This window comes from Streptomyces sp. NPDC038213, from assembly GCF_055600495.1.
The window spans coordinates 1-57,218 of record NZ_JBVJYM010000024.1; the positions used below are offsets into that span (position 1 = coordinate 1).

General features: G+C 72.3%; 54 protein-coding genes (1 of these 54 running past the window's edge). 6 read left to right on the forward strand and 48 right to left on the reverse strand.

The annotated features are described in order from the left end of the window. The 13 genes from metK to pyrR all read right to left on the reverse strand — a co-directional run. A partial coding sequence (gene metK, locus ACZ7JZ_RS26375) for a methionine adenosyltransferase (protein ID WP_470943415.1) occupies positions 1–779 on the reverse strand: 779 nt, incomplete at its 3' end. 295 nt (positions 780–1,074) lie between these two features. Then, entirely contained in the window at positions 1,075–2,280 is a 1,206-nt protein-coding gene (gene coaBC, locus ACZ7JZ_RS26380; protein WP_470943416.1) for a bifunctional phosphopantothenoylcysteine decarboxylase/phosphopantothenate--cysteine ligase CoaBC, read from the reverse strand. Between the two features lie 125 nt (positions 2,281–2,405). Next, positions 2,406–2,678 (reverse strand): DNA-directed RNA polymerase subunit omega, encoded by a 273-nt coding sequence (gene rpoZ, locus ACZ7JZ_RS26385; RefSeq protein WP_030360466.1) that lies wholly within the window; start codon positions 2,676–2,678, stop codon positions 2,406–2,408. 51 nt (positions 2,679–2,729) lie between these two features. Next, entirely contained in the window at positions 2,730–3,293 is a 564-nt protein-coding gene (gmk, locus tag ACZ7JZ_RS26390; protein ID WP_470943418.1) for a guanylate kinase, read from the reverse strand. Positions 3,294–3,354: 61 nt separating this feature from the next. Beyond that, positions 3,355–3,678, reverse strand: a complete 324-nt coding sequence (locus tag ACZ7JZ_RS26395; RefSeq protein WP_328971330.1) for an integration host factor — start codon at positions 3,676–3,678, stop codon at positions 3,355–3,357. A 405-nt stretch (positions 3,679–4,083) separates the two neighbouring features. Next, positions 4,084–4,941 carry an orotidine-5'-phosphate decarboxylase gene (gene pyrF / locus ACZ7JZ_RS26400; RefSeq protein WP_470943420.1) on the reverse strand — a complete coding sequence of 286 codons (858 nt, stop codon included), beginning with the start codon at positions 4,939–4,941 and terminating at the stop codon, positions 4,084–4,086. After that, a complete protein-coding gene (locus ACZ7JZ_RS26405) occupies positions 4,938–6,047 on the reverse strand; it encodes a quinone-dependent dihydroorotate dehydrogenase (protein WP_470943422.1) in 1,110 nt (369 codons plus the stop codon). Before ACZ7JZ_RS26405 ends, pyrF begins: the two co-directional genes overlap by 4 nt. Positions 6,048–6,122: 75 nt before the next feature. Further along, entirely contained in the window at positions 6,123–9,431 is a 3,309-nt protein-coding gene (gene carB / locus ACZ7JZ_RS26410) for a carbamoyl-phosphate synthase large subunit (RefSeq protein ID WP_470943424.1), read from the reverse strand. Further along, the gene (carA, locus tag ACZ7JZ_RS26415) at positions 9,424–10,569 is read right to left on the reverse strand and encodes a glutamine-hydrolyzing carbamoyl-phosphate synthase small subunit (protein ID WP_470943425.1); all 1,146 of its coding nucleotides are present in this window, start codon (positions 10,567–10,569) and stop codon (positions 9,424–9,426) included. The genes carB and carA overlap by 8 nt, the downstream gene beginning before the upstream one ends. Further along, entirely contained in the window at positions 10,566–11,147 is a 582-nt protein-coding gene (locus ACZ7JZ_RS26420; protein WP_470943427.1) for a PH-like domain-containing protein, read from the reverse strand. Before ACZ7JZ_RS26420 ends, carA begins: the two co-directional genes overlap by 4 nt. Continuing rightward, on the reverse strand, positions 11,144–12,433 hold the full coding sequence (locus ACZ7JZ_RS26425) for a dihydroorotase (RefSeq protein ID WP_470943428.1): 1,290 nt from the start codon (positions 12,431–12,433) through the stop codon (positions 11,144–11,146). Before ACZ7JZ_RS26425 ends, ACZ7JZ_RS26420 begins: the two co-directional genes overlap by 4 nt. Further along, positions 12,433–13,410, reverse strand: coding sequence for an aspartate carbamoyltransferase catalytic subunit (locus ACZ7JZ_RS26430; protein WP_470943429.1), 978 nt, complete (start codon positions 13,408–13,410; stop codon positions 12,433–12,435). Before ACZ7JZ_RS26430 ends, ACZ7JZ_RS26425 begins: the two co-directional genes overlap by 1 nt. A gap of 253 nt (positions 13,411–13,663) precedes the next feature. Then, positions 13,664–14,236, reverse strand: coding sequence for a bifunctional pyr operon transcriptional regulator/uracil phosphoribosyltransferase PyrR (pyrR, locus tag ACZ7JZ_RS26435; RefSeq protein WP_470943430.1), 573 nt, complete (start codon positions 14,234–14,236; stop codon positions 13,664–13,666). A 224-nt stretch (positions 14,237–14,460) separates the two neighbouring features. On the opposite strand from pyrR, the gene bldD reads away from it, so the two are divergent. Continuing rightward, entirely contained in the window at positions 14,461–14,961 is a 501-nt protein-coding gene (gene bldD / locus ACZ7JZ_RS26440) for a transcriptional regulator BldD (protein WP_125645028.1), read from the forward strand. Between the two features lie 228 nt (positions 14,962–15,189). Here bldD and nusB read toward each other — a convergent pair whose 3' ends face one another. From nusB to ACZ7JZ_RS26510, 14 genes are all read right to left on the reverse strand, one after another. Continuing rightward, entirely contained in the window at positions 15,190–15,621 is a 432-nt protein-coding gene (gene nusB, locus ACZ7JZ_RS26445; protein ID WP_470943432.1) for a transcription antitermination factor NusB, read from the reverse strand. 2 nt (positions 15,622–15,623) lie between these two features. Beyond that, positions 15,624–16,190, reverse strand: a complete 567-nt coding sequence (gene efp / locus ACZ7JZ_RS26450; protein WP_470943433.1) for an elongation factor P — start codon at positions 16,188–16,190, stop codon at positions 15,624–15,626. 48 nt (positions 16,191–16,238) lie between these two features. Continuing rightward, positions 16,239–17,348 carry an aminopeptidase P family protein gene (locus tag ACZ7JZ_RS26455; RefSeq protein WP_470943435.1) on the reverse strand — a complete coding sequence of 370 codons (1,110 nt, stop codon included), beginning with the start codon at positions 17,346–17,348 and terminating at the stop codon, positions 16,239–16,241. A 112-nt stretch (positions 17,349–17,460) separates the two neighbouring features. Then, positions 17,461–18,228, reverse strand: a complete 768-nt coding sequence (locus ACZ7JZ_RS26460) for an AAA family ATPase (RefSeq protein WP_470943437.1) — start codon at positions 18,226–18,228, stop codon at positions 17,461–17,463. A 193-nt stretch (positions 18,229–18,421) separates the two neighbouring features. Next, positions 18,422–18,862, reverse strand: a complete 441-nt coding sequence (gene aroQ, locus ACZ7JZ_RS26465) for a type II 3-dehydroquinate dehydratase (protein WP_470943438.1) — start codon at positions 18,860–18,862, stop codon at positions 18,422–18,424. Next, on the reverse strand, positions 18,859–19,950 hold the full coding sequence (aroB, locus tag ACZ7JZ_RS26470; RefSeq protein WP_470943439.1) for a 3-dehydroquinate synthase: 1,092 nt from the start codon (positions 19,948–19,950) through the stop codon (positions 18,859–18,861). Before aroB ends, aroQ begins: the two co-directional genes overlap by 4 nt. After that, positions 19,947–20,465: a shikimate kinase gene (locus ACZ7JZ_RS26475; protein ID WP_470943440.1), complete on the reverse strand. Its 519-nt coding sequence runs from the start codon at positions 20,463–20,465 to the stop codon at positions 19,947–19,949. Before ACZ7JZ_RS26475 ends, aroB begins: the two co-directional genes overlap by 4 nt. After that, positions 20,462–21,646 (reverse strand): chorismate synthase, encoded by a 1,185-nt coding sequence (aroC, locus tag ACZ7JZ_RS26480; RefSeq protein WP_470943442.1) that lies wholly within the window; start codon positions 21,644–21,646, stop codon positions 20,462–20,464. The genes ACZ7JZ_RS26475 and aroC overlap by 4 nt, the downstream gene beginning before the upstream one ends. A gap of 176 nt (positions 21,647–21,822) precedes the next feature. Further along, entirely contained in the window at positions 21,823–22,644 is an 822-nt protein-coding gene (locus ACZ7JZ_RS26485) for a shikimate dehydrogenase (protein ID WP_470943443.1), read from the reverse strand. Between the two features lie 7 nt (positions 22,645–22,651). After that, positions 22,652–24,553, reverse strand: coding sequence for an endolytic transglycosylase MltG (gene mltG, locus ACZ7JZ_RS26490; RefSeq protein WP_470943444.1), 1,902 nt, complete (start codon positions 24,551–24,553; stop codon positions 22,652–22,654). Between the two features lie 126 nt (positions 24,554–24,679). After that, positions 24,680–25,150 carry a Holliday junction resolvase RuvX gene (gene ruvX, locus ACZ7JZ_RS26495; RefSeq protein WP_470943445.1) on the reverse strand — a complete coding sequence of 157 codons (471 nt, stop codon included), beginning with the start codon at positions 25,148–25,150 and terminating at the stop codon, positions 24,680–24,682. Positions 25,151–25,167: 17 nt separating this feature from the next. Next, on the reverse strand, positions 25,168–27,837 hold the full coding sequence (gene alaS, locus ACZ7JZ_RS26500) for an alanine--tRNA ligase (protein WP_470943447.1): 2,670 nt from the start codon (positions 27,835–27,837) through the stop codon (positions 25,168–25,170). Next, positions 27,837–28,220 carry a DUF6167 family protein gene (locus tag ACZ7JZ_RS26505; RefSeq protein ID WP_470943448.1) on the reverse strand — a complete coding sequence of 128 codons (384 nt, stop codon included), beginning with the start codon at positions 28,218–28,220 and terminating at the stop codon, positions 27,837–27,839. The genes alaS and ACZ7JZ_RS26505 overlap by 1 nt, the downstream gene beginning before the upstream one ends. Before the next feature lie 7 nt (positions 28,221–28,227). Further along, the gene (locus ACZ7JZ_RS26510) at positions 28,228–28,665 is read right to left on the reverse strand and encodes a DUF948 domain-containing protein (RefSeq protein ID WP_470943449.1); all 438 of its coding nucleotides are present in this window, start codon (positions 28,663–28,665) and stop codon (positions 28,228–28,230) included. A gap of 224 nt (positions 28,666–28,889) precedes the next feature. Here ACZ7JZ_RS26510 and ACZ7JZ_RS26515 point away from each other — a divergent pair, with 224 nt between their 5' ends. Continuing rightward, complete coding sequence (locus tag ACZ7JZ_RS26515; protein ID WP_470943451.1) at positions 28,890–31,064, forward strand: ATP-binding protein; 2,175 nt, start codon at positions 28,890–28,892, stop codon at positions 31,062–31,064. A 24-nt stretch (positions 31,065–31,088) separates the two neighbouring features. On the opposite strand, the gene rpsD is transcribed toward ACZ7JZ_RS26515, so the two are convergent. Continuing rightward, entirely contained in the window at positions 31,089–31,700 is a 612-nt protein-coding gene (rpsD, locus tag ACZ7JZ_RS26520; protein WP_470943452.1) for a 30S ribosomal protein S4, read from the reverse strand. 55 nt (positions 31,701–31,755) lie between these two features. On the opposite strand from rpsD, the gene ACZ7JZ_RS26525 reads away from it, so the two are divergent. Further along, positions 31,756–32,697 (forward strand): DUF2470 domain-containing protein, encoded by a 942-nt coding sequence (locus ACZ7JZ_RS26525; protein WP_470943454.1) that lies wholly within the window; start codon positions 31,756–31,758, stop codon positions 32,695–32,697. Positions 32,698–32,724: 27 nt separating this feature from the next. Here the strand turns inward: ACZ7JZ_RS26525 and ACZ7JZ_RS26530 are convergent, their stop codons facing one another. From ACZ7JZ_RS26530 to ACZ7JZ_RS26550, 5 genes are all read right to left on the reverse strand, one after another. After that, a complete protein-coding gene (locus ACZ7JZ_RS26530; RefSeq protein WP_470943455.1) occupies positions 32,725–33,435 on the reverse strand; it encodes an HNH endonuclease family protein in 711 nt (236 codons plus the stop codon). 373 nt (positions 33,436–33,808) lie between these two features. After that, entirely contained in the window at positions 33,809–35,161 is a 1,353-nt protein-coding gene (locus tag ACZ7JZ_RS26535; RefSeq protein ID WP_470943457.1) for a replication-associated recombination protein A, read from the reverse strand. A gap of 71 nt (positions 35,162–35,232) precedes the next feature. After that, a complete protein-coding gene (locus ACZ7JZ_RS26540; protein ID WP_470943459.1) occupies positions 35,233–35,865 on the reverse strand; it encodes a vitamin K epoxide reductase family protein in 633 nt (210 codons plus the stop codon). Between the two features lie 219 nt (positions 35,866–36,084). Beyond that, on the reverse strand, positions 36,085–37,347 hold the full coding sequence (gene hisS, locus ACZ7JZ_RS26545; protein WP_470943461.1) for a histidine--tRNA ligase: 1,263 nt from the start codon (positions 37,345–37,347) through the stop codon (positions 36,085–36,087). 10 nt (positions 37,348–37,357) lie between these two features. Beyond that, positions 37,358–38,068, reverse strand: a complete 711-nt coding sequence (locus ACZ7JZ_RS26550; protein ID WP_470943462.1) for an MBL fold metallo-hydrolase — start codon at positions 38,066–38,068, stop codon at positions 37,358–37,360. Positions 38,069–38,225: 157 nt separating this feature from the next. Between ACZ7JZ_RS26550 and ACZ7JZ_RS26555 the strand changes: the two genes are divergently transcribed. Both ACZ7JZ_RS26555 and ACZ7JZ_RS26560 read left to right on the forward strand, forming a co-directional pair. Then, a complete protein-coding gene (locus tag ACZ7JZ_RS26555; RefSeq protein ID WP_470943463.1) occupies positions 38,226–39,011 on the forward strand; it encodes a peptidylprolyl isomerase in 786 nt (261 codons plus the stop codon). A 226-nt stretch (positions 39,012–39,237) separates the two neighbouring features. Continuing rightward, a complete protein-coding gene (locus ACZ7JZ_RS26560; protein WP_470943464.1) occupies positions 39,238–40,467 on the forward strand; it encodes a DUF349 domain-containing protein in 1,230 nt (409 codons plus the stop codon). Between the two features lie 125 nt (positions 40,468–40,592). Here the strand turns inward: ACZ7JZ_RS26560 and ACZ7JZ_RS26565 are convergent, their stop codons facing one another. The 15 genes from ACZ7JZ_RS26565 to pgsA all read right to left on the reverse strand — a co-directional run bounded on the left by ACZ7JZ_RS26565 (position 40,593) and on the right by pgsA (position 56,837). Then, entirely contained in the window at positions 40,593–43,034 is a 2,442-nt protein-coding gene (locus ACZ7JZ_RS26565; RefSeq protein WP_470943466.1) for a RelA/SpoT family protein, read from the reverse strand. Between the two features lie 170 nt (positions 43,035–43,204). Then, on the reverse strand, positions 43,205–43,756 hold the full coding sequence (locus tag ACZ7JZ_RS26570; RefSeq protein ID WP_470943467.1) for an adenine phosphoribosyltransferase: 552 nt from the start codon (positions 43,754–43,756) through the stop codon (positions 43,205–43,207). Continuing rightward, positions 43,753–44,808, reverse strand: coding sequence for a protein translocase subunit SecF (gene secF / locus ACZ7JZ_RS26575; RefSeq protein ID WP_470943468.1), 1,056 nt, complete (start codon positions 44,806–44,808; stop codon positions 43,753–43,755). Before secF ends, ACZ7JZ_RS26570 begins: the two co-directional genes overlap by 4 nt. Before the next feature lies 1 nt (position 44,809). Then, positions 44,810–46,576, reverse strand: a complete 1,767-nt coding sequence (gene secD / locus ACZ7JZ_RS26580) for a protein translocase subunit SecD (protein ID WP_470943469.1) — start codon at positions 46,574–46,576, stop codon at positions 44,810–44,812. A 154-nt stretch (positions 46,577–46,730) separates the two neighbouring features. Then, on the reverse strand, positions 46,731–47,204 hold the full coding sequence (gene yajC, locus ACZ7JZ_RS26585) for a preprotein translocase subunit YajC (protein WP_470943471.1): 474 nt from the start codon (positions 47,202–47,204) through the stop codon (positions 46,731–46,733). A gap of 165 nt (positions 47,205–47,369) precedes the next feature. Beyond that, positions 47,370–48,440: a Holliday junction branch migration DNA helicase RuvB gene (gene ruvB, locus ACZ7JZ_RS26590; RefSeq protein WP_470943472.1), complete on the reverse strand. Its 1,071-nt coding sequence runs from the start codon at positions 48,438–48,440 to the stop codon at positions 47,370–47,372. Between the two features lie 79 nt (positions 48,441–48,519). Next, complete coding sequence (ruvA, locus tag ACZ7JZ_RS26595) at positions 48,520–49,152, reverse strand: Holliday junction branch migration protein RuvA (RefSeq protein ID WP_470943473.1); 633 nt, start codon at positions 49,150–49,152, stop codon at positions 48,520–48,522. Continuing rightward, positions 49,149–49,682, reverse strand: a complete 534-nt coding sequence (gene ruvC / locus ACZ7JZ_RS26600) for a crossover junction endodeoxyribonuclease RuvC (RefSeq protein ID WP_470943475.1) — start codon at positions 49,680–49,682, stop codon at positions 49,149–49,151. Before ruvC ends, ruvA begins: the two co-directional genes overlap by 4 nt. A gap of 176 nt (positions 49,683–49,858) precedes the next feature. Next, the gene (locus ACZ7JZ_RS26605) at positions 49,859–50,611 is read right to left on the reverse strand and encodes a YebC/PmpR family DNA-binding transcriptional regulator (protein ID WP_470943477.1); all 753 of its coding nucleotides are present in this window, start codon (positions 50,609–50,611) and stop codon (positions 49,859–49,861) included. Between the two features lie 57 nt (positions 50,612–50,668). Further along, entirely contained in the window at positions 50,669–51,259 is a 591-nt protein-coding gene (gene pdxT / locus ACZ7JZ_RS26610; protein ID WP_470943478.1) for a pyridoxal 5'-phosphate synthase glutaminase subunit PdxT, read from the reverse strand. Continuing rightward, positions 51,259–52,176, reverse strand: coding sequence for a pyridoxal 5'-phosphate synthase lyase subunit PdxS (pdxS, locus tag ACZ7JZ_RS26615; protein WP_045947873.1), 918 nt, complete (start codon positions 52,174–52,176; stop codon positions 51,259–51,261). The genes pdxT and pdxS overlap by 1 nt, the downstream gene beginning before the upstream one ends. A gap of 99 nt (positions 52,177–52,275) precedes the next feature. After that, a complete protein-coding gene (locus ACZ7JZ_RS26620) occupies positions 52,276–52,821 on the reverse strand; it encodes a LemA family protein (RefSeq protein ID WP_470943479.1) in 546 nt (181 codons plus the stop codon). 1,150 nt (positions 52,822–53,971) lie between these two features. Then, complete coding sequence (locus ACZ7JZ_RS26625; protein WP_470943481.1) at positions 53,972–55,114, reverse strand: glycosyltransferase family 4 protein; 1,143 nt, start codon at positions 55,112–55,114, stop codon at positions 53,972–53,974. Then, the gene (locus ACZ7JZ_RS26630; RefSeq protein ID WP_470943483.1) at positions 55,111–56,073 is read right to left on the reverse strand and encodes a phosphatidylinositol mannoside acyltransferase; all 963 of its coding nucleotides are present in this window, start codon (positions 56,071–56,073) and stop codon (positions 55,111–55,113) included. The genes ACZ7JZ_RS26625 and ACZ7JZ_RS26630 overlap by 4 nt, the downstream gene beginning before the upstream one ends. Continuing rightward, positions 56,070–56,837 (reverse strand): phosphatidylinositol phosphate synthase, encoded by a 768-nt coding sequence (gene pgsA, locus ACZ7JZ_RS26635; protein ID WP_470943484.1) that lies wholly within the window; start codon positions 56,835–56,837, stop codon positions 56,070–56,072. The genes ACZ7JZ_RS26630 and pgsA overlap by 4 nt, the downstream gene beginning before the upstream one ends. A 315-nt stretch (positions 56,838–57,152) precedes the next feature. Here pgsA and ACZ7JZ_RS26640 point away from each other — a divergent pair, with 315 nt between their 5' ends. After that, positions 57,153–57,218 carry the beginning of an elongation factor G-like protein EF-G2 gene (locus tag ACZ7JZ_RS26640; RefSeq protein ID WP_470943486.1) on the forward strand. Its footprint extends 2,142 nt past the window's final position, so only the first 66 of its 2,208 coding nucleotides appear in the window; the start codon lies at positions 57,153–57,155; its stop codon lies beyond the right edge, outside the window.

Sequence of the window (57,218 nt, forward strand, 5' to 3'; positions counted from 1 at the left end):
GTCAGGCCGGCGTCGCCCATCGGGCCGCCGATCTCGAAGCGGCCGGTCGGGTTCACCAGCAGGCGGTAGCCCTCGGTCTCCAGCTTGATGCCGTCCTCGACGAGCTGCTTGAGCACGTGCTCGACGACGAACTCGCGGATGTCGGGCGCGAGCAGCGAGTCCAGGTCGATGTCCGAGGCGTGCTGCGAGGAGACGACGACGGTGTCGAGGCGGACCGGCTTGTCGCCGTCGTACTCGATGGTGACCTGGGTCTTGCCGTCGGGGCGCAGGTACGGGATGGTCCCGTTCTTGCGGACCTCGGAGAGCCGGCGCGAGAGGCGGTGGGCCAGCTCGATCGGCAGCGGCATGAAGTTCGGGGTCTCGTCGGTCGCGTAGCCGAACATCAGGCCCTGGTCGCCGGCGCCCTGCTTGTCCAGCTCGTCGTCGTCGCCCTCGACGCGCTTCTCGTACGCCGTGTCGACGCCCTGCGCGATGTCCGGGGACTGCGCGCCGATGGACTCGGAGACCCCGCAGGAGGCCCCGTCGAAGCCCTTCTTCGAGGAGTCGTAGCCGATCTCCAGGATCTTCTCGCGGACGAGCTGGGCGATCGGCGCGTACGCCTTGGTGGTCACCTCGCCCGCGATGTGCACGAGACCGGTGGTGATCAGGGTCTCCACGGCGACGCGGGAGGTCGGGTCCTCGCGCAGCAGGGCGTCGAGGATCGTGTCGCTGATCTGGTCAGCGATCTTGTCGGGGTGGCCCTCGGTCACGGACTCCGAGGTGAAGAGGCGGCGGGACACATCGCTCCCTGGGGTTGCAGCGGCTGCTGGCTGATCATTTGGCGGCACCGTACCGGAGGCTGCGCCCGGCCGGTCCCACGTACGAGCTTATCGGTCGCTGGTGCGCGCCGGACACCGTGTCTCGCCTGATGGGAGCCCTGTGACCTGCGGCACTCCATTGTGGCCCACGCGGAATGCGCCGAACAAGGGCCTCAGGGGCACCGCGCGTCGCCGTGCCCGACGGCACGACGACTCGGCCAACTCCCCTGTCTACTGGGGCAGGTTGCGGCTCTGCGGCGGGTGCCCGCGGGCGCGGTCAGCCCAGCCGCGGGACCACGAGGTCCCAGACCGCGTCGGCGAGGGATTCCTTGGGGCCGTGCGGAACGGGCCGCTCGGATCCGTCGGATCCGAGGATCACCGCTTCGTTCTCCTCGGATCCGAAGGTCTTGGTGGCGCCGACCTCATTGACCACCAGCAGATCGCAGCCCTTGCGGCGGAGCTTGGCCCGGCCGTTGTCGAGGACGTCGTCCGTCTCCGCCGCGAAGCCCACGACGACCTGGCCCGGGCGGGCGCGTTCGACCGAGATCTCCGCAAGGATGTCCGGATTGCGTACGAGGGCCACGGGGGCGGGCTCCTGCCCGTCCTTCTTCTTGATCTTGCCCTCGGCGTACTCGGCGGGCCGGAAGTCCGCCACGGCCGCGGCCATCACCACGGCGTCCGCGTCCGCGGCCGCCTTGAGCACCGCCTCCCGCAGCTGTACGGCCGTCCCGACCCGGACCACGTCGGCCCCGGCGGGATCGGGCAGGGCGGCGTTCGCGGAGACCAGGGTGACCCGGGCCCCGCGGGCGACCGCGGTGCGCGCGAGGGCGTACCCCTGCTTCCCGGAGGAGCGGTTGCCGAGGTAGCGGACGGGGTCCAGCGGCTCGCGGGTGCCGCCGGCGCTGACGACCACGTGCCGCCCGGCGAGGTCGCGCTCCTGCCCGGCCCCGCGGGCCAGGACGCGGCGGCAGACCTCGAAGATCTCCTCCGGGTCGGGCAGCCGGCCCTTGCCGGTGTCCACCCCGGTCAGGCGGCCCACGGCGGGCTCGATGACGACGGCCCCGCGGCGGCGCAGGGTGGCCACGTTCTCCCGGGTGGCGGGGTGCTCCCACATCTCGGTGTGCATGGCGGGGGCGAAGACCACCGGGCAGCGGGCCGTGAGCAGGGTGTTGGTCAGCAGGTCGTCGGCGAGCCCGTGGGCGGCCTTGGCGAGCATGTCGGCGGTGGCCGGGGCCACCACGACCAGGTCGGCACCCTGGCCGATGCGCACGTGCGGGACCTCGTGGACGGTCTCCCACACCTCGGTGCCGGCCGGGTGCCCCGACAGGGCCGCCCAGGTGGCCTCACCGACGAAGTTCAGGGCGGAGGCCGTGGGCACCACCCGTACGTCGTGCCCGGACTCGGTCAGCCGCCGCAGCAGCTCACAGGCCTTGTACGCGGCGATCCCGCCGCTGACGCCCAGGACGACCTTCGGCTTGTCCACTGCCTCTCCCCGCGTTCGATTCCCGGCGCCCGCCGGTGTGTGCCGGCGTGACCGGTGTACCAATGACACACCACAGGCCCGGCAGCTGCGCTGCCGGGCCTGTGGTGAAGCAAATACTCTCGCCCTTACTGGGCCGGGGCCTCGACGGCCTCGGAGGTCAGCAGACCCGCGTTGATCTCGCGCAGGGCGATCGACAGCGGCTTCTCGTGGACGTGGGTGTCCACCAGCGGGCCGACGTACTCCAGCAGGCCCTCGCCGAGCTGGGAGTAGTACGCGTTGATCTGACGCGCGCGCTTGGCCGCGTAGATCACGAGGCTGTACTTCGAGTCCGTGGCCTCGAGCAGCTCGTCGATCGGCGGGTTGATGATGCCCTCGGGCGCGGTGATGGAAGAGGACACGCTCTACCTTCCGAAGATGGGTAAGTGATCAGACGCCGAAACGGGCAGTGATCAGACAACTTCCATCAAGGCTAGCAGCTCGCGCGCCACGTCCTCGACGGAGGTGTTGACCAGGGTGGTGTCGAACTCGGATTCGGCCGCGAGCTCGACCTTCGCCGCCGCGAGGCGGCGCTCGATGACCTCGGGGGCCTCGGTGCCCCGGCCGGTGAGCCGGCGGACCAGCTCCTCCCAGCTCGGCGGGGCGAGGAAGACGAGCCGTGCCTCCGGCATCGACTCGCGGACCAGCCGGGCGCCCTGGAGGTCGATCTCCAGCAGCACCGCCTCGCCCGCGTCGAGGCGCTCGCCGACGGCGGCGCGCGGGGTGCCGTAGCGGTTGCCCGCGAACTCGGCCCACTCCAGCAGCTCGCCGTTGGCGATCAGCTTGTCGAACTCGTCGTCGGTGACGAAGAAGTAGTGGACCCCGTGCCGCTCGCCGGGTCGCGGCTTACGGGTGGTGGCCGACACCGAGAGCCACACCTCGGGGTGAACCTTGCGCATATGCGCGACGACCGTGCTCTTGCCGACCCCTGAGGGGCCGGAGAGCACGGTCAGCCGCGGACGAACCTCTGCTGCCATGGAGCGATTATCCCGGTTCTCGGGACTGCCCGAGAACACCCGACGGACCGCAGGCGGCGCGTCAGGCGCCGCCACCGCCGAACTCGCGCTCCAGGGAGGCGATCTGGTTGGAACCGAGACCCCGCACACGGCGGGACTCGGAGATGCCGAGGCGCTCCATGAGCTGCTTGGCGCGGACCTTTCCGACGCCGGGCAGGGACTCCAGCAGCGCGGAGACCTTCATCTTCCCGATGACGTCGTTCTCCTGGCCCTGCTTGATGACCTCGTGCAGGGAGGCGCCGGAGTGCTTGAGTCGATTCTTCACCTCGGCCCGCTCCCGGCGAGCCGCGGCGGCCTTTTCGAGCGCGGCTGCGCGCTGTTCAGGGGTAAGGGGCGGAAGAGCCACGCCTACGTCACCTCGGATGTCGAACTGTCGGATACGGACCGGTGAGGATCCTCGCAGCGCCTTGCGGCACGTCGCGGCACCACACCGGGGGCGAGCGGCGCACAACGGGTGTGACGTTCGCTCTGGGTCGGAGACTAGCGGTCTGGACCGCTCCAGTCAGCGAGAACGGACTAAAAGTCCTGGTCAGCCTCCGTCGAACCGTACATCACAGACATAACACCCTCGATTTGGCCGGTGAATTCGCCAGGCGGTGCGAGGGGTGCCCCGCCCGGGTCACCCCTCAGACCCCAGCAGCCACGCGGGTCGCGGCCCCGCAGGTCGCCGCACTCCCCCGCCCTGAACCCCCGGCCGCGGCCTCCGCGCACGTGACGGAGCTCACACGCCGCGGCGGGCCCCGGTGGGGCCTCAGGAGGCCTCGACCGCCGCGCGGACCTCCTCGGCGAACCGAAGTGCCGCGTCCCGCAGCGCGGAGCGGTCGGGGCCGTGCTTCAGCACCCCGCGGGAGACGTTCGGGACCACGTTGCGCACGGCCTTGCCGAAGACCCGCGGGAGGTCGGCGGCCGTGGCGCCCTGGGCACCGATGCCCGGGGCGAGCAGCGGGCCGTTGATGTCCAGGTCGAAGGCGGACAGGTCGCCCAGGGTGGCGCCGACCACCGCACCGAAGGAGCCCATCGGCCCGGCGCCGGCGTTCTCGGCGGCCAGGTGGCCCAGCATGGTCGCGCCGATGGTCCGGCCGTCCTCGCGGACCGCCCGCTGGACCTCGGCCCCCTCGGGGTTCGAGGTGAGCGCGAGCACGAAGAGACCGGTGCCCGACTGCTTCGCGAGCTCCACGGCGGGGGCGAGGGAGCCGTAGCCGAGGTACGGGGAGACCGTGAGCGCGTCGGAGAAGAGCGGGGAGTCCGGGCGCAGGAAGGTCTCGGCGTACGCGGCCATGGTGGAGCCGATGTCCCCGCGCTTGGCGTCCATCAGGACCAGGGTGCCGGCGGCGCGGGCGTCGGCGACGGTGCGCTCCAGGACCGCGATGCCCCGGGAGCCGAAGCGCTCGAAGAAGGCGGCCTGCGGCTTGAAGACGGCGACCTGGTCGGCGAGGGCCTCGACCACCGTGCGGGAGAACCGCTCCAGGCCCTCGACGTCGTCGCCCAGGCCCCAGGAGGACAGCAGGGCGGCGTGCGGGTCGATGCCGACGCACAGCGGGCCGCGCGCGTCCATGGCGGAGCGCAGGCGGGTGCCGAAGGAGGGGGTCGGGTTCGCGGTCGGGGTCACAGGGATGCCTTCCGGGTCTCGGCGCCGACGGCCTCGGCGAGGGTGGCGTACGGGCTGGCGGCCAGCCGGGCCGCCAGGCCCTTGTGGACGGCGCGGGCGTAGCAGGGGCCCTCGTAGATGAAGGCGCTGTAGCCCTGGACCAGCGTGGCGCCGGCCAGGATGCGCTGCCAGGCGTCCTCGGCGTTCTCGATGCCGCCGACGCCCACGAGGACGAGGCGGTCGCCCACGCGGGCGTAGAGGCGGCGCAGGACCTCCAGGGAGCGCTCCTTGACCGGGGCTCCGGACAGTCCGCCCGTCTCCTTGACCAGCTCGGGGGCGGACTTCAGGCCCAGGCCCTCGCGGGCGACGGTGGTGTTGGTGGCGATGATGCCGTCGAGCCCGAGCTCCAGGGCGAGGTCGGCGACGGCGTCCACGTCCTCGTCGGCCAGGTCGGGGGCGATCTTGACCAGGAGGGGCACCCGGCGGCCGGTGACGGTGCGGTCGGCGGCCTCGCGGACGGCGGTGAGCAGGGGGCGCAGGGACTCGGTGGCCTGGAGGTTGCGCAGCCCCGGGGTGTTCGGGGAGGAGACGTTGACGACGAGGTAGTCGGCGTGGCGGGCGAGGCGCTCGGTGGAGGTCACGTAGTCGCCCACGGCCTCCTCCTCCGGTACGGCCTTGGTCTTGCCGATGTTGACGCCCACGACGGTCTTGAAGACGGCCTCGCGGGCCGCCAGGCGGTCGGCGACGGCGGCCGAGCCCTCGTTGTTGAAGCCCATGCGGTTGATCAGCGCGCGGTCCGGCACCAGGCGGAAGAGGCGCTTCTTCGGGTTGCCGGGCTGCGGCTGGGCCGTGACGGTGCCGATCTCGACGTGGTCGAAGCCGAGCATCGACATGCCGTCGACGGCGACGGCGTTCTTGTCGAAGCCGGCGGCGAGCCCGAAGGGGCCGTGGAAGCGCAGGCCGAGGGCCTCGGTGCGCAGCTCCCGGTACCGGGGGGCGAGGTAGGCGGCTACGAAGGTGCGCAGCACGGGGGTGCGGGCGGCCAGGCGGATCCAGCGGAAGGCCAGGTAGTGGGCCTGCTCGGGGTCCATCCGCTTGAAGACGAGGTTGAAGAACAGTTTGTACATATCGTCACATTCCTCGGAATTCTGTGCATGAAGAGGGGGACACCGGATCCGGTGTCCCCCTCTTCCGCGCGGGCGTCAGTCGCGGGCGGCGGTCAGGTGCTCCGCGTGCTCCTGGAGCGAGCGCACCCCCACGTCTCCGCGGTTGAGCGCGTCGATGCCCTGGACGGCGGCGGCGAGCGCCTGGACGGTGGTCAGGCACGGGACGCTGCGGGCCACGGCCGCCGTACGGATCTCGTAGCCGTCGAGGCGGCCGCCGGTGCCGTACGGGGTGTTGACGATCAGGTCGACCTGGCCGTCGTGGATCAGCTGGACGATCGTCTTCTCGCCGTTCGGGCCCTCGCCCTCGGACTGCTTGCGGACGATCGTGGCGTTGATGCCGTTGCGCTTGAGGACCTCGGCGGTGCCGGAGGTGGCCATCAGCTCGAAGCCGTGGGCGACCAGCTCGCGGGCCGGGAAGATCATCGAGCGCTTGTCGCGGTTGGCGACGGAGATGAAGGCGCGGCCCGTGGTGGGCAGCGGGCCGTAGGCGCCGGCCTGCGACTTGGCGTACGCCGTGCCGAAGACCGAGTCGATGCCCATGACCTCGCCGGTGGAGCGCATCTCCGGGCCGAGGACGGTGTCCACGCCGCGGCCGTGGATGTCGCGGAAGCGCGACCACGGCATCACGGCCTCCTTGACGGAGATCGGCGCGTCGAGCGGCAGGGTGCCGCCGTCGCCGGTCTTCGGCAGCAGGCCCTCGGCGCGCAGCTCGGCGATGGTGGCGCCGAGCGAGATGCGGGCGGCGGCCTTCGCGAGCGGGACGGCGGTGGCCTTCGAGGTGAAGGGCACGGTCCGGGAGGCGCGCGGGTTGGCCTCGAGGACGTAGAGGATGTCCCCGGCCATGGCGAACTGGATGTTGATCAGGCCGCGGACGCCGACGCCCTTGGCGATGGCCTCCGTGGAGGCGCGCAGGCGCTTGACGTCGTACCCGCCGAGGGTGATCGGGGGCAGGGCGCAGGCCGAGTCGCCGGAGTGGATGCCGGCCTCCTCGATGTGCTCCATGACGCCGCCGAGGTAGAGCTCGGTGCCGTCGTAGAGGGCGTCGACGTCGATCTCGATCGCGTCGTCGAGGAAGCGGTCGACCAGCACGGGGCGGGTCGGGGAGATCTCCGTGGACTCCGCGATGTAGGACTCGAGGCGGGTCTCGTCGTAGACGATCTCCATGCCGCGGCCGCCGAGCACGTACGACGGGCGGACCAGGACCGGGTAGCCGATCTCGTCGGCGATGGCCTTGGCACCCGCGAAGGTGGTGGCGGTGCCGTGCTTGGGGGCGGGCAGGCCGGCCTCGGCCAGGACCTGTCCGAAGGCGCCGCGGTCCTCGGCGGCGTGGATGGCCTCGGGCGAGGTGCCCACGACCGGTACGCCGTTGTCCTTGAGGGCCTGGGCGAGGCCCAGCGGGGTCTGGCCGCCGAGCTGGACGACCACGCCGGCGATCGGGCCCGCGAGGGACTCGGCGTGGACGATCTCCAGCACGTCCTCGAGCGTGAGCGGCTCGAAGTACAGGCGGTCGGAGGTGTCGTAGTCCGTGGAGACGGTCTCGGGGTTGCAGTTGACCATCACGGTCTCGTAGCCCGCCTCGCTGAGCGCGAAGGAGGCGTGGACGCAGGAGTAGTCGAACTCGATGCCCTGGCCGATGCGGTTCGGGCCGGATCCCAGGATGATGACCGCGGGCTTCTGGCGCGGGGCGACCTCGCTCTCCTCGTCGTACGAGGAGTAGAAGTACGGGGTCTTCGCGGCGAACTCGGCGGCGCAGGTGTCGACCGTCTTGTAGACCGGGCGGACGCCGAGGGCGTGGCGGACCTCGCGGACGACGTCCTCGCGCAGGCCGCGGATCTCGGCGATCTGGGCGTCGGAGAAGCCGTGGCGCTTGGCCTCGGCGAGGAGCTCGGGCTCCAGCTTCTCGGCGGCGGCCAGCTCGTCGGCGATCTCCTTGATCAGGAAGAGCTGGTCGACGAACCACGGGTCGATCTTGGTGGCGTCGAACACCTCCTCCTGGGTGGCGCCGGCGCGGATGGCCTGCATGACGGTGTTGATGCGGCCGTCGGTCGGGCGGACCGCGGTGGCCAGCAGCTCCGCCTTGTCGCCGGGCTCGCCGACGAAGGTGAACTGCGAGCCCTTCTTCTCCAGGGAGCGCAGGGCCTTCTGGAGGGCCTCGGTGAAGTTGCGGCCGATGGCCATGGCCTCGCCCACCGACTTCATGGTGGTGGTGAGGGTGGCGTCGGCGAGCGGGAACTTCTCGAACGCGAAGCGGGGGGCCTTGACGACGACGTAGTCGAGGGTCGGCTCGAAGGAGGCCGGGGTCTTCTCGGTGATGTCGTTCGGGACCTCGTCCAGCGTGTAGCCGATGGCCAGCTTGGCGGCGATCTTGGCGATCGGGAAGCCGGTGGCCTTCGAGGCGAGGGCGGAGGAGCGGGAGACGCGCGGGTTCATCTCGATGACGATGACGCGGCCGTCTTCGGGGTTGATCGCGAACTGGATGTTGCAGCCGCCGGTGTCCACGCCGACCTCGCGGATGATCGCGATGCCGATGTCGCGCAGCCGCTGGTACTCGCGGTCGGTGAGGGTCATGGACGGGGCGACGGTGATCGAGTCGCCGGTGTGCACGCCCATCGGGTCGAAGTTCTCGATGGAGCAGACGACGACCACGTTGTCGGCCTTGTCGCGCATGAGCTCCAGCTCGTACTCCTTCCAGCCGAGGATGGACTCCTCCAGGAGCACCTCGGTGGTCGGGGAGAGCGTCAGGCCCTGGCCGGCGATGCGGCGCAGCTCGTCCTCGTCGTGGGCGAAGCCGGAGCCGGCGCCGCCCATGGTGAAGGAGGGGCGGACGACGACCGGGTAGCCGCCGAGGGTCTCGACCCCGGCGAGGACGTCCTCCATCGAGTGGCAGATGACCGAGCGGGCGGACTCGCCGTGGCCGATCTTCTCGCGGACGGCGTCGACGACCCCCTTGAAGAGGTCGCGGTCCTCGCCCTTGTTGATGGCCTCGACGTTGGCGCCGATCAGCTCGACGTCGTACTTCTCCAGCACCCCCTGCTCGTGCATGGAGATGGCGGTGTTCAGCGCCGTCTGGCCGCCGAGGGTGGGCAGGAGGGCGTCGGGGCGCTCCTTGGCGATGATCTTCTCGACGAACTCGGGGGTGATCGGCTCGACGTACGTGGCGTCGGCGATCTCCGGGTCGGTCATGATCGTCGCCGGGTTGGAGTTCACCAGGATGACCCGCAGGCCCTCGGCCTTGAGGATGCGGCAGGCCTGGGTGCCGGAGTAGTCGAACTCGGCGGCCTGGCCGATGACGATCGGGCCGGAGCCGATGACCAGGACGGACTGGATATCGGTGCGCTTAGGCACGCTGGCCCTCCATCAGGGAAACGAAGCGGTCGAACAGGTACGCGGCGTCGTGCGGGCCCGCGGCCGCCTCGGGGTGGTACTGGACGCTGAAGGCCGGCTGGTCGAGCAGCTGGAGGCCCTCGACCACGTCGTCGTTGAGGCAGACGTGGGAGACCTCGGCGCGGCCGTAGGGGGTCTCGGAGACCTTGTCGAGCGGGGCGTCCACGGCGAAGCCGTGGTTGTGGGCGGTGACCTCGACCTTGCCGGTCGTGCGGTCCTGCACCGGCTGGTTGATGCCGCGGTGGCCGTACTTCAGCTTGTAGGTGCCGAAGCCGAGCGCGCGGCCCAGGATCTGGTTGCCGAAGCAGATGCCGAAGAGCGGGGTCTTGCGCTCCAGCACCGCCTGCATGACGGAGACCGGGTGGTCGGCCGTGGCCGGGTCGCCGGGGCCGTTGGAGAAGAAGACCCCGTCGGGCTGGACGGCGTAGACGTCCTCGACGGTGGCGGTGGCGGGCAGGACGTGCACCTCGATGCCGCGCTCGGCCATGCGGTGCGGGGTCATGCCCTTGATGCCGAGGTCCACGGCGGCGACGGTGAACTTCTTCTCGCCGATCGCGGGGACCACGTAGGCCTCCTTGGTGGCGACCTCGGCGGAGAGGTCCGCACCCTTCATCTGGGGCTGCGACTGGACCTTGGCCAGCAGGGCCTCGTCACGGATGCCGGTCCAGGCCTCGCCGGAGAAGATGCCGACGCGCATGGCGCCGCTCTCGCGCAGGTGGCGGGTCAGGGCGCGGGTGTCGATCCCGGAGATGCCGACGACGCCCTGGCGCTCCAGCTCCTCGTCCAGGGAGCGCTGCGAGCGCCAGTTGGAGGGCTTGCGGGCGGGGTCGCGGACCACGTAGCCGCTGACCCAGATGCGGGAGGACTCGGGGTCCTCGTCGTTGACGCCGGTGTTGCCGACGTGCGGGGCGGTCATCACGACGACCTGGCGGTGGTACGAGGGGTCGGTCAGGGTCTCCTGGTAGCCGGTCATGCCGGTGGAGAACACGGCCTCGCCGAAGGTCTCCCCCACGGCCCCGTAGGCGCGGCCGCGGAAGATGCGCCCGTCCTCCAGGACGAGTACGGCGGGAGCTTTCGCTCCCCTGGTGGAGGTCGTCATCGTGCGGCGCCTTCCGTCGTGATGGATTGGTTCATGAGATTGATCGCCTCGACCCAGGCGGCGTGCTCGGCCTCGCGGTCGGAGCGGAAACCGGAGTCGATCAGCCTGTCCCCGTGCGCCCAGGTGACGACGAGCAGACCGCCCTCGGTGAGCACCTTGCCCGCAATCCCCTTGTCGAGGCGGGCGCCACGCAGCTGCGCGGCCGGTACGAAGAAGTCGGTGGCACCCGGACGTACGACGTCCAGGCCCGCGTCGGTGAGGGTGAGCTCGACGCGGCTGCGGACCCCGAGGCCGTGGGCCACGATCCGGTCGAGCCACTGGCCCGCGGTCGTGGAGCCGTGGTACCGGCCGGACAGGGCCAGCCGGTGCTCGGGGAGGCCGCCGGGGGTGGCGGGCAGCTCGGGCAGGTCGCCCTGGAGGGTGCCGCGCCATTTCCAGCCCTGGCGCATCAGCCAGTACACGAAGGCGATGAAGACGAGCAGGCCGACGACCCACGCGATGCGGGCGCCCCAGTCCGTCACCTCCGCCGACTTGCGGTTGGCGGCCTCGGAGGCCAGAAGGATTGCTGCAGGTGTCACGCCAGATTCCCGTCGACGACCGTTGCCCGGCCCCGCAGGAACGTGTGGGTGACGCGACCCGGCAGCTCGCGGCCCTCGTAGGGCGTGTTGCGGCTGCGGGAGGCGAAGTGCGCGGGGTCCACGACTCCACGGTATGCGGTATCGACCAGCACCAGGTTGGCGGGTTCACCTGCCGAGACGGGTCGTCCATGGTTGTCGAGGCGGCCGATGCGGGCCGGTGCGGCCGACATGCGGTCGGCGACGCCGGCCCAGTCGAGCAGTCCGGTCTCCACCATCGTCTGCTGGACCACGGACAGGGCGGTCTCCAGGCCGACCATGCCCATGGCGGCGGCGGCCCACTCGCAGTCCTTGTCCTCGTGGGGGTGCGGGGCGTGGTCGGTGGCGACGATGTCGATCGTGCCGTCGGCCAGGGCCTCGCGCAGGGCCATCACGTCGCGCTCGGTGCGCAGCGGCGGGTTGACCTTGTAGACGGGGTTGTAGCTGCGGACCATCTCGTCGGTGAGGAGGAGGTGGTGCGGGGTGACCTCGGCGGTGACGTCGATGCCGCGGGACTTGGCCCAGCGGACGATCTCGACGGACCCGGCGGTGGAGAGGTGGCAGATGTGCACGCGCGAACCGACGTGCTCGGCGAGCAGCACGTCGCGGGCGATGACCGACTCCTCGGCGACGGCGGGCCAGCCGCCGAGGCCGAGCTCGGCCGAGACGACGCCCTCGTTCATCTGGGCCCCCTCGGTGAGGCGGGGCTCCTGGGCGTGCTGGGCGACGACCCCGCCGAAGGCCTTCACGTACTCCAGGGCGCGGCGCATGATCACCGCGTCGTCCACGCACTTGCCGTCGTCGGAGAAGACCTTCACGCCGGCCGCGGACTCGTGCATGGCGCCGAGCTCGGCGAGCTGCTTGCCCTCCAGGCCGACGGTGACGGCGCCGATCGGCTGCACGTCGCAGTAGCCGGACTCCTTGCCGAGGCGGTAGACCTGCTCGACCACGCCGGCGGTGTCGGCGACGGGGAAGGTGTTGGCCATGGCGAACACGGCGGTGAACCCGCCGGAGGCGGCGGCGCGGGTGCCGGTCAGGACGGTCTCGGAGTCCTCGCGGCCGGGCTCGCGCAGGTGGGTGTGGAGGTCGACCAGGCCCGGGAGGAGCACGCGGCCGGCGGCCTCGATGACGGTGTCCACGCCGTCGGCGGAGAGGTCCTGCCCGACCTCGGCGATGGTCTCGCCGTCGATCAGCACGTCCTGCGGCTCGCCGCCGAGCACCTTGGCGCCGCGGATCAGGGTCTTGCTCATTACTTGCTCTCCTCGGTACGGGCGGTGGTGACGGCGGGCTCGGAGCCCCCGAGCAGCAGGTACAGGACGGCCATGCGGATCGAGACGCCGTTGGCGACCTGTTCGACGACCGTGCAGCGGTCGGAGTCGGCGACCGCGGCGGTGATCTCCATGCCGCGGACCATGGGGCCGGGGTGCATCACGATGGCGTGCTCGGGCATCTTCGCCATGCGGGCGGAGTCGAGCCCGTAGCGGCGGGAGTACTCGCGCTCGGTGGGGAAGAAGGCGGCGTTCATGCGTTCGCGCTGCACACGCAGCATCATCACCGCGTCGGACTTCGGCAGCACCTCGTCGAGGCTGTACGAGATCGCGCAGGGCCAGCTCCCGACCCCGACGGGGACCAGGGTGGGCGGGGCCACGAGGGTGACCTCGGCGCCCAGGGTGTGCAGCAGGTCCACGTTGGAGCGGGCGACCCGGCTGTGCAGGACGTCGCCGACGATGGTGATCCGCTTGCCGGCCAGGTCCTCTCCGAGGGCGTCCCGGCCGACCAGGCGGCGGCGCATCGTGAAGGCGTCCAGCAGGGCCTGCGTGGGGTGCTGGTGGGTGCCGTCGCCGGCGTTGATGACGGGGGCGTCGATCCAGCCGGAGGTGGCGAGCCGGTACGGGGCCCCGGAGGCGCCGTGGCGGATGACGACGGCGTCGACGCCCATGGCCTCCAGGGTCTGGGCGGTGTCCTTCAGGGACTCGCCCTTGGAGACGCTGGAGCCCTTGGCGGCGAAGTTGATGACGTCGGCCGAGAGGCGCTTCTCGGCGGCTTCGAAGGAGATCCGGGTGCGGGTCGAGTCCTCGAAGAAGAGGTTGCAGATCGTGCGGCCGCGCAGGGTGGGCAGCTTCTTGATCGGCCGGTCGGCGATCCGGGCCATCTCCTCGGCGGTGTCGAGGATGAGGACCGCGTCGTCGCGCGTGAGGTCGGCGGCCGAGATGAGGTGGCGCTTCATCTGGGTGCTCCGTGGGTCTGGGTTCGGCTGGTCGGCAGGTCGGCGGGGTCCGCGCGCCGGGCGGGCGGGCCGGGCCCGGTCCGGCGCCCCCGGGGGTGTGGCCGGGGCGTGCGGGCGGGGCCCTGCGTCCCGGGCCGCTGGGTCCGGGGGCTTGGTCGGGGCCGCGGCGGGCGCACGGGGGCGCCCGGCGGGCCGGGGCGGTCGTGCCCGGGCCGCGCGGCCGGGGCGGCGGGCTCCTCGCCCGTGCGGCCGGCTAGTGGCCGGCGGCGGGGGCGGTCCGCTGGCCGAGCAGCACGGCGTCGCGGCCGTCCTCCTCCTGGAGCTGGACCTTGACGGTCTCCCGCAGTGACGTGGGGAGGTTCTTGCCGACGTAGTCGGCGCGGATCGGCAGCTCGCGGTGGCCGCGGTCGACGAGGACCGCGAGCTGCACGGCGCGCGGGCGGCCGATGTCGCCGAGGGCGTCGAGGGCGGCGCGGATGGTGCGGCCGGAGAAGAGCACGTCGTCGACGAGGACCACGAGGCGGCCGTCGATGTCGTCGCCGGGGATCTCGGTGCGGGCCAGGGCGCGCGCCGGGCGCATCCGCAGGTCGTCGCGGTACATGGTGATGTCGAGGGAGCCGACCGGGATCTTGGCGCCGGTGATCTCTTCGAGCTTGGCGGCGATCCGGCGGGCGAGGAAGACGCCCCGCGTCGGGATGCCGAGGAGGACCACGTCGTCGGCGCCCTTGGCGCGTTCGACGATCTCGTGGGCGATGCGGGTCAGCACCCGCGCGATGTCGGCGCCGTCCAGCACGGGACGGGCTTCGTCGGAAACGTTCGAGTCCATGAAAAAGGACCTCCTTCTCCGCCTCACGGGACGGACCTTAAAGGACGTCTGATGTACGCCGACCACAGTACCAGGGGGCCCGGGGGCCCCGCGTCCGGGGGGCCGCTCGCACGGGTGCGGCACGGACCATTCGGCTTGACGCATCCACGTAACGCTGCGTAACCTCACAGTGAGTTACCAGCCGCGCGGCGGAGCCGCACGTCGACACAGCGTCCGGGAGCCTTATGTCCAGCGAATACGCCAAACAGCTCGGGGCCAAGCTCCGCGCCATCCGCACCCAGCAGGGCCTTTCCCTCCACGGTGTCGAGGAGAAGTCCCAGGGCCGCTGGAAGGCGGTCGTGGTCGGTTCCTACGAGCGTGGCGACCGCGCGGTCACCGTGCAGCGCCTCGCCGAGCTGGCGGACTTCTACGGGGTCCCGGTCCAGGAGCTGCTGCCGGGTACGACCCCCGGCGGTGCGGCCGAGCCGCCGCCGAAGCTGCGCCTCGACCTCGAGCGCCTCGCCCACGTCCCCGCCGAGAAGGCCGGCCCGCTCCAGCGGTACGCGGCGACCATCCAGAGCCAGCGCGGCGACTACAACGGCAAGGTGCTGTCGATCCGCCAGGACGACCTGCGCACCCTGGCGGTCATCTACGACCAGTCCCCCTCGGTGCTGACCGAGCAGCTCATCAGCTGGGGAGTGCTGGACGCGGACGCCCGCCGCGCCGTGGCCCACGAGGAGGCCTGATCCTCCGGGGGTGAGCGCACCCCCTGTGCAGAAACGTGCCGCCGGGGGCGGTGGGAGCTTCGGCTCCCACCGCCCCCGGCGGCTTTTCCCGGCCCCGTCCGGCGGCGGGCGGGCCGCGGGCCCGCACGGCGGTGCGGGTACGCCGAAGGGGCCGCGGCGCGCTGTGCGCCGCGGCCCCTTCCGCAGTCGGCCTCCGGCCGCCGCCTCACCCGTTCGGGCCAGTGCGGGCTATTCGCTCCGGCGCAGGCTCGGCTTGAGGTCCTTGAAGCGGCCCAGCAGGCCGTTCACGAACGAGGGCGAGTCGTCGGTGGAGAACTCCTTGGCGAGCTGCACCGCCTCGTCGATCGCCACGGCGTCCGGGGTGTCGTCCATCCAGACCAGCTCGTACGTGGCCAGGCGCACGATGTTCCGGTCCGTGACCGGCATCCGGTCCAGGTCCCAGTCCACGGCGTACGTGGCGATGAGGTCGTCGATGCGGTCCACCTTGTCGGCGTACCCCTCGACGAGGTCCATGGTGAACGCGGCCACCGGCGGCTGCCTGTCGTCCGACCGCGAGTGGCGGATCCAGTCCGCGAGGACCTCACGCACGGGCACCCCGCGCTGGTCGGCCTCGAAGAGGATCTGGAAGGCGCGCTTGCGCGCGTTGCTCCGGGCAGCCACGGTTAGCTGTTCACCCGGCCGAGGTAGTCGCTGGTGCGGGTGTCGACCTTGATCTTCTCACCGGTGGTGATGAAGAGCGGGACCTGGATCTCGTGGCCGGTCTCCAGGGTGGCGGGCTTGGTGCCGCCGGTGGAGCGGTCGCCCTGCACGCCCGGGTCGGTGTGCTGGACGGTCAGCTCGACGGCGGCCGGGAGCTCGACGTAGAGCACCTCGCCCTCGTGCTGGGCCACGGAGGCGGTGAAGCCCTCGATGAGGAAGTTGGCGGCGTCGCCGACGGACTTGCGGTCGACCATCAGCTGGTCGTAGGTCTGCATGTCCATGAAGACGAAGTACTCGCCGTCCATGTACGAGAACTGCATGTCGCGGCGGTCGATGGTGGCCGTGTCGACCTTCACACCCGCGTTGAAGGTCTTGTCGACGACCTTGCCGGACAGCACGTTCTTGAGCTTGGTACGCACGAAGGCCGGGCCCTTGCCGGGCTTGACGTGCTGGAACTCGACGACGGACCAGAGCTGGCCCCCGTCGAGCTTGAGCACCATGCCGTTCTTGAGGTCGTTCGTGGAAGCCACGGTTGCCAAATCTCCTGGACTGAAAGACCCCGGGTGCACGCAGCTCAGCTAGAGCGCGAGCAGCTCCTTGGTCGTAATGGTGAGTAGCTCGGGTCCGCCGTCCGCCTCGGGGCGTACGACGAGCGTGTCATCGATCCGGACTCCGCCCCGGCCCGGGAGGTGGACCCCCGGTTCGACGGTGACCGGCACGCAAGCGTCCAGTTTACCCATGGCGCCAGGTGCCAACTGCGGGTCCTCGTCGATTTCGAGTCCGACCCCGTGTCCGGTCCAGGCCTGGAGGGCGTCCGCGTACCCCGCGGAGTCCAGGACCTGGCGCGCCGCGCGGTCCACATCGCGGTACGCGGCCCCCGGCAGCAGGGCCTCGCGGCCCGCCCGCTGGGCCGCGAACACCAGCTCGTACAGCTCGATCTGCCAGTCGGCCGGGGTGGTCCCGATGACGAAGGTGCGGCCGATCTCGCAGCGGTAGCCGCGGTAGTTCGCGCCCAGGCAGACGGACAGGAAGTCGCCCTCCTCCACCCGCCGGTCGGTGGGCCGGTGCCGCGAGCGCCCCGAGTGCGGGCCGGTGCCCACGGAGGTCGGGAAGGCCGGGCCGTCGGCCCCGTGGTCCACGAGCCGGCGCTCCAGCTCAAGGGCGAGGTGGCGCTCGGTGCGCCCGACGAGGATCGACTCCAGCAGCTCGCCGAGGGCCTGGTCGGCGATCTCGGCGGCGATCCGCAGGCAGGCGATCTCCTCCTCGTCCTTGACCAGCCGCTGCTGCTCCACGGCGGAGCCGAGGTCGGCCAGGCGCAGCCGGGGGGCCACCGAGCGCAGGGCCCGGTGCCGGGCCACGGTCAGGTGGTGCTCCTCGACCGCCAGGCTGTCGGCGGCGGCCGCGGCGGCGGCGTCGGCCGCGGCCACGGCGGGATCCGCGGCGGCGGGCAGGACCGTGCAGGCCAGCAGCTCGTCCAGCCGCCCCTCCTCCGGTTCCCCGGTGGGGGCGCCCGCGCAGAACAGCACGTCCGCCTTGGGCTCGGGGCCCACCAGGAGGACGGCGTCCCGGGGCACGGCGCCCGCGAGGTAGCGGACGTTGGCGGGGCGCGAGATCAGTGCGGCCGCGCTGCCCGCGGCGGCGCAGCGGTCGCGGAGCAGGGCGCGTCGGGACTCGTACACCTCTGACATGGGTCGAGCGTACGAGCGCGGCCGCCGCGGGGCCCGCCGAGCGCGTCCGGACGGGCGCGGGGGGGGCGTCTCCTGCGGACCGCGCCGGGGCGCCCGCGCCGGGCTGCCCCGGCTACCAGGCCTGCGGGGCGGCTATCGCCCGTGCGAGGGCCTCGTCGAGGGCGCGGGCCGTGCCCTCGACGTCCAGCTGCGAGTTGTCGATGATCGGCAGGCCGGAGCCGTACCAGCCCGCCATCCGGCCGTGGATGCGGGCGACCTCCTCGTCCGTCAGGCGCCGGTTGCCGCTGCGCTCGGCGTTGCGCTCCAGGACCACCTCCAGTCCGGGGAGGAGGACCACGGGGAGCAGCCCGGGGCCCACGTGCCGCTTCCAGCCGCCGAGGCCGACCACGGGCCGGTCGGGGAAGACGGCGTCGTCGAGGATGCAGGAGATGCCGTTGGCGAGGAAGTTGCGGGCGGCGAACCCGCAGGTGCGGCGGGCCAGCCGGTACTGGGCCTCGGAGTTGTCGTTCCAGCCCGAGCGCGGGTCGGCGAAGCCCGCGCAGACCCATTCGCGGACGTCGTCGAGGCTGATGTGGGCGGTGGGCACCGGGCGGGTGCGGGCCCAGTGCCGGGCCACGGTGGTCTTGCCCGCGCCCGCGGGCCCGATGAGCAGGACGGCGAGCATGGCGGCGCCGGTGCCCGCGGGGGCCGCGGCGGACATCGGGAAGTGGCCGGTCGGCTGGCCCGCGGGGTCCTGCTGGGGGGCCGGCGGCGCGGGCGGGAAGACGGGCGGCGCGACCCAGCCGGCCTGGGCCGGGGCGGGCGGATGCGGCTGGGGAGCCCCCGGGTGTCCGCCCGGATGGTGCCCAGGCTGTCCCCAGCCTCCCACTGCATGCTGCATACGGTGCCACTCCGTCCCGCGCCCGCTCACCGTCAAACCGATGCAGGAACGTTATCCCGTCCCGCTGCCGCCGGCGGAACCGGCTCCCGGCCCGCAGGGTGAACGCCCGGAGACGCCCCGGAGTGCCCGGGATGCGGCGGGGCCCCGTCCGCATCCGGACGGGGCCCCGCTCAGCCCTGGTGCCGGGCGCCGCTCAGGCGTCCAGCTCCTCCGCCAGCGCCCGCAGCGCCAGCCGGTACGAGCCGATGCCGAAGCCCGCCACGGTCCCGCTGGCCACGGCGGCGATCACCGAGGTGTGGCGGAACTCCTCGCGGGCGTACGGGTTCGAGATGTGCACCTCGATCAGCGGGGCGGTGCGCTGGGCGGCCGCGTCCCGCATGGCGTACGAGTAGTGCGTGAAGGCGCCGGGGTTGATGACCACGGGGATCCGCCCGTCGGCGGCCTCGTGGAGCCAGCGCACGAGCTCGCCCTCGTCGTTGGTCTCGCGGACCTCCACCTCGAAGCCGAGCTCCTTGCCGAGGGTCCCGCAGGCCTCGACCAGTCCGGCGTAGGAGGTGGCCCCGTACACGTCGGGCTCGCGGGAGCCGAGCCGGCCCAGGTTCGGGCCGTTCAGCACGAGGACGGGGCGGCTCACGCCGACACCTCGCCGTAGGCGGCGACCAGGTGCGCCGGGTCGGGGCCCTCCAGGACGGTGGGCTTGGCCAGGCCGTCGAGGACGATGAACCGCAGCAGGTTCCCGCGGGACTTCTTGTCCAGCTGCATGGTCTGGAGCAGCTTGGGCCACTGGTCGCCGCGGTAGGTGAGCGGCAGCCCGACGGAGCCGAGGACCGCCTTGTGCCGGTCGGCCGTCGCATCGTCGAGGCGGCCCGCCAGCCGGCCGAGCTCCGCGGCGAAGACCATGCCGACGGAGACCGCCGCGCCGTGCCGCCACTTGTAGCGCTCGTTCTTCTCGATGGCGTGCGCGAGGGTGTGCCCGTAGTTCAGGATCTCGCGCAGGCCCGACTCCTTGAGGTCGCTGGAGACCACGTCCGCCTTGACCCGGATGGAGCGCACGATCAGCTCGGCGGTGTGCGGGCCCTCGGGGGTGCGGGCCGCCGCCGGGTCGGCCTCGACCAGGTCGAGGATCACCGGGTCGGCGATGAAACCGGCCTTGATGATCTCGGCGAGGCCGGAGACGTAGTCGTGCACCGGCAGCGAGGCCAGGGCGGCGAGGTCGCAGAGCACCCCGGCCGGCGGGTGGAAGGCGCCGACGAGGTTCTTGCCCTCGGCGGTGTTGATGCCGGTCTTCCCGCCGACCGCCGCGTCCACCATGGCGAGCACGGTGGTCGGTACGGCGATCCAGCGCACCCCGCGCAGCCAGGTGGCCGCGACGAAGCCGGCGAGGTCCGTGGTGGCCCCGCCGCCCACGCCGACGATCACGTCGGTGCGGGTGAACCCGGACTGGCCGAGCGCCTTCCAGCAGTAGGCGGCGACCTCGGCGGTCTTGGCCTCCTCGGCGTTCGGCACCTGGATGGCGATGGCCTCGTAGCCCTGGTCCGCCAGGTCGGCGCGCAGCGCCTCGCCGGTCTCGGCCAGCGCCTCGGGGTGGATCACCGCGACCCGCTGGGCCCGGGGGCCGACGAGGGTGCCGAGCTCGCCGAGCAGCTGCTCGCCGACCAGTACCTCGTAGGCCTCGTGGCCGGCGCTCGCGCCGACCTGGATCCGCGTCACCTGGTCCGTCATCCGTCCTTCAACTCCAGTGCGTCGAGGACCGCCTGGGCGACCTCTTCGGGGGTGCGGCCGTCCGTGGCCACGGCGGCCCGGGCGACCTCGGTGTACAGGGGGCGGCGGGCGTCCATCAGCTCGCGCCACTGGCGGCGCGGGTTGACGGCGAGCAGCGGGCGGGCGGCGCCCAGCCCGACGCGGCGCACGGCCTCCTCCACGTCCATCGACAGGTAGACCACGGGCAGCCCGGCCAGCAGGGCCCGGGAGCCCTCGTCGAGGACGGCTCCGCCGCCGAGGGCGAGGACCCCGGTGTGCTCGGCGACGGCGGTGCGGACCGCCTCGCGCTCCAGCTCCCGGAAGTACGGTTCGCCCTCGTCGACGAAGATGTCGGAGATCTCGCGGCCCTGGGCCGCGACGATGTCCGCGTCGGTGTCCCGGTAGGGCACGCCGAGCCGCTCGGCGAGCAGCGCGCCCACCGTGGACTTGCCCGAGCCCATCGGGCCGACGAGGACGACCAGCGGTCCGCCGGTCACCGGATCTGGAGGTTGTCGAGGTACGACTGCACGTTGCGGCGGGTCTCGGCCACCGAGTCGCCGCCGAACTTCTCGAGCACGGCGTCGGCCAGGACCAGGGCCACCATCGCCTCGGCGACGATGCCCGCGGCCGGGACGGCGCAGACGTCGGAGCGCTGGTGGTGGGCGACGGCCGCCTCGCCGGTGGCCACGTCCACGGTCGCGAGGGCGCGCGGGACGGTCGCGATCGGCTTCATGGCCGCGCGGACGCGCAGCAGCTCGCCGGTGGTCAGGCCGCCCTCGGTGCCGCCGGAGCGGCCGGAGGTGCGCCGGATGCCCTCGGCGGTGGAGACGATCTCGTCGTGGGCCTTGGAGCCGGGGACGCGGGCCAGCTCGAAGCCGTCGCCGACCTCGACGCCCTTGATCGCCTGGATGCCCATCAGCGCGGCGGCGAGCCGGGCGTCGAGGCGGCGGTCCCAGTGCACGTGCGAGCCGAGGCCGACGGGGACCCCGTACGCGAGCACCTCGACGACCCCGCCGAGGGTGTCGCCGTCCTTGTGGGCCTGGTCGATCTCCGCGACCATCGCCTTCGAGGCGTCGGCGTCGAGGCAGCGCACCGGGTCGGCGTCGAGCTTCTCGACGTCGGCGGGCCCGGGGTAGACGCCGTACGGGGCCTTGGCGGCGGCCAGCTTGACCACGTGGGAGACGATCTCGATGCCCGCGGCCTCCTTGAGGAAGGACCGGGCGACGGCGCCCAGCGCGACGCGCGCGGCGGTCTCGCGGGCGGAGGCGCGCTCCAGGATCGGGCGGGCCTCGTCGAAGCCGTACTTCTGCATGCCCGCGAGGTCGGCGTGGCCGGGGCGGGGGCGGGTCAGGGGGGCGTTGCGGCCCGTCTCCTTGAGCTCCGCGGGGTCCACCGGGTCGGCGGACATGACCTTCTCCCACTTGGGCCACTCGGTGTTGCCGACCATGACGGCCACCGGGGAGCCGAGGGAGAGCCCGTGGCGTACGCCGCCCAGGAAGGTGATCTCGTCCTGCTCGAACTTCATGCGGGCACCGCGGCCATAGCCCAGCCGCCGCCGGGCCAGGTGGTCGGCCACCAGCTCAGTGGTGACCGGGACGCCGGCGGGAAGACCCTCCAGCGTCGCGACCAGCGCGGGTCCGTGGGACTCCCCTGCGGTCAGCCAACGCAACCTGCTCAACGATGCTCCTCATGCTCGCGCCTGGCACTGCGGCGGCGCGACCGGGTGCGCGGCCCTGGCCCGCCTGCCCTGAATCCTCCCACGTCCACGGGGGTGAACCGATCTCCGGTCCAGCAATCGGACGGGAGACCGCATCGTGGACGGGTCCGGGGGCCCGGCGCGGGGCCCCCGCGGGCTCAGCGGGCGGCGAGCGCGCGCTCCCCCGCGGTCCGCATGGCCGCGAGCGGGCCGGGGCGGCCCGTCATCTGCTCCACCTGCAGGACGGCCTGGTGGACCAGCAGGTCGAGCCCGCCGACCACCTGTCCCCCGGCCGCGGACCAGGCGGCCGCGAGCGCGGTGGGCCAGGGCTCGTACAGCACGTCGAACAGGGTGCCGGGGGCCGCCGGGACGGCCGCGGCGAGGGCGTCGGTGGCCCCGGCGGGGGTGGTGGCGATCACGAGGGGGGCGCTGAGGGCCTCCGCCGCGTCGGCCCAGTCGGCCGTACGGACCGCCACTCCGAGCCGCTCGCCCCACTGGAGCATCTCCGCGGCCCGGGCCCGGCTGCGCACGTAGGCGGTGACCTCGCCGGTGCATATCCGGGAGAGCGCTGCCAGGGCGGAGGAGGCGGTGGCCCCGGCGCCGAGGACGGCCGCCGCGGGGACCTTCTCCACCCCGCGCTCGTGCAGGGCGGAGACCAGCCCCGGGATGTCGGTGTTGTCCCCGGTCCGGCTGCCGTCGGGGTGGCAGACCACGGTGTTGACGGCCTCGACGGCGGCAGCGGTCGCGCTGACCCCGTCGAGCAGCGGGATGACGGCCCGCTTGAGCGGCATGGTCAGCGAGAGCCCGGCCCACTCGGGGCCGAGGTCCGCGAAGAACGCCGGGAGGCGGGCCTCGTCGACCTCGAAGCGGTCGTACGACCAGTCGCCGAGGCCGAGCTCCCGGTAGGCCGCCCGGTGCAGGACCGGGGAGAGGGAGTGCTCGATGGGGGATCCGAGCACCGCGGCCCGTCGCACCGACATGGTGTTGCTACCCGCCGTTCTGTCGTGTCTTGTTGAACTCGCTCACCAGCTTGTCGTGCTCGGCGAACGTCTTCGTGTAGATGGTCTTCTTCCCGTCGATGGAGATGAAGAACATCCAGCCGCCCTTGTCCGGGGTGAGCGCGGCGCCGACGGCGTCCGTGCCCGGGTTCCCGATCGGGCCGGGGGGCAGGCCGGCGACGTGGTACGTGTTGTACGGGTCCTTCAGGGCCCGCGCCTCCTTGGCCGAGATGTCGACCGTGGACTCGTCCTTGATGTAGTTGATGGTGGAGTCGAACTCCAGCCGCCGCATCGTGACCATGTTGGTGGGCTTGAGGCGGTTGTAGATGACCTCGGACATCTTCCGGTAGTCGGATTCGTCCTTGCCCTCGGCGGCGACCAGGGAGGCCACGGTGACCAGGTCCAGCGGCGAGTCCAGGCCGAGCGCCTTGGCCTTGGGGGCCAGGTCCAGGCTGTTGTAGTGCGCGGTGGCCCGGGTGACCATCTGCTTGAGCAGCTTCTCCGGGGTGACGCTCTGGCCCAGGTCGTAGCGGGCCGGGAAGAGGAAGCCCTCCAACGGGTCCTTGGTGTCGGGGCCGGGCGCGGCCCAGGCGGGCAGGCCCAGGTTCTTGGCCTGCTTCTTCGCGACCTCGCGGGTGGTGCCCGCGGCGAGGTTGAGCTTCTTGTCGATCCGCTTGTAGACGTTGATGTTGCGGTCGCCGGGGTTCACGTCGAGCGAGTTGATGTTGGCCGGGTTGACCATCAGCTCGACGGCGGAGGCGGCCGACATCTCCTTCTTCATCGAGTACAGGCCGGGCTGGATGCCGAGGCCCTTGGTCTCGTGCTGCTGGGCGGCGGCCGTGAAGGCGTCGGCGCTCTTGACCACGCCGGCCTGTTTCAGGAGCATGCCCATCTGCCCGAGGCTCGCGCCCTTGGGGATCTCGACCTCGACGGCGGAGGTGCCCTCGCCGGCGAAGTCCTCGGGCGCGCCGAAGCGGCCCTTCACGAAGCTGTAGCCGTAGTAGCCGATGCCGCCGACCCCGCCCACGAGGACGAGGGAGACGAAGAGGCAGGCCATGCCGTTGCGGCCCTTCTTCTTGGCCGGGCGGGTGCGGCCGCCGTCGCGGCGCCCCCCGCCCGAGCCGCCGCCCTTGCGGCCCCCGCCGGAGCCCTCGTCCCCGGAGCCGGCCGCACCGTTCTTCTCCGGCTCCTCGTCGGAGCCCGAGAAGAAGGGGTGGTCGTCGGGAGCCTCGGCGGGGTCGGCCGGGTCCTCCTGCCAGGCGGCGGGTTCGGGGGCCGCGCCGCGCCGGTCCGGGGGCTGCGGCGGCGGGTAGGCCTCCGCGGTGGCGTACAGGTCGGGGGCCTCGCCCGGGTAGCCGCCCGGGGGCTGCCCGGCGTACGCGTCCGGGACGCCGGTGTCCCAGCCGCCGGTGTCCCCGTGGTACTGGAGGGGGGCGGACGCGGCGGCCTGCTGCGGCTGGGCTCCGTAGGCGGGCTGCGGGTCCGCGTACTGCTGCTGCGGGTCCGCGTACTGCTGGTACTGCTGCGTCTGGTGCTGCTGCGCGTACTGCTGGGGGTCCTGGTACTGCTGCTGCGCGTCCGGGTACGGGGCGTGCTGCTGCTGGTGCGCGTACTGCTGCTGCACCGGCTGGTGCTGGGGATAGCCCTGCTGGGAGTAGTCCTGCTGGGAGTAGTCCTGCTGCGGGTAGCCCTGCTGCGGGTGCTGCCCGGAGAGGTGCGCGTTCTGGCCGTGCTGCGGGTCCGGGGCGTACGGCTGCTGCGGGTCGCCGTACGGGACCTGGCCGGGCTGGGCCTGGTAGCCGCTCTGCCCGGACCATCCCAGGTCCCCGTACAGCGGATCGTCGTCCGGGTGCTGCGGGTAGGGGCCTGCACCCCGGCCATACTCGGTCATCGGTCCCCTAGAGCCGCGAGACGACTGGCCTCGGCACCGACTGCCGTGACCTACCGGTCCGCCTCTTTCGTGGGCGACGGCTGTTCGAAATGCCGCCACATCGCGCGGAACGTTACCGTATCGCGATCAGATGACCACTTCGACGCACTCGCCGGGCGGATTACCCGATACCCGTTCGGTCTCAAGAGCGTTCTGAAGGATGATCACTGCGGCGGCCTGGTCGATCACCGAGCGTCCCTTCTTCGCGTTCTTCCCCGAGGCCCGCAGCCCCTGGGCGGCGGTGACCGTGGTCATCCGCTCGTCCACCAGGCGCACCGTCACCGGCTTGATGCCCCGGGCCAGTTCCGTGGCGAAGACGCGCACCTTGGCCGCGGCCGGACCCTCCCGCCCGCTGAGCGAGCGGGGCAGTCCGACCACGACCTCCAGGGGCTCGTACTCCTCGACGAGCTGCCGCAGCCGCCGGTGGGCGGCCGGGACGTCGCGCCCCGGAACCGTCTCCACCGGCGTGGCGAGGACCCCGTCGGGGTCGCACGAGGCGACCCCGATCCGGGCGTCTCCGACGTCGATCGCCAGGCGGCGGCCGCGGCGCAGGCTCATCGTCCGGTCCCCGTCGCTCACGCGGTCTCGGCGACGAGGCGCTCGACCGCGGCGACGGCCTCGGGCACGGCGGCCGGGTTCTGGCCGCCGCCCTGGGCCACGTCGGGCTTGCCGCCACCGCCGCCGCCGAGGGTCTTGGCCGCCGTACGGACCAGGTCGCCGGCCTTGAGGCCGCGCTCGCGGGCGGCGTCGTTGGTGGCGATCACGGTCAGCGGGCGGTCATTGGCCACGGTGAAGAGGGCCACGACGGCCGGGCGGTCGCCGGGGATGCGGCCGCGGACGTCGAGGACCAGCTTGCGCAGGTCGTCGGCGCCGACGCCGTCGGCCACCTGACCCACGACCAGGGCGACCCCCTTGATGTCCTGGGCGTTCTGGGCGAGGCCGGCGGCGGCCTGGAGGACCTTCTCCGCGCGGAACTTCTCGATCTCCTTCTCGGCGTCCTTCAGCTTGCCGAGCATGGAGGCGATCTTCTCCGGGAGCTCCTCGGGACGGCCCTTGACCAGCTCCTGGAGCTGGGCGACGACCGTGTGCTCCTTGGCGAGGAAGTTGTACGCGTCCACACCGACCAGGGCCTCGACGCGGCGCACGCCGGAGCCGATGGAGGACTCGCCGAGCAGCTTCACCAGGCCGAGCTGGGCGGTGTTGCCGACGTGCGTGCCGCCGCACAGCTCCTTGGAGAAGTCGCCGATGGTCACGACGCGGACCTGCTCGCCGTACTTCTCGCCGAACTCGGCGATGGCGCCCTGCTTCTTGGCCTCGTCGATGCTCATGATCTCCGCCGTGACCTCCAGCTCACGGGAGAGCACGTCGTTGATCTTCTGCTCCACGTCGGTCAGGACCGAGCCGGGGACGGCGTTCGGGGAGCCGAAGTCGAAGCGGAAGCGGCCGGGCGAGTTCTCGGAGCCGGCCTGGGCGGCCGTCGGGCCGAGGGCGTCGCGCAGGGCCTGGTGGGTCAGGTGGGTGGCCGAGTGGGCGCGGGCGATGGCCCGGCGGCGGCGGACGTCGATGGCGGCGTACGCGGAGGCGCCGACCGTCACCTCGCCGACCTGGACGGAGCCCTTGTGCACGGACACGCCGGGGACCGGCTGCTGCACGTCGCGGATCTCGATGACCGCGCCGCTGTCGAGCTTGATCCGGCCCTGGTCGGCGAGCTGGCCGCCGCCCTCGGCGTAGAAGGGGGTGCGGTCGAGGACGACCTCGACCTCGTCGCCCTCGGAGGCGGCGGGCGCGGAGACTCCGTTGACCAGCAGGCCGACGATGGTGGACTCGCCCTGGGTGGTGGCGTAGCCGGTGAACTCGGTGGCGCCGGAGCCGTCCGCGATCTCGCGGTAGGCGGACATGTCGGCGTGCCCGGTCTTCTTGGCCTTGGCGTCGGCCTTGGCGCGGTCGCGCTGCTCCTGCATCAGGCGGCGGAAGCCCGGCTCGTCCACGGAGAGGCCCTGCTCGGCGGCCATCTCCAGGGTGAGGTCGATCGGGAAGCCCCAGGTGTCGTGGAGCAGGAACGCCTTGTCGCCGGAGAGGACCGTGCCGCCGGCGGCCTTGGTCTCGGTCACGGCGGTGTCGAGGATGTTCGTGCCGCCCTTGATGGCCTTGAGGAAGGCGGCCTCCTCGGCGAGGGCGACGGTCTCGATGCGCTTGCGGTCGGTGATGAGCTCCGGGTACTGCTGGCCCATCGTCTCGATGACCACGCCGATGAGCTCCTGGACCACCGGGCCGGTGGCGCCCATCAGGCGCATGTTGCGGATGGCGCGGCGCATGATGCGGCGCAGCACGTAGCCGCGGCCCTCGTTGCCGGGGGTCACGCCGTCGCCGATGAGCATCGTCGAGGTGCGGATGTGGTCGGCGACCACGCGCAGGGACACGTCGGTGTCCTGGCCCGCGCCGTAGCGGACGCCCGTCAGCTCGGTGGCCTTGTCCATGACCACGCGCAGGGTGTCGGTCTCGTACATGTTCTGCACGCCCTGCAGGATCATCGCGAGGCGTTCCAGGCCGAGGCCGGTGTCGATGTTCTTGGACGGCAGGTCCCCGAGGATCGGGAAGTCCTCCTTGCCGTCGCCCGCACCGCGCTCGTACTGCATGAAGACCAGGTTCCAGATCTCCACGTAGCGCTCGTCGTTGACGGCCGGGCCGCCCTCGACGCCGAACTCGGGGCCGCGGTCGTAGTTGATCTCGGAGCAGGGGCCGCAGGGTCCCGGGACGCCCATGGACCAGAAGTTGTCCTTCTTGCCCAGGCGCTGGATCCGCTCCTGCGGGACGCCGATCTTGTCGCGCCAGATGGCCTCGGCCTCGTCGTCGTCGAGGTAGACCGTGATCCAGAGCTTCTCCGGCTCCAGGCCGTAGCCGCCGTCCGCCACGGAGCTGGTGAGCAGCTCCCAGGCGTAGCGGATGGCGCCTTCCTTGAAGTAGTCGCCGAAGGAGAAGTTGCCGCACATCTGGAAGAACGTGCCGTGGCGGGTGGTCTTGCCGACCTCTTCGATGTCCGGGGTGCGGACGCACTTCTGCACGCTGGTCAGCGTGGGCGCCGGGGGCTTGACCTCGCCCAGGAAGTAGGGCTTGAACGGCACCATGCCGGCGGGGACCAGCAGCAGAGTCGGGTCGTCCGCGATGAGCGACGCCGAAGGGACAACGGCGTGACCGCGCTCCTCGAAGAAGCTCAGCCAGCGGCGGCGAATTTCAGCCGACTCCATCAGTGGTCCTCATTCCGGTTGTACGGGGTGTTCGGTGTGTTCGGGGTATGCGGTCGCTGCCGCTTCGCGGTCCGCGAAGCGGGGTTGTCCAGGGCCCTCAGGCGGCGCGGCCCGGGGAGGGCGCGCAGCGTGCCGGGGCCCTGCGGTGCGTCCGGGTCCTGGTGCAGGCCCAGTGCATCGTTCAGCTCTTCCTCGCGCTCGGCCATTCCCGCGCGGACGTCGAGGGCGAACTCCTTGAGCCGGTGGCCCGCCTCGACGGCCTTGTCCGCCGCCTGGGCGGCCAGGCTCTCCGGTGCGAGCTGCTTCAGCTTGCGGTTGACCTTGGTCGTGGCCCAGACGCCGGCGGCGGCGCCTGCGGTGAACCAGAAGGTGCGGCGGAACATCGCTGTCTCAGTCCTTCTGCTTGCGGCGGGCGGCGGGGACGGTGCGTCCGACGATCACGGTACGGCGGCCTGCGCGCGGCGGCACCGCGCCCGCGGCCGGGTCGGGCCGGCCCAGCGCGCGGCGGACTCCGTACCCGAAGGCGGCGACCTTCACGAGGGGGCCGCCGAACGTGGTGGCGACCGTGGACGACAGCGCCGAGGCGTTGGAGGTGACCTCCTGCACGTCGCTGGCGATGGCGTCGACCCGGTCGAGCTGGGTGCGCGCGGAGCGCACGGTGGTGGAGGCGTCGGCGAGCAGCGGAACCGCCTGCTCGGTCACCTCGGCCACGAGCTTGGTGGTCGCCTTGAGCGTCTGGGCGAGCCTCGCCAGTGCCACGGCGAGGAACGAGACCAGGATCGCCCAGAAGACGGCCACGAGGATCCCGGCCACCTCTCCACCGGACACGTTGCACCGCTCCCTGCGTCGTCGGACTCTGTCTTCTGTCGGTCTGCGTACTGCGTATGCAGCTCTGCACCTCCCGGCCCGCGTCCGACTCTCGTCGGTGTCCGCAGGACCCGGGAAAAGCTGCCCCGACCCTATCGCGCCGGGGGTGCCCGGCCCTACCGGAATTGCAGGTCCGACCGGCCGCCTTGTACGCAGCGCATCCGGAGCAGTACGCTCCGTGTCCCATGCGATCCAGGACGTGCGGCAATCTTCCCTCGGAGCTCGACGCCTTCGTCGGGCGGGGTCCCGAACTGGCCGAGCTGGGAAGGCTGCTGGAGCGCTCCCGGCTGGTGACGGTCACGGGGGTCGGCGGGGTCGGGAAGTCCCGTACGGCCCTGAGGGCCGCCCGTCTGCTGCAGGAACGCTACTGCGACGGGGTCTGGCTGGCCGAGCTGTCGGACGTGCGCGATCCCGACCTCCTCCCGCACGCCCTGGCCGGAGCGCTGGGCCTCACCGACCACACCTCCCGCCCGCCCCGCACGGCCCTCGCCGAGCACCTGGCGGGCCGCGAGCTGCTGCTGGTCCTGGACGGGACCGAGCAGCTGGTCGACGCCTGTGCGGCGCTGGTGCGGGAGCTGCTGCGCCGCTGCCCCGAGCTGCGGGTGCTCGCCGTGGGCCGGCGCCCGCTCGCCCTGGACGGGGAGCACACCCTGCCGCTGGCGCCGCTGGACGGGCCGGACGCGGTCCGGCTGCTGGAGCTGCGGGCGGCGGCCGCGGCGCCGGGCTTCGCCCTCACCGAGGGGAACCGGGCCGCGGTGGCCGAGCTGTGCGGCCGGCTGGACGGGATCCCGCTGGCCCTGGAGCTGGCCGCGGGCCGGCTGCGCACCCTGTCCGTGGAGCAGGTGCTGCTGCGGCTGGAGGACCGGTTCCGGCTGCTGACGGGCCGCAGCCGCGGGGCGCTCCCCCGGCACCAGGCGCTGCGCACGGCCATCGGCTGGAGCCACGAGCTGTGCACCCCGCAGGAGCGGCTGCTCTGGGCGCGCCTGTCGGTCTTCGCGGGCCGGTTCGACCTGGACGCGGCGGAGTACGTGTGCGCGGGCCCGGACCAGCCGGTCGAGGAGGTGCTCGACGTCCTGGGCGAGCTGCTGGCCCAGTCCCTGCTGGTGCGGGAGGACGGCCCCGCGGGGGCCCGCTACCGGATGCTGGACACCGTGCGCGCGTACGGGGCGCAGTGGCTGGAGGCCCAGGGCGAGTCCGCGCGGCTGCGGCGGCGCCACCGGGACTGGTACGTGGGGCTGGCGACCTGGTGCGAGCTGGAGTGGTTCAGCCCGCGCCAGCTGGAGGTGGCCGGGCTGGTGGACGCGGAGCTGCCGAATCTGCGGCTGGCCCTGGAGTGCTGCCTGGAGGAGCCGGAGGAGGCGCACCTGGGCCAGTACCTGGCGGGCACCCTGTGGTTCTCCTGGGCGGGGTGCGGCCGGCTCGCGGAGGGCCGGCACTGGCTGGACCGGGTGCTGGAGTGCGCGCCGGACCAGGACGGGCCGGCCGGGGAGGAGGCGCAGGAGGGCTCGCGACTGAAGGCCCTGTGGGTGCTCGGGTACGTGGCCTGTCTGCAGGGGGACACGGTGGCGGCGCTGAGCGCCCTGCACGAGTGCCGGGAGGGCGCCGAGCGGGTCGGCAGCCCGCTGGCCCGGGCGTACGCCGTGCACCGGCTGGGCTGCCTGGCGCTGGTCTCGGACGACATGGAGCGGGCCGGGGAGCTGCTGGGGTCGGCGCTGGAGCAGTACCGGGAGGCCGGGGAGCTCAACAGCAACGTGCTCATGTGCCAGGTGGAGCTGGCGATGGCGACGGCGTTCCAGGGGGACCTGGAGGGTGCGCTGCGGCTGTGCCGGGAGGTGCGGGACATCTGCGAGGACCGCGGCGAGCGCTGGACCCGGGCGTACGCGCTGTACGTCCTGGCGTACGCGGCCCTCAACCGCGGGGACCTGCGGCAGGCGCGGGAGCTGCTGGCCGAGTGCGTGGGCGTGAACCACACCTTCCACGACCTGCTCGGGCTGGTGCTGGCCCTGGAGCTGCTGGCGCTGGTGACGGTCGCGGAGGGGGACGCCGGGGAGGCGGCGGTGCTCCAGGGGGCGGCCGAGGCCCTGTGGGGCTCGGTGGGGCTCCAGCTCTTCGGTTCCGGGTACTTCAACGGGCCGCGGCTGGCCTGCCTCCAGCAGGCGGGCGAGGAGCTGGGCCGGGCGGGGTACGCGGCCCGGGCGGCGGAGGGCCGGCTGCTGCCGCTGGAGGAGGTGGTGGAGCGGGCGCTGCACCCGCGGGAGCGCGTACGGCCGCTGGTGCCGCCGGCGCGGCGGCCGGTGCGGCGGGAGGCCCGGGACAGCAGGAAGCCCGCCGGCTCCCCATTCGGGGAACCGACGGGCTGACCAGTCGGTGAGACCGCGTCCGCCTTAGCGGGCGTAGTACTCGACGACGAGCTGCTCGTCGCAGATGACCGGGATTTCCTTGCGGTTCGGGTCGCGGTCCAGGCGGAAGGCCAGGGCCTTCAGGTTCACCTGCAGGTAGCGCGGGGTCTCGCCCTCACCGGCGTAGCCACCCTCGCGGGCAACCTGGAAGGGGTGCTTCTCGCGGCTGCGCTCGCGGACCGTCACGACGTCGTCGGGACGGACGCGGAAGGACGGCTTGTCGACCTTGCCGCCGTTGACCTCGATGTGGCCGTGGACGACCATCTGACGGGCCTGGTAGATGGTGCGGGCGATGCCCGAACGCAGGACCAGGGCGTCGAGGCGACGCTCGAGCTCGACGACCAGCGCCTCGCCCGTCTTGCCCTCGGCCTTCTTCGCGCGGTCGTACGCGCGGGCCATCTGCTTCTCGGAGATGTCGTACTGCGCGCGCAGACGCTGCTTCTCGAGCAGACGGACCTTGTAGTCCGAGTTCTGCTTGCGGCCACGGCCGTGCTCGCCCGGCGGGTAGGGGCGAGCCTCGAAGTACTTGACGGCCTTCGGCGTCAGGGCGATACCGAGGGCGCGAGACTTCTTGACCTTGGGTCGTGCCTGGTTCACGGGGAACCTACCTCCATGTAAGTTAGGTGAGGCTTACCTTAGCGAGGAGGACGTAATGTCTCGACCACATGGGATCCCCCTGCCCAGTGCGCATCGCAGTTCGGACGAGTACGAATCCACGTCCGCTTACGACGACGTTAAGCAAGGTCAGCCGCGTCCCAGGGAAGGCGCTCGACAGCTCACCGGAGCCGAGCGCGTACGAACCCTCGTTGAGTCCAACGCCTCAGTATCCCTCACGCTGCCGGGTGCTCACGACACGCACGAGCCGGCCGAGTACTGGACCGGCGCGCCAGCCGCCCGCACGGTCACCCCCGACGGGGACGTGATCCTCCTGGTTTCCGGGGAATCCGCGGCCGCCAGGGCCGCCGCCTACGCCCAGGACGACGACCTCACGGCCGTGATGGAGATCACCGACGTGGCCCCCGTCGCCGTCCCCCACCGTATCCGGGGGCGCGCCCGGCTGGCCGGCTGGCTGACCCCGGTACGGGGCGCCGAGCGCGCGGCCGCCGCCGCACTGCTCGCCGAGCGGCACCCGGTCGGCGAGCTCCTCGGCCTCACCGAGGCCCTCCCCGACAACGGCGACCGCGGCCGGTACGGGCGCCCCGCCTGGACCCTGCTGCGCCTGGAGGTCGGCGAGATCGGCGTCGAGGACCTGTGGGGCGCCGAGCACGTGGACCCCGGGGAGCTCGGCGCCGCCGCGCCCGACCCCGTCGCGGCCCACGAGGCCGACCTCCTCCAGCACCTGCACGCCGCCCACGGCGAGCGGATCCGCGCGCTGTGCGGGCTGCTCGGCGCCCGGGAGGGCGAGGCCGGCGGCGGGGCGGTGCCGGTGGCCCTGGACCGGCTGGGCCTGCGGGTCCGCTTCACGGGCGGCCGCCCCTTCGACGCCCGCTTCGACTTCGCGGAGCCCGTCGAGGACATCCGCGGCCTGCGGCGCGCGATGCACACGCTCTTCAAGGCGGCGGAGTCCGCGGAACCGCACCCCCCGGCCCGCTGAGTCCGGCTGACCCGGCTGACTCCCGCGTCACGCGGGGCAGGTGCCGAGCAGCTCCCGCAGCGCGGCCTGCTCCGGCGGGCTGACCGTCAGGCCGTACTTGTGCTTGATGCCGGTCCAGCGGCGCCCGTACTCGCACCAGTACGCGCGCCGCGGCGGCCGCCACTTGTCCGGGGTCCGGCTGCTCTTGTCGTAGTTCGCCTGCTTGTCCACGGCGAGGAGCACGTCCAGGTCGTTCGCGTACGCCAGCCGGCGCTGCGGGCTCCACGCGTACGCGCCCGCCCGCCAGGCCGCGGCCAGGGCGACCACGTGGTCGGTCTGGATCTGCGAGGCCCGCCGGTAGGAGTACGGGTGCTCCCTGCCCGTGTACGGGTCGCTCAGCAGGCCCGAGACCACCACGCAGGGGTTGCGGTCCCCCACCCTCAGCTCGCGCAGGTCCCGGCGGAGCACGTCGTCACGGGTGTCGCAGCCGTTGCGCCCGCCGACGGCGTCGGTCTCGTCCGACCAGGTCCTCCCGAACTCCTCGCGGCGGTACGTCTGCCAGTTCTGCCCCCACGCGACCTCCAGCTTCGCGAGCTGCGCCCGTGCCGTGGCCGGGGCCGGCGGGAACCCGGGGCTCGCGAGCGGGACGAGCGCGGCGGCGCGGACCGCTCCCGGGCCGGGGGCGTCATGGTGGCACGCGGCGGCCAGCGGGGCGGCGACGGCCAGCAGCAGGGCGACCGGTACGGATGGACGACGCATGCGCTGACCCGTTCCCCACCCCGCCCCTCCCCGAAACCGGGGACAAGCCCCCGGCCCCCGCACCGCGCGCTCCGCGCCCGGTGCGCTCAAACGCCGCGCGGGCTTGATATTGCCGCGGTTCGCTGCAATGTGCCGCTCAGCGGCAATTTCCAGCATCGCCGCGCCAAATCCAGCCCCGCCGGCGTTTGGCGCGCGGGGTCTGGGGCGGAGCCCCGAAACCCCCCACCCACCCGCACCCGACCCACCCACCCCAGCCAACTCCAGCCCCGCCGGCGCTTGAGGCGCGGGGTCTGGGGCGGAGCCCCAGGAACGGGAAAGGGCGGGGTGGGGAAGGAGCCCGCGCAGCGGGAGCGGGGGCCGGGCGCAGCCCGGGTCAGGAATCGCCGGTCAGGCGGGAGCGGACCCGCTCGACGACGTCCGCGTACCGCGCCTCCGCCCCGTACCGCGTCGGCTCGTAGTACCGCTTGCCGTGAATCGCGTCCGGCGCATACTGCTGCGCCGCAATCCCCCCGGGCACGTCGTGCGGGTACACATACCCCTGCGCATGCCCCAGCTTCGCCGCCCCCTTGTAGTGCCCGTCCCGCAGATGCGCCGGCACCGGCCCGGCCAGCCCCGCCCGCACATCGGCCAGGGCGGCCCCGATCGCCGTCGTCGCCGTGTTCGACTTCGGCGCGAGCGCCAGCGCGATCGTCGCGTGGCTGAGGGTCAGCGCGGCCTCCGGGAAGCCGATCATCGCCACCGCCTGCGCGGCCGCGACGGCCGTCGGCAGGGCCGTGGGGTCCGCCAGCCCGATGTCCTCGCTCGCGGAGATCATCAGCCGCCGCGCGATGAACCGCGGGTCCTCCCCCGCCTCGATCATCCGCGCGAGGTAGTGCAGCGCCGCGTCCACGTCCGAGCCCCGGATGGACTTGATGAGGGCGCTGGCCACGTCGTAGTGCTGGTCGCCGTCCCGGTCGTACTTCACCGCGGCCCGGTCCACGGCCTCCTCCACCGTCTGGAGGCTGATCTCCGGCTCGCCCTTGGCGATCGCCGAGCCGGCCCCCGCCTCCAGCGCCGTCAGCGCCCGCCGGGCGTCGCCGCCCGCGATCCGCAGCAGGTGCGCCTCGGCGTCGGCGGCCAGGGCGACCGCGCCGCCGAGCCCTCGCTCCTCCGTGAGCGCCCGGTGCATCAGCCCGCTGAGGTCGGCGTCGGTGAGCGGCTCCAGCGTGAGCAGCAGGGAGCGGGAGAGCAGCGGGGAGATCACGGAGAAGTACGGGTTCTCCGTGGTCGCGGCGATCAGGGTGACCCAGCGGTTCTCCACGGCGGGCAGCAGGGAGTCCTGCTGGGCCTTGCTGAAGCGGTGGATCTCGTCGAGGAAGAGGACGGTCTCCTTGCCGTACCCGCCGACGGCCCGGCGGGCGCCCTCGATGACCGCCCGGACCTCCTTGACCCCCGCGGTGATCGCCGACAGCTCGACGAACCGCTTCTGCGTGGCCTGGCTGACCACGTACGCCAGGGTGGTCTTGCCGATGCCGGGGGGACCCCACAGGATCACCGAGGAGGCTCCGGCGGGGCCGCCGGAGCCGTCCCCGACCAGCCGTCGCAGGGGCGAGCCGGGCTTGAGCAGGTGCTGCTGCCCGACGACCTCGTCCAGGGTGCGCGGGCGCATCCGGACGGCGAGCGGCGAGCTCGCGGGGTCCTTCTCCTGGCGGTCCTCGGCGGCGGCGGTGAAGAGGTCGGGTTCCACACCTGAAGCCTAGAACAGGGCTGTGACAGTCCCGGCCGGGCCCGTCGGGGGGCGGCCGCCGGGGGCCGCGGTCAGGAGGTCCAGAAGTCCCACCAGCGGGTCAGGACCAGCATCCCGATGATCCCGATGTGCAGGACCGGCAGCACCCAGGTGAACTCGCCGAAGAAGGAGCGCAGCCAGCCGGGCGCGGGCAGGACGCCCTCGCGGACGTTGTGCGAGGTGAGGTACCAGAACAGCACGATGGTGGCGACCCAGGCCAGGCAGCACCACAGGCACAGCGAGTTGATCCGGTACAGCGACTGGAACATCAGCCACATGCAGAAGCCGACGCCGAACAGCGCGCCCGCGTTGAAGGCCAGCCAGTACCAGCGCTTGAACCGGGCCCCGGCCAGCAGGCTCATGCCGACGCAGACCACGATCCCGTAGGCGACGAGGCCCAGCATCGGGTTCGGGAACCCGAAGGCGGCGGCCTGCTCGCTCTTCATGATGTTGCCGCAGGCCACCACGGGGTTGAAGCTGCAGCCCGGGACGAAGTCCGGGTCCTCCAGCAGCTTGAACTTGTCGATGGTGATCACCCAGGCGGCGAGCAGCCCCGCCGCGCCGGTGACCACGCACAGCCAGGCCAGGGCCCGGCTCCCCCCGATGGTCCGGCCGCCGTCCGCGGCCGTCCGCCGGCTGTCCGCTTCCGCCCCAGTGTTCGTCATACGGAGTTCCGTCATCCCGTCGTCGTGGCACCGCCGCCGCCTCGTGGGCGCGGTCCGCCTGAGCAGGGACATTGTGCCGTACACCGGGCCCCCGGCACCGTTCGGCGGGGATAAGGGGAAGCTGTGGACGGACGGCGGGGGCCGCCCGGCTGCTGCCGGACGGCCCCCGCTTCCGCCGGCGCCGGTTACGGGCTGCTGCCCGTACCGGCGCCGGCCGGGTCAGGCCAGCCTGGCCCGTACGGCCTCCAGGACGTCCGCGAAGGCCACCGGCTGCTGCTCGCCGGTCTCCATGTCCTTGAGCTGGACCACGCCCTCGGCGAGGTCGCGCTCGCCGGCGACCAGGGTGAGGCGCGCGCCGGAGCGGTTGGCGTCCTTCATGCTGCCCTTGAGGCCCTTGCCGCCGAAGGAGAAGTCGGTGGCGACGCCCTCCTTGCGCAGTTCGACGACCTTGCCGAACAGCAGCCGGCGGGCCTCGTCGCCGAGGGCGACGGCGAAGACGCTGGTGGCCGCAGGGATGTCCAGCTCCACGCCCTCGGCCTCCAGGGCCAGGACCGTGCGGTCCACGCCCAGGGCCCAGCCGACGGAGGGCAGCGCGGGGCCGCCGATCATCTCGGACAGGCCGTCGTAGCGGCCGCCGCCGCCGACCGCGGACTGCGAGCCCAGGCCGTCGTGGACGAACTCGAAGGTGGTGCGGGTGTAGTAGTCCAGGCCGCGGACCAGCTTCGGGTCGTCCTCGAAGACCACGCCGGCCGCGCTGACCAGGGCGCGGACCTCGTCGTGGTACGCCGTGCAGGCCTCGCAGAGGAAGTCGCGCAGCAGCGGGGCGTCGACGAGCTGCTTCTGGACGTCGGGCCGCTTGTCGTCGAGGACGCGCAGCGGGTTGATCTCGGCGCGGCGCAGGGTCTCCTCGTCGAGGTCGAGCCCGCGCAGGAACTCCTGGAGGGCCTCGCGGTAGACGGGGCGGCAGACCTTGTCGCCCAGCGAGTTCAGCAGGATGCGGAACTGCCGCAGGCCCAGGGAGCGGTACGCCTGGTCGGCGAGGATGATCAGCTCGGCGTCCAGGGCCGGGTCCTCGGCTCCGATCGCCTCGGCGCCGACCTGCGAGAAGTGGCGGTAGCGGCCCTTCTGCGGGCGCTCGTAGCGGTAGTACGAGCCGGAGTACCAGAGCTTGGCGGGGAGGTTGCCCTGCTTGTGCAGGCTGGCCTCCAGGGCTGCGCGCAGCACGGAGGCGGTGCCCTCGGGGCGCAGGGCGAGCCGGTCGCCGCCCTTGGTCTCGAAGGCGTACATCTCCTTGGTGACGATGTCGGTGGACTCGCCGACGCCGCGGGCGAAGAGGTTGACGTCCTCGAAGCCGGGGGTCTCGATGTACCCGTACCCGGCCTTGCGCAGCGGGGCGGAGATCGCCTCGCGCACCGCCAGGTACTTCGCGGAGTACGGCGGGATCAGGTCGTACGTGCCCTTGGGGGCCTTGAAGGTGCTCACGAAGCTCTCGTCACATTCCTCGTCGTGGGGCGGCCTGGCCGCCTCCGAGGCCGGCGGCGACTTCCCTCAGGTAGGGGTTCGTCGCGCGCTCGCGGCCGATGGTGGTCTGTTGGCCGTGGCCCGACAGCACCACGGTCGAGTCGTCGAGCGGCAGGCACACGCGGGCCAGCGATTCGAGCATCTCGGCGTGGGAGCCGCCGGGCAGGTCGGTGCGTCCGATGGAGCCGGCGAAGAGCAGATCCCCCGAGAAGAAGACCGAGGGGATGTCGGCCGCCTCGGGCATCTGGAAGGTCACCGACCCCTTCGTATGGCCGGGCGCGTGCGCGACGGTGAAGTCCAGACCGGCCAGCTTCAGGGCGCTGCCGTCGGTGAGCTCGCGGACGTCGTCCGGCTCCCCCACGGTGATCTCGCCCATCAGCGGCATCCCGATGGACCGGCCGAGCGCCTTCTCGGGGTCGCTCATCATGTAGCGGTCCTCGGGGTGGATCCAGGCGGGCACGTCGTGCGCACCGCACACCGGGACCACGGAGGCCACATGGTCGATGTGGCCGTGGGTGAGGACGACGGCGACGGGCTTGAGACGGTGCTTCCTGAGCGTTTCCTCGACTCCCTGGGCGGCCTGGTGGCCCGGGTCGATGATCACGCACTCCTCGCCGGCGGCGGGGGCGACCACGTAGCAGTTGGTCCCCCAGGCCCCGGCGGGGAACCCGGCAATGAGCACGTTCGTCCCTTACATGTCGGCCGGCTTCGGTGGGCCGGCTGGAGATTGCGGCAGATCAGAGCCTACCGGCGCTGCTCATCACACAGCGAACCCATATACGGTACGGCCTAACCCCGGCCCGGACGGCTGGACCGGACACGCACAAGGAGAAGACCCGGTGGTCACGAGCGATCAGCGGCGGCGGCAGCTCGCCAGGGAGAAGTACGAGCGGCAGCAGCAGCGCAGGGCCGAGGCCCAGCGCCGTGCGCGCCGGCGGGGCATCGTGATCGGTGCGGCCGTGGCCGTGGTCGCCGCGGCCCTGATCGGCAGCTTCTCGGCCGGCCTCTTCGATGCGAAGGACGACGGGGACGGGACGACCCCGGCCGCATCGGGCTCCCCGACGCCCTCCGCCGAGCCGAAGAAGAAGGAACCGGCGATGGCGATCGACCAGAAGGCGAAGTACACCTTCACGCTGGACACGAACCAGGGCGACATCAAGATCGCCATGGACGCGTCGAAGACCCCGCGCACGGTGAACTCGTTCAACGCGCTGGCCGGCGAGAAGTACTTCGACAACACCAAGTGCCACCGCCTGACCACGGGCGGGATCTTCGTCCTGCAGTGCGGCGACCCGCAGGGCACCGGCATGGGCGGACCCGGCTACACCATCCCGGACGAGAACCTGGGCGGCCTGGGCAAGGCCGGCGCCGACGGCACGGTCACGTACCCGGCCGGCACGGTGGCGATGGCGAACACCGGGCAGCCGGGCACCGGCGGCAGCCAGTTCTTCCTCGTCTACAAGGACAGCAAGCTGCCCCCGGGCTACACCCCGTTCGGCACGATGGACGCGGCCGGCCTGAAGGCCGTGAACGAGGTCGCGAAGGCCGGGGTGGACGGCGGCGCCACCGACGGCGCCCCGAAGAAGGGCGTGACCATCGAGAAGGCGACCGTCGTCAAGAACTGACCCCAAGCGGGTCATACCAGGGCGATATCAGGGCGAGCGCCGGACCGCTTCCGGCGGCGCACCCGGTCAGCCGCGGTTTCGCGGGGATCCGTGGGCGCCGGATGCGGACAGCCGGCCCGGCGTTCGCCTATGTTGGCGTTGTGCAGGGCGGGCTCGGCCCGCCCCAGGAAACTGTGGACGATGCCCGGGGGCGAACCCCCGGCGGGCATCAGGTGGAGGAGGCGCTGTGAGCAGCGACCCGTGGGGCCGCGTCGACGAGACGGGCACCGTGTACGTGCGTACTGCCGATGGCGAGAAGGTCGTCGGCTCGTGGCAGGCGGGCACCCCCGAGGAGGCCCTGGCCTACTTCGAGCGCAAGTACGAGGGCCTTGTGGTCGAGATCGGCCTCCTCGAACGGCGGGTGCGGACCACCGATCTCTCCGCGAAGGACGCGGCGACGGCGATCGAGCACCTGAGGCAGCAGATCGACGAGCACCACGCGGTGGGCGACCTCGATGCGCTGGGTGCGCGGCTGGACAAGCTGGTGGCCTCCGTCGAGGAGCGCCGCGAGGAGCGCAAGGTCCAGAAGGCCAAGCAGGCGGACGAGGCCCGCGGGGCCAAGGAGAAGCTGGTCGCCGAGGCCGAGGAGCTGGCGCAGAGCGACCAGTGGCGTTCGGCGGGCGAGCGGCTGCGGGCCCTGGTGGACACCTGGAAGGGTCTGCCGCGCCTGGACCGCAAGTCCGACGACGAGCTGTGGCACCGCTTCTCGCACGCCCGCTCGGCCTTCTCCAAGCGCCGCAAGGCGCACTTCGCCTCGCTGGACGCGCAGCGCGAGGACGCCCGCAAGGCCAAGGAGAAGCTGGTCGCCGAGGCCGAGTCGCTCTCCGGCTCGACCGACTGGGGCCCGACGGCGGCGCGCTACCGCGAGCTGATGGCGGACTGGAAGGCCGCCGGCCGCGCCCAGCGCGAGTCGGAGGACGACCTGTGGAACCGCTTCCGCGGGGCCCAGGACGTGTTCTTCGCGGCGCGCAGCGGGGTCTTCGCGGAGCGGGACGCCGAGCAGGCGGAGAACCTGAAGCTGAAGGAGGAGCTCGCCGACGAGGCGGAGAAGCTCCTGCCGGTGACGGACCTGAAGGCGGCCCGCGCCGCGTTCCGCTCCGTCAACGAGCGCTGGGAGGCCATCGGCCACGTGCCGCGGGACGCCCGGTCCAAGGTCGAGGGCCGGATGCACGCCGTGGAGCGCGCGATCCAGGAGTCCGAGGAGGCCGAGTGGCGCCGGACGAACCCGGAGGCGCGTGCGCGCGCCGCGGGTCTGACCGGCCAGCTCCAGGACGCCGTGGACAAGCTGCAGAAGCAGATCGACGCGGCCCGCGCGGCCGGCCAGGACGCCAAGGCGGACAAGCTGGCCCGCGAGCTGGAGGGCCGCCAGGCCCTGCTCGACCAGGCGCTGAAGGGCCTGGAGGAGTTCGGCGGCTGACGCCCCCGTCGGCCGGGTCCCTGCGGCCCGGCCCGGCGGTTTCCCGCCCGGGACGGCGGAAGGGCCCCGGTACGGATCTCGGATCCGTACCGGGGCCCTTCCCGTTGCCCCGGGCGCCGCCGGCTCTACGGGCGGCGGGCGGAGGTGACGCGGTAGACGTCGTAGACGCCCTCCACGCCCCGTACGGCCTTCAGCACGTGTCCCAGGTGCTTGGGGTCGCCCATCTCGAAGGTGAACCGCGAGGTGGCCACCCGGTCGCGGGAGGTCTGCACGGCCGCCGACAGGATGTTGACGTGCTGGTCGGACAGGACCCGCGTGACGTCGGAGAGCAGCCGGGACCGGTCCAGTGCCTCGACCTGGATGGCGACCAGGAAGACGGAGGACTGGGTGGGCGCCCACTCGACCTCGAGGATCCGCTCGGGCTGCTGCGAGAGCGAGTCCACGTTGACGCAGTCGGCGCGGTGAACCGATACGCCGCTGCCGCGGGTGACGAAGCCGATGATGGGGTCGCCGGGCACCGGGGTGCAGCAGCGGGCCAGCTTGACCCACACGTCGTCGACGCCCTTGACCACCACGCCCGGGTCGGCGTTCGCCCGGCGCTTGGCGCGGCCGCGGGCGGGCGGTACGACCTCCTCCAGGTCCTCCTCGGCCGCCTCCTCCCCGCCCAGGGCCTGGACGAGCTTCTGCACCACGGCCTGCGCCGAGACGTGGCCCTCGCCGATGGCCGCGTACAGGGAGGAGATGTCGGGGTAGCGCATCTCGTGCGCCAGGGTGACCAGGGAGTCGCCGGTCAGGATCCGCTGGATGGGCAGGTTCTGCTTGCGCATGGCCCGCGCGATGGCGTCCTTGCCCTGCTCGATGGCCTCGTCGCGGCGCTCCTTGGAGAACCAGGCGCGGATCTTGTTGCGGGCGCGCGGGGACTTGACGAAGCCGAGCCAGTCCCGGGAGGGGCCGGCCCCCTCGGCCTTGGAGGTGAAGACCTCGACCAGGTCGCCGTTGTCGAGGGTGGACTCCAGGGGGACCAGCCGCCCGTTGACCCGGGCCCCTATGGTCCGGTAGCCGACCTCCGTGTGCACCGCGAAGGCGAAGTCCACGGGGGTGGCCCCGGCGGGCAGGGCGATGACGTCGCCCTTGGGCGTGAAGACGAAGACCTCGTGGCGCGAGAGGTCGAAGCGCAGCGAGTCGAGGAACTCGCCCGGGTCCTCGGTCTCCTTCTGCCAGTCGAGGAGCTGGCGCAGCCAGGCCATGTCGTTGACGGTGTCCTGGCCGGCGCTGCCCTTGGCGGCCTGCGGGACGTCGGTGCGGACCTTGGAGCTGCCCGCGACCGTCTGCTGCTTGTACTTCCAGTGGGCGGCGATGCCGTACTCGGCGCGGCGGTGCATGTCGAAGGTGCGGATCTGCAGCTCCACCGGCTTGCCGCTGGGCCCGATGACCGTCGTGTGCAGCGACTGGTACATGTTGAACTTGGGCATCGCGATGTAGTCCTTGAACCGCCCCGGAACCGGGTTCCAGCGGGCGTGGACGGTGCCCAGCGCCGCGTAGCAGTCGCGGACGGTGTCCACCAGGACGCGGATGCCCACCAGGTCGTAGATCTCGGCGAAGTCGCGGCCCCGCACGATCATCTTCTGGTAGACGCTGTAGTAGTGCTTCGGCCGGCCGGTGACGGTGGCCTTGATGCGGGCCGCGCGCAGGTCGGTCTGCACCTCGTCGGTGACCACGGCCAGGTACTCGTCGCGCTTGGGAGCGCGCTCGGCGACCAGGCGGACGATCTCGTCGTACATCTTGGGGTAGAGGATCGCGAAGGCGAGGTCCTCCAGCTCCCACTTGATCGTGTTCATGCCCAGCCGGTGCGCCAGCGGGGCGTAGATCTCGAGGGTCTCGCGGGCCTTCTTCTCCTGCTTCTCCCGCTTGAGGTAGCGCATCGTGCGCATGTTGTGCAGGCGGTCGGCGAGCTTGATGACGAGGACCCGGGGGTCCTTGGCCATCGCGACGACCATCTTGCGGACGGTCTCGGCCTGGGCCGCCTCGCCGAACTTGACCTTGTCGAGCTTGGTCACTCCGTCGACGAGCAGGGCCACGGCGTCGCCGAAGTCCCGTCTGAGCTGCTCGAGCCCGTACTCGGTGTCCTCGACGGTGTCGTGGAGCAGTCCGGCCATCAGGGTGGCCGGGTCCATGCCGAGCTCGGCGAGGATGGTGGTGACCGCGAGCGGATGCGTGATGTACGGGTCGCCGCTCTTGCGCTTCTGGCCGCGGTGCCAGCGCTCCGCGACCTGGTACGCCTTCTCGATCTGCCGGAGGGTGGCCGTCTCGATCTTGGGGTCGTTGCTGCGGACTATCCGGAGGAGGGGTTCCAGCACCGGGTTGTACGGGTTGGAACGCTGGACGCCCAGCCGGGCGAGCCGGGCCCTGACCCGGTTGGAGGAGCCCGCGGGCTTGAGCGGCGCGGGCTTGGCCGGCGGCGCCGCCGGTACGGGCTTGGGCGCCGCGGGCGCGGAAGCCGCCGCCGCGGCCTGCTCGGCCTGCGGATCGGGCTGCGCGGCGGACAGTGGCTGGACCTCGTCTGGCAAGAGCGCTCCTCGTGCGGATCCGGTGTCCCCCGGTCAGGTCCGGAAAACCCATGGTAGCGAGCCTTGGCCGGACGCGTTCTCCGGTGCCCGCCCCGTGGACGCACGAGCGGCGGGCACCCGGGGAGTACCGGGTGCCCGCCGCTGCGGACGAAAGGGCCGGGCCGTACGGCTCAGACCAGGATCAGCGCGTCCAGGGGGGCGCCGGCCAGGGCCGGCTCCAGGCGGGCGCGGCCCTCGAGGAAGCCGAGCTCCATGAGGACGGCGACTCCCGCGACCCGGGCACCGGCCCGCCGGATCAGCTCCAGCGAGGCCTCGGCCGTACCGCCGGTGGCCAGGACGTCGTCGATGACGAGGACCCGGTCGTCGGCGGCCAGGGCGTCCGCGTGCATCTCGATCTCGGCGGTGCCGTACTCGAGCTCGTACGCCTGCTTCAGCGTGGCCCCCGGCAGCTTGCCGGCCTTGCGGACCGGGACGAACCCGACGCCCGCCGCCACGGCCACGGGGGCCGCGAGGATGAACCCGCGGGCCTCCAGGCCGACGACCTTCGTCGCCCCGTGCCGGCCGACCAGCTCGGCGAGGGCGCCCGTGAGGGCCCCGAACGCCTCCGGGTCCGCCAGCAGCGGGGTGATGTCCTTGAACACCACGCCCGGCTTCGGGTAGTCCGGCACGTCCGTGATCCGGTCGAGCAGCAGTTCGCGCACGGCCTTCGCGTCAGCGGTCATCCGCGGCTGCCCGCCTCCCGGCCGGAGCGCGCCTGCGCCACGACCTCGGTGTCGGCCGCGAACTCCTCGCCCTCGCCGCTCCTGGCGGCTGCGGCCCGCTTGGCGAGCACGCGCTTCTTCAGGGCCTTCATCGCCGGCTCGCGCTCCTTGAGGTCGGCGACGAGCGGGGTGGCGATGAAGATCGAGGAGTAGGCACCGGCCGCGAGGCCGACGAACAGCGAGAGCGAGATGTCGTTGAGCATGCCCGCTCCGAGGAAGCCGCCGCCGATGAACAGCAGGCCGGCGACCGGGAGCAGGGCCACCACGGTGGTGTTGATCGAGCGGACCAGCGTGCCGTTGAGGCTGCGGTTCGCCATCTCGCTGTAGGTGAAGCGGGTCTGCTTCGTGAGGTCCTTGGAGGCTTCCTTCAGACCGTCGAAGACGACGACGGTGTCGTAGAGGGAGTAGCCGAGGATCGTCAGCAGACCGATGACCGTACCCGGGGTGACCTCGAATCCGACCAGCGCGTACACGCCGACCGTGATGGTGAGGTCGTGGATCAGGGCGATCAGGGCCGCGACCGCCATGCGCCACTCGAAGGCGATGGCGAGGTAGATCACCACGAGGACCATGAACACCACGAGGCCGGTCCAGGCCTTGTTGGCGATCTGGGAGCCCCAGCTGGGGCCGACCAGGTCCGCGTTGATGTCCTGCTCCTTGAGCTCCAGGCTGTCCGCCAGCTTGGACTTCACGGTGTTCGCCTGCGCGGTGTCCAGGCCGCTGACCTGGATGCGCATGGTGCCGTTGCCGAGCTTCTGGACGATGGCGACGTGCCCCGAGATCTCCTCGGCGGCCTCCGTCGCCTTGGCCACGGTCACCTCGGTCTTGGGAGTGGTGAAGACGGCACCGCCCTTGAACTCGATGCCCATGTTGAGGCCCTGCACGGCCACGGCGACGATCGCCGTGATGGTGATCAGGATCGAGACGCCGTACCAGAGGAACCGCTTGCCTACGAAGTCGTAGCCGACCTCTCCTCGGTACAGCTTGGCGCCGAGATCTCCGAGCTTCGACATCTCACGCCTCCTTCGGTGCGACGGGAGCGGCGGAACGGCGGGAGCGGCGCAGCGGCGGCTTGGCACCGAGGCGCTGGGGGTCGAGCCCGGACCACGGGTGGCCGTCCGCGAAGAACTTCGTACGGGCCAGCAGGGTCATGATCGGCTTGGTGAAGAGGAACACCACGACCACGTCGAGCAGGGTGGTCAGGCCGAGCGTGAACGCAAAGCCCTGGACCTTGCCGACGGTGACGACGAACAGCACCGCGGCGGCGAGGAAGGACACGAAGTCGGACACCAGGATGGTGCGCCGGGCCCGCGGCCAGGCGCGCTCCACGGCCGGGCGCAGCGTGCGGCCCTCGCGGATCTCGTCGCGGATGCGCTCGAAGTAGACGATGAACGAGTCCGCGGTGATGCCGATGGCCACGATGGCGCCGCAGACCGCCGGCAGGTTCAGGGCGAAGCCGATGCCCTTGCCGAGCAGCGCCATGATCGTGTACGTCAGCAGGGCCGAGGCCATGAGGCTGACGAGGGCGACGAGCGCCAGGCCGCGGTAGTACACGACCAGGTAGATCACGACGAGGGCGAGGCCGATCGCACCGGCGATGAGGCCGGCGCGCAGCTGCTCGCCGCCGAGCGCGGCGGTGACGGTGGTGACGCTGTCCTCCTGGAAGGACAGCGGCAGGGCGCCGTACGAGAGCATGTTGCCCAGGTCCTGGGCGGACTGCTGGTTGAAGCTGCCGGAGATCTGCGCGTTGCCGCCGGCGATGGAGGTGCTCACCGAGGGGGCGGAGACCACGTTGCCGTCGAGGACGATGGCGAACTGGTTCTGCGGGGACTGCTTGGCGGCGAGCTCACCGGTGACCTTGGCGAAGAGGTCGGCGCCCTTGTCGTTGAAGGACATCTCGACGATCCAGCCGGCGCCGGTCGACGGGTCCAGGACGCCCTTGGCGGACTTGATGTCCTTGCCCTCGACGGCGACGGGACCGAGGACGTACTTCTCCCACTGGTCGGCGTTGTTCAGACCACAGGCGATGACCGTGTCCGTGGGCTTGGTGCCCAGGGCGGCCGCGGTGCGCTGCTCCTTCTTGCTGCAGTCGAGCGCGGCGAAGCGCTTCTGCAGGTCGGCGGTGGCGGCGTCGGGGGCGGGCGTCGGGGACGGCGCCTTCTTGTCGTCTGCCTTCTTCGAGGCGCTCGCCGAGGGCGAGGGGGACGCGGTCGGGGCCTTGAGGGCCTCACTGACGGCGCGGCCCTGCGAAGTGGCGCTGGACGACGGGCTGGGCGAGGACGAGGCGTCCTTGCCGTCCTTCTTGCCCTCCGCCTTGCTGCCGGCGGAGGAGCTCGCCGAGGGGGTCGGCGCGGGCTCGGTCACCGGGGCCCCCGCGGCCACGGTGAGGACCGGACGGAAGTACAGCTGCGCGGTCGTACCGACCTGCTCGCGCGCCTGCTTCTCGTTCGTGCCCTTGGGGATGTTCACGATGATGTGATCGGTCCCCTGGGTCTGGACCTCGGCTTCGGACACGCCGAGACCGTTGACACGGCGCTCGATGATGCCGACCGCCGTGTTCATGTTGGTCTCGTTGACCGCGTTCGGCTTGCCGGGCTCGCTCTTGGCCTTGAGCGTGATGCTCGTACCGCCGGCGAGGTCGATGCCCAGTCGCGGTGTCGTCTGCCCGGAGATGAACATCCCCGCGGTGAGCGCCACCATCGCGATCAGGATGATCGCCAGGGCGCGCCCCGGCCTCCCCTGAGCCCCCGTGGGCCGTCGGCCCTTCTTCGGTGCTGCCACCTTGTCTATCTCCCTGTCCAACCGTCCGCGCCGGGTGTGCGCATGGACGGCCACGAAAATGTGTGTGGGGACCCCTGCCCCCCGCGGCCCCGCGGAAGCGGTCGCGGCGGGACCGCCGGCTGCCGGTCTGGCCCCGCGCGGTCCCCGGCCGTGCTTACTTCGCCTCGGCCTCGCCGTCGCCCTTGACGTCTCCCTTGGCGTCCTTGGCGTCAGTGGCGTCGGTCGGCTCGTCGGCGTCGGCCTTCTTGCCCAGGTCCAGCTTCGGTGCCTCGGTGTCCGTCGCCCCGGTCAGGGAGGAGAGGTCGTCCGGGACCACCGGCGTGTCGATCTTCAGATCATCCGTCGAGCCGTGGACGATGCGGTTGTACTCCTCGTCCTCGAGGACGGCGCCGATGGCGTTCTTCGCGTAGATCGCGTGGACGCCGGGGGCCACCTCGAGGGTGACGGTGTCGTCACCGACCTCCTTGACCGTGGCGTACATGCCGCCGATCGTGCGGACGCCGGTGCCCGGCGTCATCTGGTCGCGCATGGCCGCGGCCTGCTGCTGCTTCTTCTTCGCAGACCGGGTCATCAGGAACATGGCCCCGATGAGCACGACGAACGGGAGGAAGGTCACGAGACTGTTCACGGGACGGAGATCCTTCGCACGACCGCGCCGGAGAGCGGCCATTTCTACGGGGGTGGGCACACCGACCTGGACCGGTCGGCATCGGCGGAGTCTAGGCGAGTCCGCACCGATGGAACAACGCCCAGCATGGCACCGCAGTTCCTGACCGGCGCAGGCCCCGCGCCGTCACGCCCCGAAGAGCCCGTCTTGTCCGCTTGATCCACTTGCGCTCCGCGGCGGTACGAGTCCCAGGTGCGCCCACGCCGCCGGCGTGGCCACGCGGCCCCGGGGCGTCCTGGCCAGCAGACCCTCCCTGACCAGGAAGGGTTCCGCCACTTCCTCCACGGTCTCGCGCTCCTCCCCCACCGCGACCGCGAGTGTGGACAATCCCACGGGCCCGCCGCCGAACAGCTTGAGGAGGGCCTCCAGCACCGCCCGGTCCAGCCGGTCCAGCCCGCGGGAGTCGACCTCGTACACCTTCAGCGCCCCGGCGGCGACCTCCCGGGTGATCACCCCGTCGGCCCTCACCTGGGCGTAGTCGCGGACCCGCCGCAGCAGGCGGTTCGCGATGCGGGGGGTGCCGCGGGAGCGGCCGGCGATCTCCGCGGCGCCCTCGGTATCGATCTCCACGTCCAGCAGCCGGGCGGAGCGGTGGACCACCCGCTCCAGCTCGGCGGGGCTGTAGAACTCCATGTGCCCGGTGAAGCCGAAGCGGTCGCGCAGCGGCGGGGGCAGCAGTCCGGCCCGCGTGGTCGCCCCGACCAGGGTGAAGGGCGGCAGCTCCAGCGGGATGGCCGTGGCCCCGGGGCCCTTGCCGACGATCACGTCGACCCGGAAGTCCTCCATGGCCATGTAGAGCATCTCCTCGGCGGGCCGCGACATGCGGTGGATCTCGTCGAGGAAGAGCACCTCCCCCTCCTGGAGGGAGGACAGGATCGCGGCCAGGTCGCCCGCGTGCTGGATGGCCGGGCCCGAGGTGATCCGGATGGGGGCGCCCATCTCCGCGGCAATGATCATCGAGAGGGTGGTCTTGCCCAGTCCCGGCGCCCCGGAGAGCAGCACGTGGTCCGCGGTGGCGCCGCGCTGGCGGGCCGCTTTCAGGACGAGGTCGAGCTGCTGGCGCACCTTCTCCTGGCCGACGAACTCCTCGAGGTCCTTGGGGCGCAGCGCGGCCTCGACCGCGGTGTCCTCCCCGTCGGCCGCGGTGGCGACGATCCGCGGATCCTCCTCGCCGGTGGTCTCGTCGTCCCAGTTCACGGGGTGTCCTTCGCGGTTCGTACGGCAGTCGGTGCGTGGCGGGTGGGCGGGCAGGCGCGGCGGGGGCGGGCGCGGCGGCTCAGCGGGCCCGGTTCAGGGTCTGGAGGGCGGCCCGCAGGAGCTGCGGCACCGGGGCCGATCCGGTTTCGGCCAGGGCGGCCTCGGCCTGCGGGGCGACCGCCGAGACGGCCTCCTCCGCCTCCCGGGAGGCGTACCCGAGCCCGATGAGGGCCGCCGCGAGCTGCTCGCTCCACGGGGCGGGGCCGGCCGCCGCCGCCCGCTGGGCGCCGACCATCCCGCTGGTGCCCAGGGGGGCGCCGAGCTTGTCCTTCAGCTCCAGGAGCAGCTTCTGGGCGCCCTTCTTGCCGATGCCGGGCACGGCCGTGAGGGCCTTCTCGTCGCCGGTGGACACGGCCAGGCGCAGGGCGTCGGGGCTGTGCACCCCCAGCATGGCCTGGGCCAGCCGCGGCCCGACCCCGCTCGCGGTCTGGAGCAGCTCGAAGACCTGCCGCTCGTCGTCGTCCGCGAAGCCGTACAGGGTCAGGGAGTCCTCCCGGACCACGAGGGAGGTCGCGAGCCGCGCCTCCTCGCCGATCCGGAGCCCGGCGAGGGTGCCGGGCGTGCACTGGACGGCCATGCCCACTCCGCCGACCTCGACCACGGCCGTGGCCGGACCGAGCGCGGCCACCGGGCCCGAGACAAAAGCGATCATGAAAGGCGGCCTTTCGAAGCGGTGTGCAGGGCGACGGCCTGCTGCAGGCGGTTCTGGGCGGGCGCCCGCCAGATATGGCAGATGGCGAGGGCCAGCGCATCGGCGGCATCGGCGGGCTTGGGCGGGGCGGACAGCCGCAGCAGCCGGGTCACCATGGCGCCGACCTGCGCCTTGTCGGCCCGCCCGCTGCCGGTGACGGCGGCCTTGACCTCGCTGGGGGTGTGCAGGGCCACCGGGATCCCGCGGCGCGAGGCGCACAGCACCGCCACGGCGCTGGCCTGGGCCGTACCCATGACCGTGCGCACGTTGTGCTGGCTGAACACCCGCTCCACGGCGACCAGTTCCGGCCGGTACTCGTCCAGCCAGCGCTCGATCCCGCGCTCGATCTCCACCAGGCGCGGCCCGATGTCGGCATCGGCCGGGGTACGCACGACGCCCACCCCGAGCATCGTCAGGGGCCTGCCCGCGACCCCCTCGACCACCCCCACACCGCACCGGGTCAGCCCCGGGTCCACACCGAGCACCCGCACGCCGCCCCTCCCTCCGGTCCGGCCCCGGTCCCGCCGGGCCTTCGAACACCTGCCTGCGCAGGCTATCCGCTGCCACCGACAACGCAGCGGGCCGACGGGGGTGTGTCCCCCGCCGGCCCGCTGCGTACGAGCGCACGGTCGCGCCCGGCCGGGCAGCCGGACGGCCGCCGGGCGGATCAGGCGTCGATGACCGCCATGACCTCGTCGCTGACGTCGAAGTTCGCGAAGACGTTCTGCACGTCGTCGCTGTCCTCCAGCGCGTCGATCAGCTTGAACATCTTGCGCGCGCCCTCCTCGTCCAGCTCCACCTGCATGGACGGGACGAAGCTGGACTCGGCCGAGTCGTAGTCGATGCCGGCCTCCTGGAGGGCGCTGCGCACCGCGACCAGGTCCGTGGACTCGCTGATGATCTCGAACTGCTCGCCGAGGTCGTTGACCTCCTCGGCGCCCGCCTCGAGCACCGTCTCCAGGACGTCGTCCTCGCTGAGCTCGCCCTTGGGCAGCACGACGACGCCCTTGCGGTTGAACAGGTACGAGACGGAGCCCGGGTCGGCCATCGAACCGCCGTTGCGGGTCATGGCCACGCGGACGTCCGAGGCGGCGCGGTTGCGGTTGTCGGTGAGGCACTCGATGAGCACCGCGACGCCGTTCGGGCCGTAGCCCTCGTACATGATCGTGGCGTAGTCGACGCCGCCGGCCTCAAGGCCGCCGCCGCGCTTGACCGCGGAGTCGATGTTCTTGTTCGGGACCGAGCTCTTCTTCGCCTTCTGGATGGCGTCGAACAGCGTCGGGTTGCCGTCCGGGTCGGCACCGCCGGTGCGGGCCGCGACCTCGATGTTCTTGATCAGCTTCGCGAAGAGCTTGCCGCGCTTGGCATCGATCACGGCCTTCTTGTGCTTCGTCGTAGCCCATTTAGAGTGGCCGGACATCCGCCTGTCTCCTTCGCGTCACCAACAGTGTTCACCGCAGATCCTACCGGGGTCCTCTCAGACCCCTGCGCGCACCATGTCCACGAAGTAGGAGTGCACCCGGTCGTCACCGGTCAGCTCCGGGTGGAACGAGGTCGCGAGCACATTGCCCTGGCGCACGGCCACGGTGTGGCCGCCGTACGTCGCGAGCACCTCCGCGGACGCGCCGACGGACTCCACCCACGGCGCGCGGATGAAGACGCCCTCGACCGGGCCGCCCTCGATGCCGGCGAACTCGATCTGCGCCTCGAAGGACTCGTTCTGCCGCCCGAAGGCGTTGCGGCGCACGATCATGTCGATGCCGCCCAGCGTCTCCTGGTCCTCGCGGCCGTCCAGGAGCTTGTCCGCGAGCATGATCATGCCCGCGCAGGTGCCGTACACCGGCATCCCGGCCAGCACCCGCTCGCGCAGCGGCTCCAGCATGCCGAACAGCACGGCCAGCTTGGACATGGTCGTCGACTCGCCGCCCGGGATCACCAGGGCGTCGATCTCGGCCAGCTCCTCGGGGCGCCGGACCGGCCTGGCCACGGCGTCAGCCGCGGCCAGGGCGATCAGGTGCTCCCGTACGTCGCCCTGGAGTGCCAGGACACCGATCACGGGAGTGGTCATTACCAGCCCCGGTTGGCGTAGCGCTCGGCCTCGGGCAGGGTGTCGCAGTTGATGCCGACCATGGCCTCGCCCAGGTTGCGGGAGGCGTCCGCGATGACCTTCGGGTCGTCGAAGAAGGTGGTGGCCTTCACGATGGCGGCGGCGCGCTTGGCCGGGTCGCCCGACTTGAAGATGCCGGAGCCGACGAAGACGCCCTCGGCGCCCAGCTGGCGCATCAGCGCGGCGTCGGCCGGGGTGGCCACACCGCCGGCGGAGAACAGCACCACGGGGAGCTTGCCGAGCTCGGCGACCTCCTTGACGAGCTCGTACGGGGCGCGCAGCTCCTTGGCGGCGGCGTACAGCTCGTTGTTGTCGTAGCCGCGCAGCTGGGCGATCTCGTTCTTGATCTGGCGCAGGTGGCGGACGGCCTCGACCACGTTGCCCGTGCCGGCCTCGCCCTTCGAGCGGATCATGGCCGCGCCCTCGGCGATGCGGCGCAGGGCCTCGCCCAGGTTGGTGGCACCGCAGACGAAGGGGGTGGTGAACGCCCACTTGTCGGAGTGGTTGATCTCGTCGGCCGGGGTCAGGACCTCGGACTCGTCGATGTAGTCGACACCGAGGGACTGCAGGACCTGGGCCTCGACGAAGTGGCCGATGCGGGACTTCGCCATCACGGGGATGGAGACGGCCTCGATGATCTCCTCGATCATGTTCGGGTCCGACATCCGGGCCACGCCGCCGTCCTTGCGGATGTCCGCGGGCACCCGCTCCAGGGCCATGACGGCCACCGCGCCGGCGTCCTCGGCGATCTTCGCCTGCTCGGCGTTGACGACGTCCATGATCACGCCGCCCTTGAGCTGCTCGGCCATGCCGCGCTTGACGCGGGAGGTGCCGATGGCCGACTCAGCGGACTGCGGGGAGGTGGGAAGCGTGCTCACGGAAATGACCTCACTGGGGAGAGAGACGGGTACTGCTTGGGCCAATAAACCTCTCGGACCAGTCCACTGCAAGGGCCAATACCGAGCCGGTGGATCCTTTCAGCCGCCTGCGCGGTCGGCCAATGCGGCCGGGGGCTCGTCGTCCATCTCGAAGGCGAGGGGGAACGGCGCGTGCCCGGCGAGGCGGAACCAGCGCACCTTCCGGTGGCGCCGCAGCGCCCGCGCCGCCCGCACGGCGTCGTTGAGGAACCGCCGCGCCATCGGCACCCTGCGCACCGCCGCCCCCAGCTCGGCCGCCGCCTCCTCACCGCCCGGCGCGGCCTTCACGGCCTCCACCTGCTCGGGGTCCTCGAACACCGCCCGCAGCGCCTGGCTCAGCTCGCTCTCGGCCACCTCACGGTGCTCCTCGTCCGCCTGCCGGGCCGCATGGGCCGCCTCGTACAGCACGATCGAGGAGGCCGGATCGAGCACGCCGGAGGTGGCCAGTTCCAGCACCACGGACGCGCGCCGCACCAACTGCGCGTCGAGCGCGGCACGAGCGGCGTCCATGCGCGAGTGCAGCCGGTCGAGCCGCCCGGCAGTCCAACTGAGGTACATCCCGACGGCCACGAGCCCGACGGCGATCCAGACAAGGGTTTCGATCACGCGACGCGACTCTACCGGCCGGCGCCGGGCCGCCGGGGTGTCCTCCCGCCCCCGGGTACGGGCGCCGGGCCGGCGGGGTCTCCTCCCTCACCCCGGGTACGGACACCAGCCCGCCGGGGTCTCCTCCCCCGCCCCCGCGCCCCGGCCGACCGGTGCTTGCCCACCACCCCCGGGCGACCCCGGGTACGGGGCCAGTTCGTACGGGGTTGGCGAGGCAGACCGGGGTACGGAGGTCGAGCCGTGCCCGAACCCCGATTCGACCCCGTCTACCCAGCCCCGCCGGCGTTTGAGGCGCGGGGTCTGGGGCGGAGCCCCAGTTCGGGAAGGGGCGGGTAGGGGAACCAGCACCGCGCAGCGGCCCCCTACCCCCGGCCCACCGTGTCGCCCCCTACCCGGGTCGGGAAGGCTCTCCGGCGTCTGCTCGCACGTCTGAACTGTGCGGCCGTCCCGCGGCACCCTGTCAAGGGCGCTGCGCGTCGCTGCGCGATGGCCCTGCGGGCCACCCTTGACAGGCCACCACGGGACGTCAAGTCCCAGACTTGCCAGCAGCCACAGGAGAAAAAGCAGCAGGGGGACCAGGACCCCAGCCGGTCCGAATCGCCAGGCGAGCCAGAGCACCGGCCGACCCCCGCCCTCCGGGCGGAAAGACCAACGACACAAGCCGCGACGGATCGCTACGCGCTTCGGTCATCTCAGCGGCCTCCGGACCGCCAGGGGCTGGGCATAGGCCGCCAGCGGCCACTACGCACTCCGGCCCCGGCGGCAGCCGGGCCGCACGGGGCTGGCGGGACGGCAGAAGACCTCTGCACCAGCAGCCGACCCGCACCAGCACCCACTCCCGTGCCCTGCGATCCGCTGAGCGGATCGCAGGGCACGGGAGGGCAGGCCACCCGCCGGGCCAGCCCCTGCCGGGGCTGGGCAGGTGGGGTCGAGACGGGGTTCGGGCACGGCCAGGCACCTCGCGGTTGCCCCGGTCCGCCCCAGCAACCCCGCACGAGCTGATCCCCGTACCCCGGGCCACCTGGGGGGTGGCGGGCCATGCTGACCAGCCGGGACGTCGAGGCGGGGGCGAAGACCCGAGCCGACGCGTGGGCGCGTGCCCCGGCGGGCGGCGGGGGGTGGGCCGGAGGGTGGGACCCCCGCCCCCCCCTCAGCGCTTGCGCGCTGCTGCGGATGTTGACGCGGCCACCGAGGCCGCGCCTGCCGTGACTGTTTCGTAGACCGCGAGGATGTCCGCGGCCACCACCGACCAGTCGAAGCGGCGTACGTGTGCGCTGCCGCGTTCGCTGAGGCCGGCGCGGCGGGAGGGGTCGGCCAGGAGGCGCAGGGCGGCCTCCGCGAGGGAGTCCGCGTCCTCGTTCGCGAACAGGTCGCCCGCCGCTCCCTGGTCGAGCACCTGCGCGAAGGCGTCCAGGTCCGAGGCCAGGACCGCGGCCCCCGCCGAGAGCGCCTCGACGAGGATGATGCCGAAGCTCTCGCCGCCGGTGTTCGGGGCGACGTACACGTCGACGCTGCGCAGCAGCCGTGCCTTGTCCTCGTCGCTCACCATTCCGAGGAACTCGACGCGCGCGCGCATCTCGGGCGGCAGGGAGGCGACGGCCTCCTCCTCGTCTCCGCGTCCGGCGACGATCAGCCGGGTGTCGGGGCGCTCCGCGAGGATCTTGGGGAGGGCGGCCATCAGCACCGGCAGCCCCTTGCGGGGCTCGTCGATGCGTCCGATGAACCCGAGGGTCCCGCCCTGCCAGGCGGCCTTCGGTTCGGCCCGTGCGAAGAAGTCGACGTCGACGCCGTTGGGGATGACGACGGCGTCCCCGCCGAGGTGCTCGACGAGGGTGCGCCGGGCGTACTCGCTGACCGCGATGCGGGCGCTGATCTTCTCCAGCGCGGGCTGGAGGATCGGGTACGCCGCGATCATCGCGCGCGAGCGCGGGTTCGAGGTGTGGAAGGTGGCCACGATGGGCCCCTGCGCGGCCCAGCAGGAGAGCAGGCCAAGGGAGGGGGAGGTCGGCTCGTGGATGTGCAGGACGTCGAACTTCCCGTCGTGCAGCCAGCGCCGTACGCGCGCGGCCGACAGGAAGCCGAAGTTCAGGCGGGCGACCGAGCCGTTGTAGCGCACGGGTACGGCCCGGCCGGCCGAGACCACGTACGGGGGCAGCGGGGTGTCCTCCTCGGCCGGGGCGAGGACGGAGACCTCGTGGCCGAGGCCGATCAGGTGCTCGGCGAGGTCGCGGATGTGGAACTGCACCCCGCCGGGGACGTCCCAGGAGTACGGGCAGACGATTCCGACCTTCATCGGGTCCCGGTCCCTTCCCCCGCGGCGGCGGCAGGGGCACTGGGAGTGCCTTCCCCGGAACCCTCGGCCGCCCCGTCCAGGTCCGCCGTCCACAGCCGCTGCAGCATGTGCCAGTCCTCCGGGTGCTCGGCGATGCCCGCCGCGAAGGCGTCGGCCACGGCCTGGGTCATCTCGGCGGTCTTCTCGCGCCGCGTGCCCGCCTCGGGCACCGGTACGGGAGGGTGGATGCGGCCCCGCATCAGCGGTCCGTCGTACCAGAGGTTGACGGGGAGCAGCTGGGCCCCCGTCTGCTGGGCGAGCAGGGCGGGGCCCGCGGGCATCCGGGCGGTGGAGCCGAAGAAGTCGACCTCGATCCCGGAGGCGGACAGGTCGCGGTCGGCGACCAGGCAGATCAGCCCGCCCGCGCGCAGCCGCCGTGCCAGCGTGCCGAAGGCGGCTCCCCCGCTGTGGGGCAGCACCTCCATGCCGAGGCTCTCGCGGTACGCGACGAAGCGGTCGTACAGGGTCTCGGGCTTGAGCCGCTCGGCGACGGTGGTGAACGGCACGCCGACGCACGAGGTGACCCAGGCCCCGGCGAGGTCCCAGTTCGCGAGGTGCGGGAGGGCGACGATCACGCCGCGGCCGGCGGCGAGGCCGTCGCGGAGGTTCTGCTCGCCCTCGATCGCGACTCCGTCGCGGATCCGCTCGGGGGTCCAGGCCGGCAGCCGGAAGGATTCCATCCAGTAGCGCATGTACGAGCGCATGCCCGCGTGCGACAGCTCGCGCAGCCGCTCGGGTCCGGCGTCGGGCACCACGCGCGCGAGGTTGGACTCCAGGCGCAGCACGCTCTTGCCGCGCCGCTTCCAGGCCACGTCGGCGATCTTCCGGCCGAGGGCGGCGGCGGCGGGTTCGGGGAGCTTCTTCACTCCGCCCCAGCCTGCGCCGTACAGCCCGTCGGTGAGGGTGTCGCGGAAGCTCATGCGGCACCGCCGCCCGCGGCGGGACCGGAGCCGGAGCCGGCAGCGGGGCCGGACCCGGGCTGGGGGCCCGTACCGGAGCCCTCCGCCACAGCGGCCCCGGCCGCCGCGCCCGCCGCGCCCGCCGCGTCCACCGCGTCCGCCTCAGCCGACTCACGGCGTACGGTCACCACCCGCTGGATCAGCGTGATCAGCGAGCCCACGGCGACCACCCACAGGGCGACGGGCAGCAGCACGCCGATCCACGAGGGCACGCCGAAGGTCTGGAGCCCGGACAGTCCGGCCGCGACGAGCGAGATGACGAGCCGCTCGGCCCGCTCGATCAGCCCGTTCACGGCCACGGGCAGCCCGATCGACTCGCCGCGGGCCTTCGTGTAGGACACGACCTGGCCGCTGGCCAGACAGAAGATCGACACCGCGCAGAGCAGGTTGTCGCTGCCGCCGCCCGCGTACCAGAGGGCCAGTCCGCCGAAGATCGCCGCGTCGGCGACCCGGTCGAGGGTGGAGTCGAGGAAGGCGCCCCACCGGCTGGACACCCCGGCCTGGCGGGCCATGTTCCCGTCCACCAGGTCCGAGAACACGAACAGGGTGATGACGATCGTTCCCCAGAAGAACTCGCCCCGGGGGAAGAAGACCAGCGCGCCCGCCACCACGCCCGCGGTGCCGATGAGGGTGACCGCGTCGGGGCTCACCCCCCTGCGGAGCAGAAACGCGGCGAACGGCGTGAGGACGCGAGTGAAGAATGCACGCGCGTACTTGTTCAGCATGGCCTTCCCGGAGGGTCGCTGGGCCGCACGGCCACCTCGGCCACCGGCTGGCCCATCGTAGCCAGGGGCCCGGGCGGAACCCCCGCGCACCCACCGGTTCGCGCGCGGTGCGGCGCGCACGGGTACGCGCGGGGTACGACGTATGGACGCGATGTGGCACCGGTGCAAAGCTCGAAGGACACGGCCATCCACCTCCACTCCCCCACTCCCCGCTCCCCCATTCCGCCGTTTCCCCCATTCCCCCCGTCCCCGAATCCCCGAATCCCCGAATCCCCACTCCCCGCTGACCCGACCCTCCCGGGAGGCACGAGACACATGGGCGACAAGGCGAACGCACAGCCGGGCGGCACCGGAGCCGCCGGCAGGGCACCGGCGGCCGAC

Coding starts and splice junctions, on each gene's coding strand:
- gmk (WP_470943418.1), bottom strand. CDS start 3,293: ATGGCAGCAGAGGTTCGTCCGCGGCTGACCGTGCTCTCCGGCCCCTCA.
- ACZ7JZ_RS26405 (WP_470943422.1), bottom strand. CDS start 6,047: ATGTACAAACTGTTCTTCAACCTCGTCTTCAAGCGGATGGACCCCGAG.
- carA (WP_470943425.1), bottom strand. CDS start 10,569: ATGACGACCTCCACCAGGGGAGCGAAAGCTCCCGCCGTACTCGTCCTG.
- ACZ7JZ_RS26425 (WP_470943428.1), bottom strand. CDS start 12,433: ATGAGCAAGACCCTGATCCGCGGCGCCAAGGTGCTCGGCGGCGAGCCG.
- ACZ7JZ_RS26430 (WP_470943429.1), bottom strand. CDS start 13,410: ATGAAGCGCCACCTCATCTCGGCCGCCGACCTCACGCGCGACGACGCG.
- pyrR (WP_470943430.1), bottom strand. CDS start 14,236: ATGGACTCGAACGTTTCCGACGAAGCCCGTCCCGTGCTGGACGGCGCC.
- bldD (WP_125645028.1), top strand. CDS start 14,461: ATGTCCAGCGAATACGCCAAACAGCTCGGGGCCAAGCTCCGCGCCATC.
- ACZ7JZ_RS26455 (WP_470943435.1), bottom strand. CDS start 17,348: ATGTCAGAGGTGTACGAGTCCCGACGCGCCCTGCTCCGCGACCGCTGC.
- ACZ7JZ_RS26460 (WP_470943437.1), bottom strand. CDS start 18,228: ATGCAGCATGCAGTGGGAGGCTGGGGACAGCCTGGGCACCATCCGGGC.
- aroB (WP_470943439.1), bottom strand. CDS start 19,950: ATGACGGACCAGGTGACGCGGATCCAGGTCGGCGCGAGCGCCGGCCAC.
- ACZ7JZ_RS26485 (WP_470943443.1), bottom strand. CDS start 22,644: ATGTCGGTGCGACGGGCCGCGGTGCTCGGATCCCCCATCGAGCACTCC.
- mltG (WP_470943444.1), bottom strand. CDS start 24,553: ATGACCGAGTATGGCCGGGGTGCAGGCCCCTACCCGCAGCACCCGGAC.
- ruvX (WP_470943445.1), bottom strand. CDS start 25,150: ATGAGCCTGCGCCGCGGCCGCCGCCTGGCGATCGACGTCGGAGACGCC.
- alaS (WP_470943447.1), bottom strand. CDS start 27,837: ATGGAGTCGGCTGAAATTCGCCGCCGCTGGCTGAGCTTCTTCGAGGAG.
- ACZ7JZ_RS26505 (WP_470943448.1), bottom strand. CDS start 28,220: ATGTTCCGCCGCACCTTCTGGTTCACCGCAGGCGCCGCCGCCGGCGTC.
- ACZ7JZ_RS26515 (WP_470943451.1), top strand. CDS start 28,890: ATGCGATCCAGGACGTGCGGCAATCTTCCCTCGGAGCTCGACGCCTTC.
- ACZ7JZ_RS26525 (WP_470943454.1), top strand. CDS start 31,756: ATGTCTCGACCACATGGGATCCCCCTGCCCAGTGCGCATCGCAGTTCG.
- ACZ7JZ_RS26530 (WP_470943455.1), bottom strand. CDS start 33,435: ATGCGTCGTCCATCCGTACCGGTCGCCCTGCTGCTGGCCGTCGCCGCC.
- ACZ7JZ_RS26540 (WP_470943459.1), bottom strand. CDS start 35,865: ATGACGAACACTGGGGCGGAAGCGGACAGCCGGCGGACGGCCGCGGAC.
- ACZ7JZ_RS26570 (WP_470943467.1), bottom strand. CDS start 43,756: ATGACCGCTGACGCGAAGGCCGTGCGCGAACTGCTGCTCGACCGGATC.
- secF (WP_470943468.1), bottom strand. CDS start 44,808: ATGTCGAAGCTCGGAGATCTCGGCGCCAAGCTGTACCGAGGAGAGGTC.
- ruvA (WP_470943473.1), bottom strand. CDS start 49,152: ATGATCGCTTTTGTCTCGGGCCCGGTGGCCGCGCTCGGTCCGGCCACG.
- ACZ7JZ_RS26605 (WP_470943477.1), bottom strand. CDS start 50,611: ATGTCCGGCCACTCTAAATGGGCTACGACGAAGCACAAGAAGGCCGTG.
- pdxT (WP_470943478.1), bottom strand. CDS start 51,259: ATGACCACTCCCGTGATCGGTGTCCTGGCACTCCAGGGCGACGTACGG.
- ACZ7JZ_RS26625 (WP_470943481.1), bottom strand. CDS start 55,114: ATGAAGGTCGGAATCGTCTGCCCGTACTCCTGGGACGTCCCCGGCGGG.
- ACZ7JZ_RS26630 (WP_470943483.1), bottom strand. CDS start 56,073: ATGAGCTTCCGCGACACCCTCACCGACGGGCTGTACGGCGCAGGCTGG.
- pgsA (WP_470943484.1), bottom strand. CDS start 56,837: ATGCTGAACAAGTACGCGCGTGCATTCTTCACTCGCGTCCTCACGCCG.